At 60.8% G+C, this 56141-nt stretch carries 52 protein-coding genes, 6 tRNA genes and 1 pseudogene (2 of these 59 running past the window's edge); 41 read left to right on the top strand and 18 right to left on the bottom strand.

Annotated features, from left to right (window positions below; genetic code table 11):
• The 6 genes from HV782_RS21550 to HV782_RS21525 form a co-directional block, all read left to right on the top strand.
• Positions 1-1081: the 3' portion of a sensor histidine kinase gene (locus tag HV782_RS21550; RefSeq protein WP_186744991.1), read on the top strand. Its footprint begins 344 nt before the window's first position; 1081 of the gene's 1425 nt are visible here — the last part of the coding sequence; its start codon lies beyond the left edge, outside the window; its stop codon occupies positions 1079-1081.
• A gap of 215 nt (positions 1082-1296) precedes the next feature.
• Complete coding sequence (gene cysM / locus HV782_RS21545; RefSeq protein WP_177490603.1) at positions 1297-2199, top strand: cysteine synthase CysM; 903 nt, start codon at positions 1297-1299, stop codon at positions 2197-2199.
• Entirely contained in the window at positions 2199-3572 is a 1374-nt protein-coding gene (rlmD, locus tag HV782_RS21540) for a 23S rRNA (uracil(1939)-C(5))-methyltransferase RlmD (RefSeq protein WP_186744989.1), read from the top strand. The genes cysM and rlmD overlap by 1 nt, the downstream gene beginning before the upstream one ends.
• 101 nt (positions 3573-3673) lie before the next feature.
• A complete protein-coding gene (gene relA, locus HV782_RS21535; protein WP_123466896.1) occupies positions 3674-5917 on the top strand; it encodes a GTP diphosphokinase in 2244 nt (747 codons plus the stop codon).
• Positions 5918-6046: 129 nt separating this feature from the next.
• Positions 6047-6880, top strand: coding sequence for a nucleoside triphosphate pyrophosphohydrolase (gene mazG / locus HV782_RS21530; protein WP_186745014.1), 834 nt, complete (start codon positions 6047-6049; stop codon positions 6878-6880).
• A 25-nt stretch (positions 6881-6905) separates the two neighbouring features.
• A complete protein-coding gene (locus tag HV782_RS21525; RefSeq protein ID WP_123466894.1) occupies positions 6906-7448 on the top strand; it encodes a DUF2058 domain-containing protein in 543 nt (180 codons plus the stop codon).
• A gap of 68 nt (positions 7449-7516) precedes the next feature.
• On the opposite strand, the gene HV782_RS21520 is transcribed toward HV782_RS21525, so the two are convergent.
• The 6 genes from HV782_RS21520 to HV782_RS21495 form a co-directional block, all read right to left on the bottom strand.
• Positions 7517-7705 carry a hypothetical protein gene (locus tag HV782_RS21520; RefSeq protein WP_003227153.1) on the bottom strand — a complete coding sequence of 63 codons (189 nt, stop codon included), beginning with the start codon at positions 7703-7705 and terminating at the stop codon, positions 7517-7519.
• A gap of 389 nt (positions 7706-8094) precedes the next feature.
• Complete coding sequence (gene fabB, locus HV782_RS21515) at positions 8095-9315, bottom strand: beta-ketoacyl-ACP synthase I (RefSeq protein WP_007968959.1); 1221 nt, start codon at positions 9313-9315, stop codon at positions 8095-8097.
• An 11-nt stretch (positions 9316-9326) separates the two neighbouring features.
• A complete protein-coding gene (gene fabA / locus HV782_RS21510; protein WP_003227150.1) occupies positions 9327-9842 on the bottom strand; it encodes a 3-hydroxyacyl-[acyl-carrier-protein] dehydratase FabA in 516 nt (171 codons plus the stop codon).
• 247 nt (positions 9843-10089) lie between these two features.
• Positions 10090-11994 (bottom strand): ATP-binding protein, encoded by a 1905-nt coding sequence (locus tag HV782_RS21505; protein ID WP_186744979.1) that lies wholly within the window; start codon positions 11992-11994, stop codon positions 10090-10092.
• On the bottom strand, positions 11991-12923 hold the full coding sequence (locus HV782_RS21500; RefSeq protein ID WP_186744977.1) for an ABC transporter substrate-binding protein: 933 nt from the start codon (positions 12921-12923) through the stop codon (positions 11991-11993). The genes HV782_RS21505 and HV782_RS21500 overlap by 4 nt, the downstream gene beginning before the upstream one ends.
• Positions 12924-15047, bottom strand: coding sequence for a TonB-dependent receptor plug domain-containing protein (locus HV782_RS21495; protein ID WP_186744975.1), 2124 nt, complete (start codon positions 15045-15047; stop codon positions 12924-12926).
• 196 nt (positions 15048-15243) lie between these two features.
• On the opposite strand from HV782_RS21495, the gene HV782_RS21490 reads away from it, so the two are divergent.
• From HV782_RS21490 to HV782_RS21450, 9 genes are all read left to right on the top strand, one after another.
• Positions 15244-16269, top strand: a complete 1026-nt coding sequence (locus tag HV782_RS21490; protein ID WP_128613915.1) for an NAD(P)H-dependent glycerol-3-phosphate dehydrogenase — start codon at positions 15244-15246, stop codon at positions 16267-16269.
• Between the two features lie 18 nt (positions 16270-16287).
• Positions 16288-16635, top strand: a complete 348-nt coding sequence (locus HV782_RS21485; protein ID WP_003227139.1) for a DUF4389 domain-containing protein — start codon at positions 16288-16290, stop codon at positions 16633-16635.
• Entirely contained in the window at positions 16632-17084 is a 453-nt protein-coding gene (gene sixA, locus HV782_RS21480; protein WP_123466884.1) for a phosphohistidine phosphatase SixA, read from the top strand. Before HV782_RS21485 ends, sixA begins: the two co-directional genes overlap by 4 nt.
• Positions 17085-17212: 128 nt before the next feature.
• Entirely contained in the window at positions 17213-18868 is a 1656-nt protein-coding gene (locus HV782_RS21475) for an AMP-binding protein (RefSeq protein WP_186744973.1), read from the top strand.
• A 31-nt stretch (positions 18869-18899) separates the two neighbouring features.
• Positions 18900-19343 carry a hotdog fold thioesterase gene (locus HV782_RS21470; protein WP_186744970.1) on the top strand — a complete coding sequence of 148 codons (444 nt, stop codon included), beginning with the start codon at positions 18900-18902 and terminating at the stop codon, positions 19341-19343.
• Between the two features lie 289 nt (positions 19344-19632).
• On the top strand, positions 19633-20439 hold the full coding sequence (locus tag HV782_RS21465; RefSeq protein WP_123466878.1) for an alpha/beta fold hydrolase: 807 nt from the start codon (positions 19633-19635) through the stop codon (positions 20437-20439).
• The gene (locus tag HV782_RS21460; protein ID WP_123466876.1) at positions 20436-21290 is read left to right on the top strand and encodes an alpha/beta hydrolase; all 855 of its coding nucleotides are present in this window, start codon (positions 20436-20438) and stop codon (positions 21288-21290) included. Before HV782_RS21465 ends, HV782_RS21460 begins: the two co-directional genes overlap by 4 nt.
• 115 nt (positions 21291-21405) lie before the next feature.
• Entirely contained in the window at positions 21406-22212 is an 807-nt protein-coding gene (locus HV782_RS21455; protein WP_186744967.1) for a DUF4892 domain-containing protein, read from the top strand.
• 71 nt (positions 22213-22283) lie between these two features.
• Complete coding sequence (locus HV782_RS21450) at positions 22284-23336, top strand: AI-2E family transporter (RefSeq protein WP_123466873.1); 1053 nt, start codon at positions 22284-22286, stop codon at positions 23334-23336.
• A 1197-nt stretch (positions 23337-24533) separates the two neighbouring features.
• Here the strand turns inward: HV782_RS21450 and xopAW are convergent.
• The 3 genes from xopAW to HV782_RS21435 form a co-directional block, all read right to left on the bottom strand.
• Entirely contained in the window at positions 24534-25382 is an 849-nt protein-coding gene (gene xopAW / locus HV782_RS21445) for a XopAW family type III secretion system calcium-binding effector (RefSeq protein ID WP_186744965.1), read from the bottom strand.
• 142 nt (positions 25383-25524) lie between these two features.
• Positions 25525-26574 carry a sensor histidine kinase gene (locus HV782_RS21440; RefSeq protein ID WP_123466869.1) on the bottom strand — a complete coding sequence of 350 codons (1050 nt, stop codon included), beginning with the start codon at positions 26572-26574 and terminating at the stop codon, positions 25525-25527.
• Entirely contained in the window at positions 26574-27323 is a 750-nt protein-coding gene (locus tag HV782_RS21435) for a response regulator (RefSeq protein ID WP_123466867.1), read from the bottom strand. The genes HV782_RS21440 and HV782_RS21435 overlap by 1 nt, the downstream gene beginning before the upstream one ends.
• A 295-nt stretch (positions 27324-27618) precedes the next feature.
• On the opposite strand from HV782_RS21435, the gene pyrF reads away from it, so the two are divergent.
• A complete protein-coding gene (gene pyrF, locus HV782_RS21430; protein WP_177490680.1) occupies positions 27619-28317 on the top strand; it encodes an orotidine-5'-phosphate decarboxylase in 699 nt (232 codons plus the stop codon).
• A gap of 125 nt (positions 28318-28442) precedes the next feature.
• Here pyrF and HV782_RS21425 read toward each other — a convergent pair whose 3' ends face one another.
• The gene (locus HV782_RS21425; RefSeq protein WP_123466863.1) at positions 28443-29447 is read right to left on the bottom strand and encodes an NADP-dependent oxidoreductase; all 1005 of its coding nucleotides are present in this window, start codon (positions 29445-29447) and stop codon (positions 28443-28445) included.
• A 238-nt stretch (positions 29448-29685) separates the two neighbouring features.
• Here HV782_RS21425 and HV782_RS21420 point away from each other — a divergent pair, with 238 nt between their 5' ends.
• The 4 genes and pseudogenes from HV782_RS21420 to HV782_RS29010 all read left to right on the top strand — a co-directional run bounded on the left by HV782_RS21420 (position 29686) and on the right by HV782_RS29010 (position 34113).
• Entirely contained in the window at positions 29686-30447 is a 762-nt protein-coding gene (locus HV782_RS21420; RefSeq protein ID WP_123466861.1) for an SDR family oxidoreductase, read from the top strand.
• A 189-nt stretch (positions 30448-30636) separates the two neighbouring features.
• Positions 30637-32037, top strand: coding sequence for an aminotransferase-like domain-containing protein (locus tag HV782_RS21415; RefSeq protein ID WP_186744963.1), 1401 nt, complete (start codon positions 30637-30639; stop codon positions 32035-32037).
• Positions 32038-32145: 108 nt separating this feature from the next.
• Positions 32146-33252, top strand: a pseudogene (locus HV782_RS29015) (HAMP domain-containing protein); the annotation flags it as partial.
• Positions 33232-34113 (top strand): methyl-accepting chemotaxis protein, encoded by an 882-nt coding sequence (locus tag HV782_RS29010; RefSeq protein WP_437180223.1) that lies wholly within the window; start codon positions 33232-33234, stop codon positions 34111-34113. The pseudogene HV782_RS29015 and the gene HV782_RS29010, both read left to right, overlap by 21 nt.
• Before the next feature lie 309 nt (positions 34114-34422).
• On the opposite strand, the gene HV782_RS21405 is transcribed toward HV782_RS29010, so the two are convergent.
• Both HV782_RS21405 and HV782_RS21400 read right to left on the bottom strand, forming a co-directional pair.
• Complete coding sequence (locus tag HV782_RS21405; RefSeq protein WP_123466855.1) at positions 34423-34686, bottom strand: hypothetical protein; 264 nt, start codon at positions 34684-34686, stop codon at positions 34423-34425.
• 451 nt (positions 34687-35137) lie between these two features.
• Positions 35138-35896, bottom strand: a complete 759-nt coding sequence (locus HV782_RS21400) for a hypothetical protein (RefSeq protein WP_177490681.1) — start codon at positions 35894-35896, stop codon at positions 35138-35140.
• Between the two features lie 382 nt (positions 35897-36278).
• On the opposite strand from HV782_RS21400, the gene HV782_RS21395 reads away from it, so the two are divergent.
• The 7 genes from HV782_RS21395 to HV782_RS21365 all read left to right on the top strand — a co-directional run bounded on the left by HV782_RS21395 (position 36279) and on the right by HV782_RS21365 (position 38457).
• Positions 36279-36354, top strand: a tRNA-Glu gene (locus HV782_RS21395).
• A 2-nt stretch (positions 36355-36356) separates the two neighbouring features.
• Positions 36357-36432: transfer RNA gene (locus HV782_RS21390), tRNA-Gly, on the top strand.
• 104 nt (positions 36433-36536) lie between these two features.
• Positions 36537-36612 (top strand) — tRNA-Glu (locus tag HV782_RS21385).
• Between the two features lie 3 nt (positions 36613-36615).
• Positions 36616-36691: transfer RNA gene (locus HV782_RS21380), tRNA-Gly, on the top strand.
• A gap of 59 nt (positions 36692-36750) precedes the next feature.
• A tRNA-Glu gene (locus HV782_RS21375) sits at positions 36751-36826 on the top strand.
• A gap of 2 nt (positions 36827-36828) precedes the next feature.
• Positions 36829-36904: transfer RNA gene (locus HV782_RS21370), tRNA-Gly, on the top strand.
• A gap of 191 nt (positions 36905-37095) precedes the next feature.
• The gene (locus HV782_RS21365) at positions 37096-38457 is read left to right on the top strand and encodes an MATE family efflux transporter (RefSeq protein ID WP_186744960.1); all 1362 of its coding nucleotides are present in this window, start codon (positions 37096-37098) and stop codon (positions 38455-38457) included.
• A gap of 51 nt (positions 38458-38508) precedes the next feature.
• On the opposite strand, the gene HV782_RS21360 is transcribed toward HV782_RS21365, so the two are convergent.
• The 3 genes from HV782_RS21360 to HV782_RS21350 form a co-directional block, all read right to left on the bottom strand.
• Entirely contained in the window at positions 38509-39147 is a 639-nt protein-coding gene (locus HV782_RS21360; protein WP_128616052.1) for a LysE family translocator, read from the bottom strand.
• A 1-nt stretch (position 39148) separates the two neighbouring features.
• Positions 39149-39919, bottom strand: coding sequence for a 2OG-Fe(II) oxygenase (locus HV782_RS21355; protein WP_123466846.1), 771 nt, complete (start codon positions 39917-39919; stop codon positions 39149-39151).
• Between the two features lie 89 nt (positions 39920-40008).
• On the bottom strand, positions 40009-40635 hold the full coding sequence (locus tag HV782_RS21350) for an alanyl-tRNA editing protein (RefSeq protein ID WP_123466844.1): 627 nt from the start codon (positions 40633-40635) through the stop codon (positions 40009-40011).
• Positions 40636-40725: 90 nt separating this feature from the next.
• Here HV782_RS21350 and HV782_RS21345 point away from each other — a divergent pair, with 90 nt between their 5' ends.
• Entirely contained in the window at positions 40726-41724 is a 999-nt protein-coding gene (locus tag HV782_RS21345; protein WP_123466842.1) for a LysR family transcriptional regulator, read from the top strand.
• A gap of 79 nt (positions 41725-41803) precedes the next feature.
• Here HV782_RS21345 and HV782_RS21340 read toward each other — a convergent pair whose 3' ends face one another.
• Positions 41804-42211: a PA2817 family protein gene (locus HV782_RS21340; RefSeq protein ID WP_007967565.1), complete on the bottom strand. Its 408-nt coding sequence runs from the start codon at positions 42209-42211 to the stop codon at positions 41804-41806.
• Positions 42212-42285: 74 nt separating this feature from the next.
• A complete protein-coding gene (locus HV782_RS21335; RefSeq protein ID WP_186744958.1) occupies positions 42286-44733 on the bottom strand; it encodes an acyl-CoA dehydrogenase in 2448 nt (815 codons plus the stop codon).
• A gap of 248 nt (positions 44734-44981) precedes the next feature.
• Here HV782_RS21335 and HV782_RS21330 point away from each other — a divergent pair, with 248 nt between their 5' ends.
• From HV782_RS21330 to HV782_RS21315, 4 genes are all read left to right on the top strand, one after another.
• The gene (locus tag HV782_RS21330; protein WP_128616055.1) at positions 44982-45641 is read left to right on the top strand and encodes a transglutaminase-like domain-containing protein; all 660 of its coding nucleotides are present in this window, start codon (positions 44982-44984) and stop codon (positions 45639-45641) included.
• A gap of 43 nt (positions 45642-45684) precedes the next feature.
• Positions 45685-46308: a glutathione S-transferase family protein gene (locus HV782_RS21325; protein ID WP_186744956.1), complete on the top strand. Its 624-nt coding sequence runs from the start codon at positions 45685-45687 to the stop codon at positions 46306-46308.
• 133 nt (positions 46309-46441) lie between these two features.
• Complete coding sequence (locus HV782_RS21320; protein WP_123466834.1) at positions 46442-47374, top strand: ABC transporter ATP-binding protein; 933 nt, start codon at positions 46442-46444, stop codon at positions 47372-47374.
• Positions 47371-48150: an ABC transporter permease gene (locus HV782_RS21315; protein ID WP_003227090.1), complete on the top strand. Its 780-nt coding sequence runs from the start codon at positions 47371-47373 to the stop codon at positions 48148-48150. The genes HV782_RS21320 and HV782_RS21315 overlap by 4 nt, the downstream gene beginning before the upstream one ends.
• Before the next feature lie 164 nt (positions 48151-48314).
• Here HV782_RS21315 and HV782_RS21310 read toward each other — a convergent pair whose 3' ends face one another.
• The gene (locus HV782_RS21310) at positions 48315-48833 is read right to left on the bottom strand and encodes a DUF2062 domain-containing protein (RefSeq protein ID WP_186744954.1); all 519 of its coding nucleotides are present in this window, start codon (positions 48831-48833) and stop codon (positions 48315-48317) included.
• A 136-nt stretch (positions 48834-48969) separates the two neighbouring features.
• Between HV782_RS21310 and HV782_RS21305 the strand changes: the two genes are divergently transcribed.
• The 9 genes from HV782_RS21305 to HV782_RS21265 all read left to right on the top strand — a co-directional run.
• Positions 48970-51204, top strand: a complete 2235-nt coding sequence (locus HV782_RS21305; RefSeq protein WP_186744951.1) for a DNA internalization-related competence protein ComEC/Rec2 — start codon at positions 48970-48972, stop codon at positions 51202-51204.
• A gap of 101 nt (positions 51205-51305) precedes the next feature.
• Complete coding sequence (locus tag HV782_RS21300) at positions 51306-51941, top strand: MotA/TolQ/ExbB proton channel family protein (RefSeq protein ID WP_123466826.1); 636 nt, start codon at positions 51306-51308, stop codon at positions 51939-51941.
• Positions 51938-52366 carry an ExbD/TolR family protein gene (locus HV782_RS21295; RefSeq protein ID WP_123466824.1) on the top strand — a complete coding sequence of 143 codons (429 nt, stop codon included), beginning with the start codon at positions 51938-51940 and terminating at the stop codon, positions 52364-52366. Before HV782_RS21300 ends, HV782_RS21295 begins: the two co-directional genes overlap by 4 nt.
• Positions 52366-53376, top strand: coding sequence for a tetraacyldisaccharide 4'-kinase (lpxK, locus tag HV782_RS21290; RefSeq protein WP_186744949.1), 1011 nt, complete (start codon positions 52366-52368; stop codon positions 53374-53376). Before HV782_RS21295 ends, lpxK begins: the two co-directional genes overlap by 1 nt.
• A gap of 21 nt (positions 53377-53397) precedes the next feature.
• The gene (locus HV782_RS21285) at positions 53398-53583 is read left to right on the top strand and encodes a Trm112 family protein (protein ID WP_003174668.1); all 186 of its coding nucleotides are present in this window, start codon (positions 53398-53400) and stop codon (positions 53581-53583) included.
• Positions 53580-54344 carry a 3-deoxy-manno-octulosonate cytidylyltransferase gene (kdsB, locus tag HV782_RS21280; protein WP_186744947.1) on the top strand — a complete coding sequence of 255 codons (765 nt, stop codon included), beginning with the start codon at positions 53580-53582 and terminating at the stop codon, positions 54342-54344. The genes HV782_RS21285 and kdsB overlap by 4 nt, the downstream gene beginning before the upstream one ends.
• Positions 54344-54808 carry a low molecular weight protein-tyrosine-phosphatase gene (locus tag HV782_RS21275; RefSeq protein WP_123466818.1) on the top strand — a complete coding sequence of 155 codons (465 nt, stop codon included), beginning with the start codon at positions 54344-54346 and terminating at the stop codon, positions 54806-54808. The genes kdsB and HV782_RS21275 overlap by 1 nt, the downstream gene beginning before the upstream one ends.
• The gene (gene murB / locus HV782_RS21270) at positions 54805-55824 is read left to right on the top strand and encodes a UDP-N-acetylmuramate dehydrogenase (RefSeq protein ID WP_123466816.1); all 1020 of its coding nucleotides are present in this window, start codon (positions 54805-54807) and stop codon (positions 55822-55824) included. Before HV782_RS21275 ends, murB begins: the two co-directional genes overlap by 4 nt.
• A gap of 310 nt (positions 55825-56134) precedes the next feature.
• On the top strand, positions 56135-56141 hold the 5' portion of the coding sequence (locus HV782_RS21265) for a (2Fe-2S)-binding protein (RefSeq protein ID WP_128615473.1). 464 nt of this gene lie beyond the right edge of the window; only the first 7 of its 471 coding nucleotides appear in the window; the start codon lies at positions 56135-56137; its stop codon lies beyond the right edge, outside the window.

Raw genomic sequence — 56141 nt, 5'->3', positions numbered from 1 at the left:
GCTTGACTGGCCAATCCACAAGCAGGGGCGACCGTGGTTGCGCGTGCCGTTTCCCCATGATCCTGCTACCGGCAGTTTAGTGATTGAACTGCCCGAACGTTTTTTGCCGGGGAAGTACCGGGTGTTCTGGCGGGTGATCACCAACGGCGTGATCCCTGGACTGTTCACATTATTGCTGTGCGTCGGCCTGTATCGCCTGCTGGTGGTGCCGCTGAACAACCTGCGCGAACAGGCCAACGCCTGGCGCGCCGATCAACTGAATGTGCGGCTGTCGAGCGGCATCACCCAGCGGCCGGACGAACTCGGTGAACTGGCCCGCGCCTTCGACTCGATGGCCGAGCGCCTGCAATCGACCGTTGCCTTGCAGCAGCAACTGTTGCGCGATTTGTCCCATGAGTTGCGCACGCCTTTGAGCCGGCTGCGTGTGGCCAGCGAAAGCGAGCAGGATCTGCGGCAACTGCGCGAACGCATCGGCCGTGAAGTCGACGGCATGCAGCGGCTGGTCGAGGACACCTTGCAATTGGCCTGGCTCGACACCGACCGCACGCCGTTGCCCGACGAGGCGATCCAGATTCAGGCCCTGTGGGAAATGCTCACGGATAACGCCTGTTATGAAAGCGGCTGGCCGAGCCTGCAATTGCAGTGTGCGGTGCCGTCGTCGTGCTGGGTGCGCGGCAACCTCAACACCTTGGCGCAGGCGTTGGAGAACATCCTGCGCAATGCCATTCGACATTCGCCCGAGGGCGGCATCGTGCGCCTCGACGGACGGCGTGACGGCGATTACTGGCATTTGTGGCTGGAGGATCAGGGCGGCGGAGTGGCGGAAGGGGATCTGGAGCGGATCTTCTCGCCGTTCACCCGCCTCGACGGCTCGCGGCCCGGAGACGGTGGATTTGGCTTGGGGTTGAGCATCGCGCGCAATGCCGTGCAGCGTCAGGGCGCAAGTATTTGGGCGGAGAACAGCGGGGCGGGGTTGCGGTTGAATTTGCGCTTGGTGGCTGATGACGGTGTTGGGCCGACTGACGCCTTCGCGAGCAGGCTCGCTCCCACAGTTGAACCCGGTTTGCCGCAGATTGTGTGATCAACGCTGATACCCCGGGGGGGGAGCGAGCCTGCTCGCGAAGAGGCCGTACGCTTCACCGCCCACTAAGGTGACCCACGGCAAAAGTCGCACCACTGGTGCGACTTTCAATCCCTTATTCCCATAAACCATAAGCACCGCACTTTGCGTGATATGGCCTGCGCAGGTTTGCCGGTATGATAGGCGCCCCCGCACGTCTGGATTGCGAATACGCCATGACCTTGCAGTACCCAACCATCGCCGATTGCGTCGGCAACACTCCGCTGGTTCGTTTGCAGCGCCTGCCTGGCGCCACCAGCAATACCCTTTTGCTCAAGCTCGAAGGGAACAACCCGGCGGGTTCGGTCAAGGACCGTCCGGCGCTGTCGATGATCACCCGCGCCGAGTTGCGCGGGCAGATTCACGCCGGCGACACGCTGATAGAAGCGACCTCGGGCAACACCGGGATCGCCCTGGCGATGGCCGCCGCGATCAAGGGTTACAAGATGATCCTGATCATGCCGGACAACTCCAGTGCCGAACGCAAGGCGGCGATGACCGCCTACGGTGCCGAGCTGATTCTGGTCAGCCAGGAAGAAGGCATGGAAGGCGCCCGCGACCTCGCTCAGCGCATGGAAGCCGAAGGCCGTGGCAAGGTGCTCGATCAGTTCGCCAACGGCGACAATCCTGAAGCGCACTACACCACCACCGGCCCGGAAATCTGGCGCCAGACCCAGGGCACCATCACCCATTTCGTCAGTTCGATGGGCACCACCGGGACCATCATGGGCGTGTCGCGCTACTTGAAAGAGCAGAACGACAACGTGCAGATCGTCGGTCTGCAACCGATGGAAGGCTCGGCCATTCCCGGCATCCGCCGCTGGCCGCAGGAATACTTGCCGAAGATTTATCAGGCCGACCGCGTCGACCGCATCGTCGACATGGCGCAAAGCGAAGCCGAGGACGTCACCCGTCGTCTGGCCCGCGAAGAAGGCATCTTCTGCGGCGTGTCCTCGGGCGGTGCGGTGGCAGCGATGCTGCGCCTGTCCAAAGAAGTTGAAAACGCGGTGATCGTCGCGATCATTTGCGACCGTGGCGACCGTTACCTGTCGACCGGCATTTTCGACGCGCCCAACTGATGGCCAAGCATGAGAGAGGCCTGCGCTTCCAGCCCACCGGCGGCAGCAAGGCCGCGCAAATTCCGACCGGCAAAAAGCAGCGCCTGACCATCGAGCGTCTGGCCAATGACGGTCGCGGTATCGCGTTTTTCGAAGGCCGCACCTGGTTTGTCCTCGGCGCCCTCGCGGGTGAAGAGGTCGAGGCGCGGGTGCTCGGCGCCCACGGCAAAGTGGTCGAGGCGCGAACCGAGCGCGTGTTCAAGGCCAGCGAATTACGCCGCCCGGCACCCTGTCCGCACGCCGGTCGTTGCGGTGGTTGCAGCGTCCAGCATCTGCCCCACAGCGAACAGCTTGCCCTGAAACAGCGCATGCTCGCCGAGCAATTGTCGCGCGTTGCCGGTGTCGAACCTGAAGCATGGGCAGCACCGCTGACCGGACCTGAATTCGGCTATCGCCGTCGCGCCCGCATCGCCGTGCGCTGGGACATGAAGGCGAAGAAACTCGAAGTCGGTTTCCGCGCCGCCGGCAGTCAGGACATCGTCGCGATCAGCGAATGCCCGGTGCTGGTACAGCCCTTGCAACCAATCATGACCCGGTTGCCGGAGATGCTTCGTCGGTTGAGCAAACCGCAGGCGCTGGGGCATGTCGAGTTGTTCAGCGGCTCGGCGCTGGCGGTGTTGCTGCGTCATATGGCGCCGTTGTCCGAAGCGGACCTGACGATCCTCAAGGAGTTCTGCGAGTTCCATGAAGCGCAATTGTGGCTGCATGGCGACGGCGAGCCGCAACCGGTCGATGCTTCGCAGTCGCTGGGCTATCGCCTGGAACAGTGGGATCTGGATCTGGCGTACCGCCCGGGGGATTTCATTCAGGTCAATGCAGGCGTCAACGAAGCGATGGTTGCGCAAGCGCTGGACTGGCTGAAACCCGGCAGCGACGAACGCGTGCTGGATCTGTTCTGCGGCCTCGGCAACTTTGCTTTGCCGCTGGCCAGAAGCGTGCGTGAAGTGGTGGCGGTCGAAGGTGTGCAGACCATGGTCGAGCGCGCTGCGGCGAATGCCGCTAGTAACAATTTGCATAACACAAAGTTTTTTCAAGCCGATTTATCCCAGCCTTTGAGCGATGCCGAGTGGATCGCAAACGGCTTTTCTGCGGTACTCTTGGACCCACCGCGTGACGGTGCTTTCGAGGTGGTGCGCAAGCTTGCGACCCTGGGCGCGAAGCGGTTGGTGTATGTGTCGTGCAACCCTGCAACTCTGGCGCGCGATACGGTCGAATTGATCAAACAGGGCTACCGGTTAAAACGTGCCGGGATTCTCGATATGTTTCCTCAGACGGCACATGTCGAGGCCATGGCGTTATTTGAAGCGAGCCAGGATGGCTCGTCATCCGTCTGACCTGTCCTGGCAGCGCTCGCTCGAGCCCCGCGAGCGCAAACGGGCAATGAAGGTCAGCGATTTGACGCATTGAATCTGCGTCGTAGGGAAGGTAAAGCAAGATGGTACAGGTGAGAGCACACCAGCCGATCAACACTGACGGCAGTATCAATCTCGAGGCTTGGCTCGATCACGCGGTCAGTGTCGATCTGGCACTGGATCGCGAAGCCTTGAAAGAAGCCTGTGAGTTCGCTCGCGAGGCCGAACAACAGTCCAACGCCGCGAAGAATCTGTGGTCAGAAGGCACCGGCAGTTTCAGTACCGGCCTTGAGATCGCCGAAATTCTCGCTGACCTCAAACTCGATCAGGATTCGCTGGTCGCGGCGGTCCTGTACCGTGGCGTGCGCGAAGGCCAGATCGAGCTCGCGGCCGTCAGCCAGCGCTTCGGCCCGGTGGTGGCCAAACTGATCGACGGCGTGCAGCGCATGGCGGCCATCAGTGCCAGCCTCAGCCCGCGCCAGTCGATGGTGATGGGCACGCAAGGGCAGGTGGAAAACCTGCGCAAGATGCTCGTCGCGATGGTCGACGACGTGCGCGTTGCCCTGATCAAACTGGCCGAACGGACCTGCGCGATCCGTGCGGTGAAAACCGCCGACGACGAAAAACGCAACCGCGTCGCCCGGGAAGTCTTCGACATCTATGCGCCGCTCGCGCATCGCCTGGGCATCGGTCATATCAAGTGGGAACTGGAGGATTTGTCCTTCCGTTACCTGGAACCCGACCAATACAAGCAGATTGCCAAGCTGCTCCATGAGCGGCGGCTGGACCGTGAGCGTTTCATCAGCGACGTGATGACCCAGCTCAAGGACGAATTGCAGGCCACCGGCGTCGACGCCGACATCAGTGGCCGGGCCAAACACATTTATTCGATCTGGCGCAAAATGCAGCGCAAGGGTCTGGAATTCAGCCAGATCTACGACGTGCGCGCCGTGCGCGTGCTGGTGCCGGAAATGCGCGACTGCTACACCGCGCTCGGCATCGTCCACACCCTGTGGCGGCATATCCCGAAAGAGTTCGACGACTACATCGCCAACCCGAAAGAGAACGGCTACCGCTCGCTGCACACCGCGGTGATCGGCCCGGAAGGCAAGGTGCTGGAAGTCCAGATCCGTACGCATTCGATGCACGAAGAAGCCGAACTCGGCGTCTGCGCGCACTGGCGCTACAAGGGCACTGACGTCAAATCCGGTTCGAACCACTACGAAGAGAAAATCTCCTGGCTGCGTCAGGTCCTCGAGTGGCACGAAGAACTGGGCGATATCGGTGGTCTGGCGGAACAGTTGCGGGTCGATATCGAGCCGGACCGGGTCTACATCTTCACCCCTGACGGTCACGCCATCGACTTGCCGAAGGGCGCAACGCCGCTGGACTTCGCCTACCGCGTGCACACCGAAATCGGCCACAACTGCCGTGGCGCGAAGATCAACGGCCGGATCGTCCCGCTCAACTACAGCCTGCAGACCGGTGAACAGGTCGAGATCATCACCAGCAAGCACGGTACGCCGAGCCGCGACTGGCTGAACCCGAACCTTGGTTACGTCACCACCTCGCGGGCGCGGGCGAAGATTGTTCACTGGTTCAAGCTGCAGGCTCGTGACCAGAACGTCGCGGCCGGTAAAACCCTGATCGAACGCGAGCTCAATCGCCTCGGTCTGCCGGCGGTGGATTTCGACAAGCTGGCCGACAAGGCCAACATGAAAACCGCCGAAGACATGTTCGCCGCCCTCGGTGCCGGTGACCTGCGTCTGGCGCAACTGGTCAACCTGGCGCAGCAACTGGTCGAGCCGGAACGCGGCAACGAACAGCTGGAGCTGATCCCGCGCAAGGCCACCGGTTACAAGCCGGGCAAGCGCGGCGATATCCAGATCCAGGGCGTCGGCAACCTGATGACGCAGATGGCCGGCTGCTGCCAGCCGCTGCCGGGCGATGCGATCGTCGGTTACATCACCCAGGGCCGCGGTGTGAGCATCCACCGTCAGGACTGTGCCTCGGTGCTGCAACTGGCCGGGCGCGAGCCGGAGCGGATCATCCAGGTCAGCTGGGGCCCGGTGCCGGTGCTCACCTATCCGGTGGACATCGTCATCCGCGCCTACGACCGTTCCGGTCTGCTGCGTGACGTCTCGCAGGTGCTGCTCAACGAGCGCATCAACGTGCTGGCGGTCAACACCCGTTCGAACAAGGAAGACAACACTGCGCTGATGTCGCTGACCATCGAGATCCCGGGGCTGGATGCGCTGGGGCGCTTGCTGGGGCGGATTTCGCAGTTGCCGAACATCATCGAGACGCGGCGTAACCGCACGCCTTGATGACCAACCCCGATCAACTGTGGGAGCTGGCTTGCCAGCGATTGCATCACCTCGATTGTCCTGATTCACCGAGGTGTCTGCATCGCTGGCAAGCCAGCTCCCACATGGTTTTGTGGTGAGAGATAAATGATGTACAGCCTTGAAGACCTGCTGCATTTGATGAGCCGTCTGCGCGACCCGCAGTACGGTTGCCCGTGGGACATCAAGCAAACCTACGCGACCATCGTCCCGCACACCCTCGAAGAAGCCTACGAAGTGGCCGACGCCATTGAGCGTGGCGACTTCGATCACCTGCAGGGCGAACTGGGCGATCTGTTGTTTCAGGTCGTCTATTACAGCCAGTTGGCACGGGAAGAAGGGCGCTTTGAATTCGCCGGGGTGATCGACAGCATCACCCGCAAACTGATTCGCCGTCACCCACACGTGTTCCCCACCGGTGATCTGTACGCGCCGCTGGACGTGCCGCGTCTGAGCGAGGAACAGGTCAAGCAGCGCTGGGAAGCGATCAAGGCCGAAGAGCGCGCCGAGAAATCCGTCACACCCGAACAACTGTCACTGCTCGATGACGTGCCCGCCACGCTGCCGGCCTTGTCACGTTCGGCCAAGTTGCAGAAGCGTGCCGGGCAGGTCGGTTTCGACTGGCCGGATGCCTTGCCAGTGCTGGACAAGGTGCGCGAAGAGCTCGATGAAGTTCTCGAAGCTATGTCCGAAAATGATCCCGCAGCGGTGGCTGACGAGATCGGCGACCTGCTGTTTTCCGTGGTCAATCTGGCCCGGCACCTGAAGGTCGATCCGGAAACGGCGTTGCGTGGCGCCAACACCAAGTTCGAACGACGTTTCCGATTTATCGAACAGGCATTGCGCGACACCCACCGTCCCATGGAAGATTGCACCCTCGAAGAGTTGGACGCCCTGTGGGGCGAAGCCAAACGCCAGGAAAAGAATGTGCCCAGCTGCGGCTGAGCAACTGCCCAAGTGAGTAAGCACCATGAGTATTTCCCTTCGCGATCAGTTGCTCAAAGCAGGGCTGGTCAACCAAAAGCAGGCCAAACAGGTCAGCAAGGACAAGCAGAAGCAGCAGCGTCTGGCGCACAAAGGCCAGATCGAACTGGATGATTCGCAGCAGCGCGCCGCCCAGGAAGCCATGGCCGAGAAGGTCAAGCGCGACCAGGAGCTGAACCGTCAGCAGCAAGAGAAAGTCGAGGCCAAGGCCCGTGCTGCGCAGGTCAAGCAACTGATCGAAGTCTCGCGTCTGCCGAAGCTGAACACCGAGGACTACTACAACTTCGTCGACGACAAGAAGGTCAAGCGCATTTCGGTCAACACGCTGATGCGCAACAAGCTCAGCAACGGTTCGCTGGCGATCGTGCACCACGGCGGCGGGTATGAAGTGATCCCGCGTGAGGCGGCCCTGAAGATCCAGGAGCGCGACCCGCAACGCATCGTCCAGCTCAATGTGCAGACTGAAGAGGTCAGCACCGAGGACGATCCGTACGCGGCCTACCAGATCCCTGATGACCTGATGTGGTAAAGCGATAAAGCTGTAACAACACAAACCCCGCTCATGGCGGGGTTTGTCGTTTCAATGCTGTGGTTGAATCAGGCGGATTTCAGATCCCGCTGCTGTTCTTGCAGTTCCAGTTCGGCCTTGTAGTTGTGGGCGTCGATTTCGTTGTGGAACATGCCGACCAGCAAGTCTTGTTGATGCACATCCCAGATCCGTACACCGGCGGCTACGCCTTCATGGGACATGTGTGAATCGTCGCGTTCAGTTACTTTTACAGTCATCTGCTAGCTCCAAATCTCAAGTTATCTGCAGCAAGGCGTGTGCAGGACTCTTTTATATGATTTGTTAGCTTGCTAAGTAAACGCTTGATTTGCGCAAGGTGTTGTTGCGTTTTTTGCAACAGTGCTGCAGCCCGCGTAATCCGCGACATTCGGTCGCAGGGCGAAAGGTTTCATGACAGAAGTTTCATTTTCAGAGCACCCTGGAACCCTGTGGGAGCTGGCTTGCCAGCGATGACGTCGGCACTGCAAACATCTTCGTTACCTGACACTCCGCTATCGCTGGCAAGCCAGCTCCCACAGGGATCAGCGGTGTTCCGGCTGATTTCTTCAGGCAAAAAAACGCCCCGAACCAGTCGGGGCGTTTTCAGGTGTGGCTCAAGCGGGGGGAATTACTTGCCTTCCCAGCGCTTCAGGACCAGCGTGGCGTTGGTGCCGCCGAAGCCGAAGCTGTTGCTCATCACGGTGTTGATGGTGGCGTTTTCGCGGGTCTTGGTCAGCACCGGCAGATCGGCCACTTCAGGGTCCAGCTCGTCGATGTTGGCGGAACCGGCAATGAAGTTGCCTTCCATCATCAGCATGCAGTAGATCGCTTCGTGAACGCCGGCGGCGCCCAGGGAGTGACCGGACAGGCTCTTGGTCGAGCTGATCGCGGGTGCCTTGTCGCCGAACACTTCACGCACACCTTTCATTTCCGCGACGTCGCCGACCGGAGTCGAAGTGCCGTGGGTGTTCAGGTAGTCGATTGGCGTATCTACAGTGGACATTGCCATCTGCATGCAACGGATCGCGCCTTCGCCACTCGGGGCAACCATGTCGTAGCCGTCGGACGTTGCGCCGTAGCCAACGATTTCGGCGTAGATCTTGGCGCCACGGGCCAGAGCGTGTTCCAGCTCTTCAACCACGACCATGCCGCCACCGCCAGCGATGACGAAACCGTCACGGTCGGCGTCGTAGGCGCGGGAGGCTTGTTCCGGGGTGTCGTTACGCTTGCTGGACAGGGCGCCCATCGCGTCGAACAGGAACGACTGGCTCCAGTGCTCTTCTTCACCGCCACCGGCGAAGACGATGTCCTGCTTGCCCATCTGGATCTGTTCCATGGCCGTACCGATGCAGTGAGCACTGGTGGCGCAGGCAGAAGCGATGGAGTAGTTCAGGCCCTTGATCTTGAACGGAGTGGCCAGGCACGCGGAAACGGTGCTGCTCATGGTCCGCGTGACGCGGTACGGGCCAACGCGTTTCACGCCTTTCTCGCGCAGGATGTCCAGCGCTTCCATCTGGTTCAGGGTCGACGCACCACCCGAACCGGCGATCAGGCCGGTACGCGGGTTGGACACTTGTTCTTCGGTCAGGCCGGAGTCAGTGATGGCGTCTTTCATGGCCAGGTAGGCGTAAGCCGCGGCGTGGCCGACGAAGCGATAGATCTTGCGATCAATCAGCTCTTCAAGGTTGAGGTCGATGGAGCCGGAAACCTGGCTACGCAGACCCATTTCAGCATATTCCGGGTTGAACCGGATGCCAGGGCGGCTTGCACGCAGGTTAGCGGAGACGGTCTCTTTGTCATTGCCCAGGCACGAAACAATGCCCAGACCAGTGATAACGACGCGGCGCATGCGAATAACCCTTAGAAGTTGTCAGTGGAGGTGAAAACGCCGACGCGAAGGCCTTCGGCGGTGTAGATTTCGCGACCGTCGACAGTCACCGAACCATCGGCGATGGCCAGGTTCAGCTTGCCCTTGAGGACGCGTTTGATATGAATGTTGTAGGTGACTTTCTTGGCGGTCGGCAGCACCTGACCGAAGAATTTCACTTCGCCCGAACCCAGCGCACGGCCACGGCCCGGCAGGCCTTGCCAGCCCAGGAAGAAGCCGACCAGTTGCCACATGGCGTCCAGACCGAGGCAGCCCGGCATCACCGGATCGCCTTCGAAGTGGCACGCGAAGAACCACAGGTCAGGGTTGATATCCAGCTCGGCGACCAATTCACCTTTGCCGTACTTGCCGCCTTCTTCGCTGATCAGGGTGATGCGATCCACCATCAGCATGTTCGGGGCGGGCAGTTGCGCGTTACCTGGGCCGAACAGCTCACCGCGACTGCAGCGCAGCAGATCTTCCCGAGTAAAGGCGTTTTGTTTGGTCATGCGAGCTCCTCAATAATCCCATGCGGCAGGTGGGGCAAATCTTCCCGGCCGATCGACGCGTTCATGCCTCGTACCGGCAGCCTACTCATAGACTATTGCGTTGTGGTGAAAGTCACAGCACCAAGGACATGAATGTACACTTGTGCACTGAAATTTTTATTCAAGCCCCTTTTGAGGCTTGTTCGGGTGCCTAAGACTGCCGCACTTTCGCTTTTCACGCCAGTCGCAGATGGTCGAAAAACCGTCACTACTGCACCCAGCGCTGCAGAATCTGTTGTAGGTCATTGCGTTTGAACGGTTTGGCCAAATAATCGTTCATGCCTGCCGACAGGCAAGTTTCGCGGTCGCCCTGCAGGGCGTTGGCGGTCAACGCGATGATCGGCACCTCGCGGCGTCCAGGCAGCAAACGGATCTGCCGGGTCGCCTCGTAACCGTCGATGATCGGTAAGCGACAATCCATCAAAATTACTTCGAATTCGCTGCCCTCGGCACTTCGCACCGCCTGCACGCCATCGGTTGCCACACTGACAGTAAAGCCCAGGCTGCGCAGCATCGCTTCAATCACCGTCTGATTGACCGGGTTGTCCTCCACCAGCAACACGTTGCGCCCTTCACCGTGGTCGTTGCCATTCAGTGCGCGCGGTGCGGCCAGTTGCGGCAACGCCTGCTTATAAAGGGCCAGGGGAATTTCCAGGGTGAACACCGAACCACGACCTTCCTCACTCTGCGCGCGCAAGGTGCCGCCCATGCGTTCGGCCAGGGTACGGGCAATCGGCAGACCGAGGCCGGTGCCACCGTAACGCCGGGAAATCGAACTGTCGGCCTGCTGGAAGGCGTTGAACATCAGCTCCAGACTTTCGGCCGAAATGCCGATGCCACTGTCGCGCACCGAGCAGGTGAACCAGAGCAGTTCGTGATCCAGCGACTGCCATTGCGCTTCGATGCTGACCCGCCCGCGCTCGGTGAATTTCAAGGCATTGCCGACCAGGTTGACCAGAATCTGCCGGATCCGCGTCGGATCGCCCTGCACCTGCAACGCGCGCATGTCCTCGGGGATGCGCAGGTTCAATGCCAGACCACGCTGCACCGCACTGTGCTGGAACGACTGGGCGCAGGCGCCGATCAGTTCGGCAAGATTGAAAGGAATGTGCTCCAGCTCCAGTTCCGAACGCTCGATCCGGGAGAAGTCGAGGATGTCGTTGATGACCTTCAGCAAGTGCTCGGTGGACTCCGACGCAAGGGCGGCATACTCGATCTGCTCCTCGGTCATGTCGGTGGTTTCCAGCAACTGCAACATGCCCAGCACGCCGTTCATGGGCGTGCGCAGTTCGTGGCTCATCATCGCCAGAAAATCGGATTTGGCGGTGTTGGCCTTTTCCGCTTCCTCGCGGGTCTGGATCAGTTGCGCCATCGCCTGGTGCTGTTCGCGGCTGGCCTGTTCCAGCGCTTGGGCGAGGTTGTTGATGTGCTGCGACAGGGCGCCCAGTTCGGTGTCATCGACGATCGGCAGCGGGGTTTTATAGTCGCCGTCCTGAATCGCCTTGACCGCATTGCCGATATCACGGATCGGCTGCGACAGGCTGCTGGCCAGGCGCCGCGCCAATACGAAGGTGAAGAGCAGGGCAAACAGCGCGAGGATCCCGGCCTTGAGGAGGATTTCCTGCTGGCGCTGACTGAAGGCATCGCTGGACAGCCCGACGATTACCCGTCCCAGATAGTCCTCGCTGGCGCCGCCATTGTTGACTTTGCCATCCTGAAAAAAATCAGTGTGCAGGGCGATTCGTTGCAGGCGTACCGGTGCCTGAAACACTTCCACCTGATGTGCGTGACTGTGGGCGGCGGCCGGTTGTTCGACGTACACCAGAATCCGGTTGGCGCTGTCCTGTACTTCGAGAAACCGCACGTTAGGCGTGGCCAGGGTGGCTTTGAGCAGACTCTCCAGCACTTCGTTATTGCCGGAGATCACGCCGTATTCGGTGGCGGGCGCCAGTTGGTTGGCGATCAGCTGGCCGGTGTGATTGAGCTCCTGGCGCAAATCCTGAATACGCACGAAGGTGAAGAAACTGATCAACAGTAGAGTCAGCAACAGCGCCGGGCCCAGGCTGATCAGCTGGGTGCGGGTGTTGATGTCCCAACGGCGACGGAAAATCATGGACGGCGTTCTCCTTCGGCCAGCGCTCTGGCAACAGACGCATCATTCAAGGGTTCGATCCCTAGGGAACGAGCGACCTGCGCGTTACTTGAGACTTTAAAACGTTCGGGATAGAGCGTTCGCGGCCAACTGGCCGGTGGCTGGTCGAGCAATTGATCGAGGATCGTCAGCCAGTCGTTCTGGTCGCTGTAACTGCTGGCGAGGCTGCCGGCGCGGACGAAGGCGACGTTGGGACCGACCAGCGCCACTTGCCGCGCGTAGCTGCTGAGCAGCAGGTTTTTCGCGGTTTTCGGGTTGTACAGGTCGGGATCGTCGAGCCCCAGCAACACGTCACTGTTTTTCAGCACCGATTGCAGCGGACGACTGTCGTGAATGTTGTCCCAGCGCTGACTGACAATTTCCAGATTCAGCGGTTGTGCGGCCAGGCTCAGCTCGTGGAGCAGAAATTCGCTGTGCTGATCGAACAGCACGCCGATGCGCCGTGCCTGCGGCAGAATCCGCCGGATCAGTTGCAACTGCCGGCTCAGTGGCGGATCGCTCCACAGCAGGCTCAAGTGCGGCGGTTGCGCAGTGCCGAGACGTTGCCGCGCCTGCAGGCGGCTGATGCGCAGCACCAGCGTCGCCGGGCCCTGGGCATCCTGCAGGCGCCAGTCGAGGCTGGGCAGGTCGAGCAGAATCAGACGCAGGCTGGACGGTAATTTACCCGGTGCCGGCAGACTCGCCAGCGGCTGGAAGTGCACGTTATCGGTGGGCCGCAACTCGCTGAGCGCCTGAACGAACGCCTGCACGCCGGCGCTTTCTTCGGCGCCGGTCAGCAGAATGTCGGCGGCCTGCACCGCCATGCCATGCAGCCACGCGGTCAAAAACAGGCACAAACCCGCCAGCCAGTGGCCAAGGGTTGGCGTCTTGTGAAACAGGCTGCCGCGCATCTAGAACTCCAGCTCGGCGCTGAAGTACATCACCCGGCGTTCGTCGTAATGGTTGTCGACGAAGGTGGTCGGCTGGTTATCGAGGCGCTGTTGCAGCACCCCGGCCAGTTGCAGGTGCGCCTTGCCCAGAGCGATGCGTTTGGCGATGCGTGTGTCGACCCGCTCGAAGCGGTAGCCGTTGAGTGCGTTGTCGCCGTAATAGAAGAGGGCGCTGTTCCAGCCGTGACCCCAATCGCGTAACCAGCCGGCGGAACCGCTGTTGCTCGCGGTGAATTGCTGATCGAGCGGATTGCTCGCCTCGGCGTCGACATAGGCGTAGGTGACGCGCAAACGGTCGGCCAGGCTCAGGCGCCAGTCGAGCTGGGTTTCCGTGCCGCGAAAACGCGAGCTGTTGGCGTTGCTGGCAATGTATTGGTTGTTGCGCAGCGGTTCGCTGATCATGCCGGTGATCTCGTCGTAGAACAGCTTCACATCGACGGCCAGCCCCAATTCGGCGAAGTAGCCGTTATAGCCCAGCTCCCGCGAGCGCATGTGTTCCTGTTCGAGGTCGCCCGGGCCGCGGGTCTTGACGAAATAGCGTGCCGACGACTGACCGTAGGCCGACGGCTGCAGATTCTTGACCAGGTAACTCCAGTTCACATTGTTCTCGAACATGTCCGGCGAGCGGATCGCCTCCGAGTACACCGCGCGCAGGCCGTGGCGCGGGTTGATCAGGTAATTGATCGCAACGCGTGGCGTCAGCGAACTGCCGATCAGTTGCGTGTCTTCGAACATCGCGCCGCCCTGCAACAGCCAGTGGTCAGTCGCGCGCCACTCCAGTTGGCCGAACGCCCGCCACGTGGTGTCGTCGAGTGTGCCATTGAAATAGGTCTCGGAATCGGCACGGTCGTAACGATAGTTCATGCCGCTGACCAGTCGCAGACTGTCGGACAGGCTGAGGGTGTCCTGCACTTCGAGGTCGTAACGCGATTCCCGGGCGCTCTGGTCGATATCGCCGCACAGGGTGCGACTGGCACCGTTGCGCCACTGATCGAGCACCTGATTGGCCAAGGCCATTTCCTGCGGCGTGCCGGGCGCGGCACCGGGACCGGTGAAACGGGTGATGTTGCGCGCCAGACGTTCGGTGTAGTTCGGGTTGAGCTGCCACAACTGCGTCAATTCAGGGCTGAACGACACCTCGGCATCGCAGGCGCGCCACACCTGCTGACGATCCCAATGCTGTGCCGAGCCTTGGATATAGACGCTGTGCTCGGGGTTGAGGTCGAGATTCCAGCGCACCGAGCCGGCGTAATCCTTGGCCACCACGTCGGAATTGTCCCCGGCGGCGGTAATCCCCGAGAACACCGGGCGGTAGGTGTAGGGCCGCTGGTTGGTGCCGTCCTTGGCGTTGACCTGCCAGTCGAGGCTCTGGTTGTCGCTGAGGGTGTGGCTGACCGCGAGGCTGAAGCGGTTCAAGCGGCGGCTGTCGCGGTAATCGGCACCGTTGCGATCGCTGTCGAAACCGTCGTCTTCCTGCCCGGACAACGACAGACGCAAATCGCCGCCATTCCAGCCGGTGCCCTGACTGGCATAAAAGTCGTTGATGCCGCGCTGACCACGGGTGTACTTCAACCGCGTGCCGTGGCTGTCGGCGGGGTGGCGGGTGATGATGTTGACCACCGCCATCAGCGCATTGGCGCCGTAGCTGACGGTGTTCGGGCCGCGAAACACTTCGATGCGCTCGATGTCTTCCATGGCCACCGGAATATCGCTCCAGTCCACCGTGGCGAGACCGGCGCGGTACACCGAGCGACCGTCGATCAGCACCTGCATGCGCCGCGCCTCGGTGGCGTTGGTCCCGTGATAATTGACCGCCGCCTGATTGCCGCTGATGTTGCCGACCATCATCCCCGGCACCAGACGCAGCAGTTCGCTGATGTCGCGGGCGCCGCTGGCGTTGATCAGTTCGCTGTCGAGCACGGTCATGCTGCCCGGTACTTCCGCCGGTGTCTGTTTCAGACGCGTGGCCGTCAGTACCTGGGGCAGTGCGTCGTTGTCCAGAAACAGGTCGTCCGCCAGCAATACCGGGCTGAACAACAGCGCCAGTAACACCGACGAACGCGCAGACGAAGGGCCAAAAGACACGGCACAACCTAGATAGCGAAGAATTGGCGCGCATGTTAACCGAGGGCAGCGACTTTTCCAGTCACGTTGCAGGCATTTTCCTAGGTTTTATTGGTCTTCTTCCTACAAGTGTCGGTAATTGACGCAGGGGCTGGCCGCGACTCGGTCGCCCCGTATAATGCCGGCATCGCCACTGGTATGGATTAACGGATTGCATATGACTGAACAGCGCCCGATTGCGGTCCTGGGAGGCGGAAGTTTTGGTACCGCCGTGGCCAATCTATTGGCCGAGAACGGCCATCAAGTCCGGCAGTGGATGCGTGACCCCGAGCAGGCCGAGGCCATTCGGGTCAATCGCGAGAACCCGCGTTACCTCAAGGGCATCAAGATTCTGCCGGGAGTGACCGCCGTCACCGACTTGCAGGCAACCCTCGACGCCTGCGAACTGTGCTTCGTCGCGCTGCCTTCCAGCGCACTGCGCACGGTGCTGGCCCCCCACGCCGAGCGCCTGAGCGGCAAGATGCTGGTCAGCCTGACCAAGGGCATCGAAGCCCAGACCTTCAAGCTGATGAGCCAGATCCTCGAAGAAATCGCCCCGCAGGCGCGCATCGGCGTGCTGTCCGGGCCGAACCTGGCGCGGGAAATCGCCGAGCACGCGCTGACTGCCACGGTGGTCGCCAGTGAAGACGAAGACTTGTGCAAGCAGGTACAAGCCGCGCTGCACGGTCGCACCTTCCGCGTTTACGCCAGTGCCGACCGCTTTGGTGTCGAACTGGGCGGGGCGTTGAAAAACGTCTACGCAATCATTGCCGGCATGGCGGTGGCGCTGGAGATGGGCGAGAACACCAAGAGCATGCTGATCACCCGCGCACTCGCCGAGATGACCCGGTTTGCAGTGAATCAGGGCGCCAATCCGATGACCTTCCTCGGTCTGGCCGGGGTCGGTGACTTGATCGTCACCTGCTCCTCACCCAAGAGCCGCAACTATCAGGTCGGGTTCGCCCTCGGCCAGGGCTTGAGCCTCGACGAAGCGGTGTCGCGTCTGGGCGAGGTGGCCGAAGGGGTCAATACCCTGAAAGTGCTCAAGGCCAAATCCCAGGAGGTCGGTGTGTACATGCCGCTGGTCGCCGGGCTGCACGCGATCCTGTTCGAAGGACGCACGCTGGAACAGGTGATCGGTCTACTGATGCGTGCCGAGCCGAAAACCGACGTCGACTTTATTTCCACCAGCGGTTTCAACTGATTCAACAGGAAGCGAACCATGAACGATCCGAAAACCGAAGCCAAGTACGAATCCATCCTCCTGCGGGTGCTGTGGATGATCGTCTACGTACTGGTCTGGCAAGTGGCGCAGTTCATCCTCGGCGCGGTGGTGCTGGTGCAACTGATCTATCGTTTGATTTATGGCGCTCCAAGCGCCGGCCTGATGAATTTCGGCGACAGCCTGAGCCAGTTTCTCGCGCAGATCGGGCGTTTCGGCAGTTTTCACAGTGACCAGAAACCGTGGCCATTCGCCGACTGGCCAACGCCGCGCACCCCGGAAGGTGAAGCGCCGCACGCCGTGCCACCGGCGCCGCATCCGGCTCGAGATGAGGAACCCAAGCTATGAAACTCTGGGTATTGCGTCATGGTGAGGCCGAGCCTTATGGCTCGCGCCCCGACTCCGAGCGGGAGCTGACTGAACACGGTCGTCAGGAAGCCTTGAAGAGTGCAGCCCGGTTGATCGGTCAGCCGCTGACGGCGATCTACGCCAGCCCCTATCTGCGTGCACAGCAGACAGCGCAGATTGTTCGCGAGGCGCTGGGTTTCGAGCCGGAAATTCGCACTGTCGAATGGCTGACGCCGGAGTCCGACCCGGACAAAGTCGCCGAGCAACTGGTGTCGGTCAGCAATGTACTGCTGGTCAGTCACAACCCGTTGGTGGGCCATCTGCTCAGCTATCTGCAACATGGCGCCGGGTATCCGCCGGAGAAAGTCAGCACCGCGGGGCTGGCCGAGCTGGAAAGCCCTGAACTGCTGATTGGCTCGATGACGCTTAACAGCCTCAAGCACCCATAACACCGTTCCCTGCAGGCTCACTCCTGCAGGGGCCGCGTGCGGACGAAATTATTTGTCTGAATTTTCCAACCAAGCACTTGCTTGGTTGACTACGCTTGCTCCAGACCCAAAAAACAGGAGCGAGTCGCATGTCTGCTGCCTTCCGATTGCCGCTGGACGTGTTTTACGAACGCGAGGCCCGGCATCCGCGCCAGCGCTTTCTGGTACAGCCCATCGGTGGCGGGCAGGTCGAGACCCTGACCTGGGCCGATGTTGGCCATCAGGCCCGGTGCGCTGCGCACTGGCTGCGCGCCCGGGAGTTGCCGCAAGGCAGCCATATTGCCCTGATCTCGAAAAACTGCGCGCACTGGATCATCGCCGATCTCGCCATCTGGATGGCCGGGCATGTCTCGGTGCCGCTGTATCCCAACCTCACCGCCGACTCCGTGAATCAGGTTCTCACGCATTCGGACAGCGTACTGGCGTTCATCGGCAAGCTCGATGACTGGCCCGGCATGTCCCGAGGCATACCGCAGGGGCTGCCGACCATCAGCCTGCCGCTGCATCCGCCCGGCGCGTTCGATTTCGCTTGGGACGACCTGCAAAGGAGCTCGCCGATCCGTGACGATCCGCGCCCTGCTGGCGAGCAACTGGCGACCATCATCTACACGTCCGGCACCACCGGCCTGCCCAAAGGCGTGATGCACAGCTTCGCCAACCTTGGGTTTGCCACGACTCATGGCACGCAACTGTTCGGGCTCAACGAGAACGACCGGTTGCTGTCGTACCTGCCGCTGTGCCATGTCGCTGAGCGGATGTTCGTCGAACTGGCGTCGATCTACACCGGGCAGACGGTGTTCTTTGCCGAGAGCCTCGACACCTTCATCACCGACCTGCAGCGGGCGCGGCCCACGGCGATGTTCGGTGTACCGCGGATCTGGACCAAATTCCAGATGGGTGTGTACGGCAAGATCCCGGCCAAACGTCTGGATTTCCTCCTCGGACTGCCGTTCATTGGCAAGCGGGTTGGGCACAAAGTGCTCGCGGGGCTGGGGCTGGATGCCTTGCGTGTGGCGTTGTCCGGCGCAGCGCCGGTGCCGCAGTCCCTGCTCGACTGGTATCAGACGCTTGGCCTCGAGGTGCTGGAGGTCTACGGCATGACCGAGAGTTGCGGCTACTCGCACATCTGCCTGCCAGGCCAGTACAAACAGGGCTGGATCGGCAAGCCGTGCCCGGAGGTCGAGGTGCGCATTGATGAGTCCGGCGAAGTGCAGGTGCGCAGTCAGGCGAACATGCTCGGCTATTTCAAGGAACCGCAGAAAACCGCTGAAACCCTGACCGGGGACGGCTTTCTGCGCACCGGCGACAAGGGCGAGCAGGATGACGAGGGGCGCTTGCGCCTGACCGGGCGGCTCAAGGAAATCTTCAAGACCAGCAAAGGGAAATACGTGGCTCCGGCACCGATCGAAAACCGCCTGGCGGTGCATTCACGGATCGAGCAGGTGTGTGTGGTCGGTGACGGCCTGAGTGCGCCGCTGGGCCTGTGTGTGTTATCGACGGTCAATCAGGACGAGGGGCGGGCGAGCCTGCATTCGAGCCTTGAGAAGCTGCTGGAAGAGGTCAACGCGGTGCTCGACAAACATGAGCGCCTGCGCCGGCTGGTGGTGGTCAAGGACAGTTGGGCGGTGGAAAACGGTTTCCTCACGCCGACATTGAAAATTAAACGCAATGTCATCGAAGACACTTACGGCGCGCGCTTCGAAGAATGGAGCGAGCGCAGCGAGGCGGTGCTGTGGCAGGATTGAGTGACGATCAAAACAACAAAGGAAGCCTGCGATGACCTTGTGGCGCACCACTCCGAACATCGAGCAGTTGAACGCAATCCAGAAAAACACCATCGGCGAAGTGCTGGATATCCGTTTCGAGTCCTTCGACGAGGAATCGCTGACGGCGAGCATGGTCATCGACCACCGCACCCACCAGCCTTACGGTCTGCTGCATGGCGGCGCCTCGGTGGTGCTGGCGGAAACCGTCGGCTCGATGGCCAGTTACCTGTGCATTGATGCCAGCAAGTTTTATTGCGTGGGGCTGGAGATCAACGCCAACCATTTGCGCGGCTTGCGCAGTGGGCGAGTGACAGCGGTGGCCACACCGATTCATATCGGCCGCACCACCCATGTCTGGGATATCCGCCTGACCAGCGATGAAGGCAAGGCCAGTTGTGTTTCGCGGTTGACCATGGCGGTGGTGCCGTTGGGCGAGCAGCCACCGGCGCGTTGAGTGGGTTTATTCAGTGATGCCCTCATCCCGGCCCGTGGGCCGGACGTGCGGTTTTCACGTTCTCCATCGACCTGAAAGATCGAGTCGAGTATCGGCTTTGAAAGCCATGAAGATCTGCTCCCACCCCTCGCCCCCTTGGGAGAGAGGGTCGGGGTGAGGGGGTAGCGATCTCCCGGACGCACCATCACGCTGACCAGACTGTCATCATTCCTGGCAGTTACGGTCATTGCCGGGAGGCGCGGTCTTACGGACAATCAACGCCACGTTTCCCGCTCATGGATTTACCCGCATGTCGCAACCGATCTTTTTCGCCCACGCCAACGGGTTCCCCTCGGGCACCTATGGCAAGTTGTTCGCGGCGCTGGCGCCCGAGTACCGGGTCGCGCATCTGGAGCAGCATGCCCATGACCCGCGTTTCCCGGCGGATGACAACTGGTACAACCTGGTCGACGAGTTGATCCACCATTTGCAACAGCAGGATCAACCGGTGTGGGGTGTGGGTCATTCCTTCGGCGGCGTGTTGCACTTGCATGCGGCGCTGCGTTGCCCGGAACTGTATCGCGGCGTGGTCATGCTCGATTCGCCGGTGTTGACCCGCACTGACCAGTGGGTGATCCGCGCTGCCAAGCGTTTCGGATTCATCGACAGACTGACCCCGGCCGGGCGCACGCTGGGACGCCGTGAAGAGTTTGCCGATCTCGACAGCGCGCGCAGCTATTTTGCCGGCAAGAGCCTGTTTCGCGGTTTCGATCCGGAGTGCTTCGACGCCTACCTGCAACACGGTTTGCACAAGGTTGGCGACAAGCTGCGCCTGCGTTTCGATCCGGCCACCGAAATCAGCATCTATCGCGGCGTGCCGCACACCAGTCCCGGCCGCACGCGACAATTGCAGGTGCCACTGGCAGTGGTGCGCGGGCACAAGAGCAATGTGGTCATGCGCCATCACACCCGCTTCGTGTCGCGCCTTGCCCAGGGCGAGGCGTTGAGCATGCCCGGTGGCCACATGTTCCCGCTTGAGCGCCCGCAAGACACCGCACGCTTGCTGAAGAACCTGTTCAACCGTTGGGAAGCCCGTCAGGACAAGGATTGCGCATGAGCCCGACCTTCGAAGAAGTGCGCCTGAGCCTGCCGCATATCGAGCTGGCGGCGCATTTGTTCGGCCCCGAGGACGGTCTGCCGGTGATCGCACTGCATGGCTGGCTCGACAACGCCAACAGCTTCGCGCGGCTGGCCCCGAAGCTCAAAGGCCTGCGCATCATTGCTCTGGACATGGCCGGGCACGGCCATTCCGGGCATCGTCCGAACGGTGCTGGTTATGCACTCTGGGACTATGCCCATGACGTGCTGCAAGTGGCCGAACAACTGGGCTGGCAGCGCTTTGGCCTGCTCGGGCATTCGATGGGCGCCATTGTTTCGCTGGTGCTGGCGGGTTCGCTGCCGGAACGCATCAGCCACCTGGCGTTGATTGACGGGGTGATTCCTCCTACCGACAAAGGCGAAAACGCCGCCGAGCGCATGGGCATGGCCCTGCAGGCGCAACTGGACCTGCGCGAAAAGCGCAAACCGGTCTACCACACCCTCGACCGGGCCATCGAAGCGCGAATGAAAGGCCTGGTGGCGGTCAGTCGCGAGGCCGCGCAGTTGCTGGCGCAACGAGGGCTGATGCCGGTGCCGGGCGGTTATACCTGGCGCACCGATAATCGTCTGACCCTGCCATCGCCGCTGCGCCTGACCGAGGAACAGGCGATGGCATTCGTTCAGCGCATCCAGTGTCCGGCGCACCTGGTGGTCGCGGCGGACGGCATGCTGGCCAGGCACCCGGCGCTGCTGGAGCGTCTACCCTTTAGCCGGGAACAGCTGCCGGGTGGGCATCATTTGCACCTGAACGACGAGGCCGGTGCCGACCTTGTCGCAGACTGTTTCAATCGGTTCTTCGCCATTCCTTGACTTGCTGCGGGCAACTGTCGAGGCTGGTCGGGTTGAAATGGGAGACAACCACGATGGATTGCTATACCGCTGCGACCCCGATCCGCCACGACATGTCTATCCGATGAGCCGGACTATGCGCTCACTCGGTCTGTTGGTGCTGTGCTGTTGCAGTTCCTTGTCATTCGCCGCCGATGTGCCGGGCAGTCAGGATCTGCAGATCGTGCCGCGTCTGGCCGATGCGCAAATCGTCGATTATCGGCCTCCGGTCGAGCTGGAGCGGATCTACCCGTTGGGCTCGATTCGCAAGATCAGCGGGCAGTTGCGCTTCGACGGGCAGGTCACTGCCCGTGGCCAGACCAGCTCGGTGACCTACGAATTACCCCCGGAACATTCCGCTACCGAGGCGTTTACCGCCGCGCGTGAAGCCCTGCAAAAACAGGGCGCCGGGTTGTTGTTCTGGTGCCAGGCCCGTGATTGCGGCGAAAGCAGCCTGTGGGCCAACGAGGTGTTCGGCAACGCCAAACTGTACGGTGCCGACGAGCAGCAGGCGTATCTGCTGTTGAGGCTGGCGGCACCACAGGACAACACACTGGTGGCGCTTTACAGCATCACCCGCGGCAATCGCAAAGCCTATCTGCACGTCGAGCAGTTCGAGGCGATGGCGCCGCTGGGCGAGCTGCTGCCGACCTCGGCGACCTTGCTGCGCCAGCTCAAGAGCACCGGCGAACTGCATTTTCCCCAATTGGTGAATGAGCCCGATGACACCTGGTTACGCCTGATTTCGCGTGGCCTGAACCTCGATACCACCCAGCGGGTGACGGTTTCCGGGCCCAAAGCCGAGGCCTGGCGCCAGGCCCTGATCAATCAGGGCGTGCGTGCCGCCCGGATGGAAACCGGCAGCGTCGACGGCGCTGGCCTGCGCATCGAGCTGTTGCGATAAGCTCTGGCGGGCGAGCACGAACCGCGTGTTCGCCTACTCTTGGCCTGACTGACTTTTTTTCGAGACCTTACATGCTCAATAACGATCGACTGCTGGTGCAGATCCTGCTGCTGGTGTTGTTTGGCGCCAGCCTGTGGGTGATGGCGCCGTTCTGGTCGGCGCTGTTCTGGGGCGCAGTACTGGCGTTTGCCAGCTGGCCACTGATGCGCCTGCTGACCCGCTGGCTCAATGGTCGCGAATCCCTGGCGGCGGCGATCCTGACCCTGGGCTGGATGTTGCTGGTGGCGGTGCCGCTGGTGTGGCTGGGGTTCAATCTGGCCGATCATGTGCGCGATGCCACGGCGTTCATCAAGGATGTACAGGTGGACGGCTTGCCCGAAGCGCCGGCCTGGCTCGGCACGTTGCCATTTGTGGGCGAACGGCTGGTGGGCATCTGGAACAGCATCGATCAGCAGGGCGCGGCCCTGATGGTGTCGGTCAAACCCTATCTGGGACAGGTCGGCAACTGGCTGCTGGCGCGCAGTGCGCAGATCGGTGGCGGGATTCTCGAACTGACCCTGAGCATTGTCTTTGTGTTCTTTTTCTACCGTGACGGGCCGCGACTGGCGGCGTTTGTTCATGGGTTGCTGCAGCGCTTGATCGGCGAACGCGCGGGTTATTACATCGAACTGGTGGCCGGTACGGTGCAGCGGGTGGTCAACGGGGTAATCGGGACGGCGGCGGCACAGGCCGTGCTGGCGCTGATCGGGTTTTTGATTGCCGGAGTTCCCGGGGCGTTGGTGTTGGGGATCGTGACGTTTCTGCTGAGTCTGATTCCGATGGGGCCGCCGCTGGTCTGGGTACCGGCCACGGCCTGGCTGGCGTGGAAGGGTGAGTATGGGATGGCGGTGTTTCTCGGGATCTGGGGGACGTTCATCATCAGTGGCGTGGATAACGTGCTCAAGCCGTATCTGATCAGCCGTGGCGGTAATCTGCCGTTGGTGATTGTGTTGCTAGGGGTGTTTGGCGGGTTGATTGCGTTTGGGTTTATCGGGTTGTTTATTGGGCCTACGCTGTTGGCGGTGGCTTATAGTTTGTTGACGGATTGGAGTAAGAGTCAGGTTCGGGTTGAGGATCGGCGTTGATTTTTTTGGGCTTTTTTTGGGGGGGGCATATCCGTTGCTGCGGTAATGGCGGCTTAGGGTTCCGCCCTTACGGCGGGTCACTTTTTCCAGACGCCGAAAAAGTAACCAAAAAGGCTTTACCCTGACGTTCGGCCCTCGCCTAGGCTCGGGTCCCTTCGCTCCGGGATCCATCCGGGGGCATCGCCTCCGGTTTGCTTCGCTGCACCTCCTCTCGATGTGTTTGGCTTCGCCAAACGGTCGCTACGCTCCCACCCCCGGATGAATCCCTCCACTCAGCCTGCCGACGGGCGCTGAGATCAAAAGCGGTACTCGAGCTAACGCTCATCGTGTTGAGTGGTGAGAAGCAAGGGCTGTGTGCTGCCTTTGCTTTTCTGTGGGAGCTGGCTTACCAGCGACGGCGGCCTGACAGCCGACCAAGCTCTTGCAGGCTGCCCACGATCCACCTGTAGGAGTGAGCCTGCTCGCGAAGGCGGCCAGCCAACCGACCAATCCCTAACTGAATGCCCCCAACCCACTGTGGGAGCTGGCTTGCCAGCGATGGCGGCCTACCAGCCAACCAACCTCTTGCAGACTGCCCACGCTCCACCTGTAGGAGTGAGCCTGCTCGCGATGGCGGCCGGCCAACCAACCAATCCCTAACTGAATGCCCCCAACCCACTGTGGGAGCTGGCTTGCCAGCGATGGCGGCCTGACAACCGACCAATCCCTAACCGAATGCCCCCAATCCGATGCAAGCTCCCGAAAGCTGCAATCTTTTGATCTTGCTTTGGCTCTGGCTCTGGCTCTGGCTCTGGCTTTTGATGTGGCTTTAGATCTCCAACCCCATCGGCAGGCCGAGCGGAGGTGTTCATCAGGGGGGTAGGCGCGCAGCGCCGTGCGGCGAAGCCGCATTCATCGAGAGGAGGTGCAGCGAAGCAAACCGGAGGCGATGCCCCCTGGTGGACACCGTAGCGAGGGAACACTGAGCCCCAGCGAAGTGCCGTACGTCAGGGAGAAGCCTTTTTGGTTACTTTTTCGGCGTCTGGAAAAAGTGACCCGCCGTAAGGGCGGAACCGTAATCAGCAACACCCGCAGCAACGGATATGCTCAAAAACCCCCAAACCCCAACCGAATTCCAACCCAATAACTGCCGAACACTGCGCACTCCAGCTCCCAAAAAAACCAAAAGATCGCAGCCTTCGGCAGCTCACACAGCCATTACGTGGCAACGTTGAGATATTTGCCCACCGGTGCCGTACTGGTCAGTGAATACTGCTTGCTCAGGTTGGCAATCATACGGTTCAGCGCTTCGGCAGTCGTCTGCGCAGAAGCCGTCTGCTCTTCATCCGGCCGTTCACCACCTGCCTGTAAAGCGGCTTTCAGCTCATCACTGCTGACACCGCCACTGCTGTCGCTATCCAGCACCTTGAGCAGAGCGGCGGTGTTGTCGGTGCTGGTGGTCGAGGTGCTGTCGCGGGTCTGCAGCGCGCTGCTCAGTTCGGTAGCGGTCACGCTGCCGTCGGCATCGGTGTCGAGCTGGCTGAACAGTTCGTCACTGTTCGCTTCTGGCGGTGGGGGCGGCGGGGTCAGGCTGGCGGTGAGTTCGTCCTGGCTGACAGTACCGTCCTTGTTCTTGTCCAGGGCCGAGAAGATCTGGTTGCTGTCGGCGCTGCTGCCGGCGCTGGTCAGGCCGCTGCTCAGTTCGTCGCTGCTGATGGCGCCGTCGCCGTCGGTGTCGAGGGCGCTGATCAGGGCGTCGGCCAGGTCGGTGTTCGGGGCCTGGTCGCGGGGCGGTGGCGGCGGGGTCATCGCGGTCATTTCTTCGGCGCTGAGGCTGCCGCTGCCGTCGCTGTCCAGATCACCGAACTGTTTGCTCAGGTTGACCAGCAGGCCATCGTCGGATTTCTCCGACAGGGCGCTATTCAGTTCGTCCTGATTCACCGCGCCGTCGCCGTTGCTGTCGAGTTTGGCGAACAGTTGCTTTTGCAGTTGCTGGCTGCGGGCGTTGTGCGTGGAGGTGCTGCTGGTACTGGTATAGCTCGTGTAGTTGCTGACGCTACCGATCATCGGACTCACTCCCTGGGATGGAAAACCGGTGGTGTACCGGCTTATGCAGACTCAAGGGGCAACGTGTCCTGGGTGTTTGGACTTTGTACCGGTGGTTACACAGATTGGCAGCGCACACAAACCTACAACGTCGGTGGTGTTCTCAGGTGCGCGGCAGGCGGATGATGGCGGTCAGGCCGCCGCCGGGTGTTTCTTCCAGATTCAGCTGCCCGCCCAGCCGCTGCGCCGCCTCGCGCGCGATGGTCATGCCCAGACCTACACCGCCGGAGTTGCGGTTGCGCGAGCCTTCCAGGCGATAAAACGGTTCGAACACCGCCTCACGTTTGTCTTCGGCAATCCCCGGGCCGTGGTCGATCACGCGAATCAGCAGTTGCTCGCGCTGATCCTGCAATTCGATGCGTGCCTGTCCGGCATAGCGCAAGGCATTGTCCATCAGGTTGTTGATGCACGAACGCAAGGCCATCGGCTGCACGGGCAACGGTGCGCAGTGGCCGCTGACCTGCACGTCCGCGCCCTGGTCCTGAGCGTTTTCGCAGAGCGATTCGACCAGGGCCTGCACGTCCATCAATTGCAGCGCCTCGCTGGTGCGCTGTTCGTGCAGGTAGGTGAGGGTGGCGTCGAGCATGTCGATCATGTCGTTCAGATCCTGACGCATCTGGCTTTGCAGCTTGTCATCGCTGATGTTTTCCAGGCGCAGTTTCAGGCGTGACAGCGGTGTGCGCAGGTCGTGGGAGACGGCGCCGAGCATCCGCGCGCGTTGCTGGACCTGTTCGCGAATGCGTTGCTGCATCAGGTTGAAGGTGTGTGCCGCTTGCCGCGCCTCCCGTGGGCCGGACTCGTCCAGCGGCGGGCTGTCGAGGTCTTCGCTGAGGCGCTCGGCGGCGTCGCTCAGGCGCTGGATCGGTCGACTGAGCAACTTGGCGCCGTACCACGCGGCAATCATCAGGGTGATGAACTGAAACGTCAGGGGCACCACCGGGCCGCCGAACCATGGGCGCGGTGGGTGTGGCGGGTAACGAAGGTCCCGTGGCAGCGGCTGCCCCTCGGCATTTTGCGCAAACTCCGGGGGCGGTGGTGGGGGCGGTGGACCGTAATGGTGAAACCAGGCAAAGGCCAGCAGGTGCGCCAGGACAATCGCCACGAACAGCACGCCAAACAGGCGGCCGAACAACGTGTCGAAGCGCGCTCGCATCAGCCGATGTCCCTGGCGTCGAACAGGTAACCCTCACCGCGCACGGTTTTGATCAACTGCGGTGCTTTGGGATCGTCGCCGAGTTTCTGCCGCAGGCGCGACACCAGCAGATCAATGCTGCGGTCGAACGCTTCGATCGAACGACCCCGGGCGGCATCGAGCAATTGTTCGCGGCTCAGTACCCGGCGCGGGCGTTCGATAAACACCCAGAGCAGACGGAATTCGGCGTTGGACAGTGGCACCACGAGGCCGTCGTCGGCGATCAACTGGCGCAAGACGCTGTTCAGGCGCCAGTTGTCGAAGCGAATGTTGGCTCGCTGCTCGGTACGGTCGTCGCGCACCCGGCGCAGGATGGTCTGGATCCGTGCCACCAGCTCCCGTGGTTCGAACGGTTTGGCCATGTAGTCGTCGGCGCCCAGTTCCAGGCCGATGATGCGGTCGGTGGGTTCGCAACGGGCGGTGAGCATCAGAATCGGGATGTCCGATTCGGCGCGCAGCCAGCGGCATAGCGACAAGCCGTCTTCGCCAGGCAGCATCAGATCGAGCACCACCACGTCGAAATGCTCGGCCAGCATCGCCTGACGCATGGCTGCGCCGTCGGTGACGCCGCTGGCGTGAATGTTGAAACGGGCCAGATAGTCGATCATCAACTCACGGATCGGCACGTCGTCGTCGACGATCAGGGCGCGGATGCTCCAGCGCTTGTCGTCTTTATGCTCATCCGTCATGGTGCTTTGGGTGTTGTGCATGGGGCTGTTCATCTGCCAGTAGGCCGCCAACCACAAAGATGGGCTGCGAGGTGGTGGTTTCAGCATAGGCGTCCTGCCGTGAGGCGGGAAGTGCTGATGTAAGGACGTGTTGCGGCTGGCGAGGCTAGCGTGGGCGCTTGTTGGCGGCGTGTCGGTTGTGTATCGGGATCGACACAATAGCAGCGAGCGCTATGCTGATCACGGCCGGCGCGACGATTTACCGATCATCGGGTGCCGCGCCGCCGCCGGTTCCGCTACAATGCGCGCCGATTTCGACTTGCCTGAGAGCCCATCCATGTCCGCCTGCCAGACTCCTATCATCGTCGCCCTGGATTTCCCCACCCGTGACGCCGCACTGAAGCTGGCCGACCAGTTGGACCCGAAACTGTGCCGGGTCAAAGTGGGCAAGGAACTGTTCACCAGTTGCGCCGCGGAAATTGTCGGCACCCTGCGTGACAAAGGCTTCGAGGTGTTCCTCGACCTGAAATTCCACGACATTCCCAACACCACCGCAATGGCCGTGAAAGCCGCTGCCGAGATGGGCGTGTGGATGGTCAACGTGCATTGCTCCGGTGGCCTGCGCATGATGGCGGCCTGCCGTGAAGAGCTGGACAAACGCAGCGGCCCGCAGCCATTGCTGATTGGCGTGACCGTGTTGACCAGCATGGAGCGCGAGGATCTGGCCGGTATCGGTCTGGACATCGAGCCCCAGGAGCAGGTGCTGCGTCTGGCGGCGCTGGCCGAGAAGGCCGGAATGGACGGTCTGGTGTGCTCGGCGCTGGAAGCCACGGCACTGAAAACCGCGCACCCGTCGCTGCAACTGGTGACCCCGGGGATTCGCCCGGCGGGCAGTTCGCAGGACGATCAGCGTCGCATTCTGACCCCGCGTCAGGCGCTGGATGCAGGTTCCGATTATCTGGTGATCGGCCGTCCGATCAGCCAGGCGGCGGATCCGGCCAAGGCACTGGCTTCGGTCGTGGCCGAAATCGCTTAAGCAAACACCGCAAAACCCCGTAGGCGTGAGCCTGCTCGCGATCACGGTGTATCAGTCAACATTGCCATTGCTTGATACACCGCGATCGCGAGCAGGCTCACTCCCGCAATTGTCGGGTGGTGGCCTCAGACTTTCAGCACCAACTTGCCGAAGTTCTCCCCGCTGAACAATTTCATCAGCGTTTCCGGAAAGGTCTGCAGACCTTCGACGATGTCTTCCTTGCTCTTGAGCTGCCCCTTGGCCATCCAGCCGGCCATTTCCTGTGCAGCACTGGCGTATTGCGCCGCGTAGTCCATCACCACAAAGCCTTCCATCCGCGCACGGTTGACCAGCAGCGACAGGTAGTTGGCCGGGCCCTTGACCGCTTCTTTATTGTTGTACTGGCTGATGGCGCCACAGATCACCACCCGTGCCTTCAGGTTCAAACGGCTCAGCACCGCGTCGAGGATGTCACCGCCGACGTTATCGAAATACACGTCGACGCCTTTCGGGCATTCGCGTTTAAGCCCGGCGATCACGTCTTCGTTCTTGTAGTCGATGGCGCCGTCGAAGCCCAGTTCATCGACAAGGAATTTGCACTTGTCGGCGCCACCGGCAATGCCGACCACGCGGCAGCCTTTGATCTTGGCAATTTGTCCGGCAATGCTGCCCACCGCACCCGCAGCACCCGAGAGAACCACGGTGTCGCCCGCCTTCGGTGCGCCCACGTCGAGCAGGGCGAAGTAGGCGGTCATGCCGGTCATGCCCAGCGCGGACAGATACACCGGCAGCGGCGCCAGTTTCGGATCGACTTTATAGAAACCTCTGGGCTCGCCAAGGAAATAATCCTGCACACCAATGGCACCGTTGACGTAGTCCCCGACCGCAAAACCCGGATTGTTCGAGGCGATCACCTGGCCGACACCCAAGGCACGCATGACTTCACCGATGCCCACCGGTGGAATGTACGATTTGCCCTCGTTCATCCAGCCGCGCATGGCCGGGTCGAGGGACAGGTATTGGTTCTTGACCAGAATCTGGCCTTGCGCCGGTTCGCCGACCGGCACTTCCTGATAGGTGAAAGTCTCGCGGGTTGCGGCACCCACCGGGCGTTTGGCGAGCAGGAACTGGCGATTGGTCTGGGAAGTCATGGCAGGCACTCAAACGGAATGAAGCCTTGTTGATAGACCTTCATCGACGATGTCGCAAGGTTGGCTGCCGGGGCGAATGCTGGTCGATCCAGTGCAGTGATAGTCACCCGCACAGGTTTATCACTGTGACGCATGGGCACCTAAACAGCCGTTTGATAGTGCTGACGCCCGACAGCCCCCGGTGGCTATGCTGCAAGTCTGCACACCCTCTGCATCCAATCCCTTCGAGGACATAACAATGAGCATGACGTTTTCCGGTCAGGTTGCCGTGGTCACTGGCGCTGCCAACGGCATCGGCCGCGCGACCGCCCAGGCGTTCGCCGCCGAAGGTCTGAAAGTAGTGGTGGCCGATCTGGACACGGCGGGGGGCGAAGGCACCGTAGCGCTGATTCGTACAGCCGGTGGCGAAGCGACCTTCGTACGTTGCAACGTAACCGTTGAAAGCGAAGTGAAAAGTCTGATGGACGAGGTGATCAATACCTACGGTCGTCTTGACTACGCCTTCAACAATGCCGGTATCGAAATCGAGAAGGGCAAGCTGGCCGAGGGCTCGATGGACGAGTTCGACGCGATCATGGGCGTCAACGTCAAAGGCGTCTGGTTGTGCATGAAGTATCAGTTGCCGCTGTTGCTGGCTCAGGGCGGCGGCGCGATCGTCAACACGGCGTCGGTGGCCGGCCTCGGTGCGGCGCCGAAAATGAGCATCTACGCAGCCTCGAAACACGCGGTGATCGGCCTGACCAAGTCGGCGGCCATCGAATACGCGAAAAAGAAAATCCGCGTCAACGCAGTGTGCCCGGCGGTGATCGACACCGACATGTTCCGCCGCGCCTATGAGGCGGATCCGAAGAAAGGCGAATTCGCCAACGCCATGCATCCGGTCGGCCGTATCGGCAAGGTCGAAGAAATCGCCAGTGCCGTGCTTTATCTGTGCAGCGACGGTGCGGCGTTCACCACCGGGCATTCCCTGGCGGTGGACGGCGGCGTGACCGCGTTCTGAAACCGTCCTGCCAGAAAACAACCCGCCTGCGTGCGGGTTTTTTTATGGGCGCGGATCGGTTCCATTAAACCGCTAAACAATGTGTATCAAAGGGTTAGAACGGGGGCTTTTGGCGGCGTTGTCGCACAGCCTGTGCGCCGCGGCTGTGATTTACTGCGGGCAGCAAAACGGACAGGAGTTTGCTTGCTCATGGAATTGAGAATTGACCGACAGGCAATGGTGCCGGTGGTGCAGCAGATTGTGGATGGATTGACGGGATGGATCCTGCAAAATGACGTACCACCGACGACCCGACTTCCCTCCGTGCGGCAAATCGCCCGCGACAATCTGTTGAGCCAGTCGTGTGTCGTCGAGGCGTGCGAGCGGTTGGTCTCGCAGGGGGTTCTGAGTGCGCGTCAGGGCGCGGGGTTTATCGTCGCTGCAACGCCATCGCTGTTGAGTGTCGAGGATGAATCTGGCTTGCTGGAGAGCCAGCAGGCCAGGTGTGGTGCGGTGTGTGGCGGCCCCCGTGGCCTGAAGCTTGGAAGCGGTGGTTTGCCGCAAAGCTGGCGTGAGCCGGACGACCTCAGCTACGCACTGCGTGAAGTGGCGCGCACCGACATGGCCAGCCTGTTCGACTACAGCTCGCCACTGGGCCTTCCGGCGCTGCGCGAGCAGATCGCCAGACGTCTCAAACTGTTCGATATCGAGGCGCGCAGCACCCAGCTGATGAGCACCAACGGCGCCAGTCATGCACTGGATCTGATCGTGCGCACATTGTTCAAGGCCGGTGACTGCGTGGTGGTCGAGACACCCGGCTATCCAGGGTTGTTCGACCTCCTGCGCTTGCATGGGCTGCGCATGCTCGAAGTGCGTCGCACGCCGAGCGGGCCGGATGTCGAGGCGCTCGAGGCGTTGCTGCGCCAGTATCGGCCCCGCGCCTTGTTCGTCAACAGCCACCACCACAACCCCACCGGCAGTTGCCTGACACTGGCCATCGCCCAGCGTCTTGTGCAATTGAGCAAAACCTACGATGTGCGTTTGATCGAAGACGATGTCTACGCCGATCTGCATACTGGCAACGGTACACGCCTGGCCGCGCTGGACGATGAGGGGCGGGTGATTTACGTGGGCAGCTTTTCCAAGACTCTGAGCAGTTCGCTGCGGGTCGGATTTGTCCTGGCCGACCGCGAACTGCTGGTGCGCTTGGCCCAGGTCAAGATGATCAGTGGCCTGGGTGGCAGCGGGTTCTCCGAGGCGGTGCTGGCCAGCCTGATGGCGTCTGGCGCGTATCGCAAACTGGTGCAGCGCCAGCGTCAGCGCTTGAATGCCGACCGCGCGGCAGCACTGCAGGCGCTGGAGGACGCCAATTGGCAGGTTTTCGGCAAGCCGACGGGCGGGTTGTTTATCTGGGCGCGTGCGCCGCTGGCCGATCCAGTCCGCGTACGAACGCAGGCGCAACGCAGCGGCGTGTTGCTGGCCGCCCCGGAGGCGTTCAGTCCCAGTGGTGAGACCAGCGACTGGCATCGGATCAACATCGCCTTCGCCTGCGATCCACGCGCCCGGCAGTTTTTCCGCAATACCGGTGTGGATCGACCTCCAGTGTTCTGAAAACGACGCGGACCTAGCTTTTTGCCATTATTCCGACGCCAGAGACTTGTGCCGGTGATTGGCCATTGCGAATCTTCGTCAACAGACTAAGGCAGAGGGCTACGCGCAATGATTTCGGCCGTGCAAGGACGTTTTGCCAACCTCGGTATGGCGAAAAAACTGGGTGTCGGGTTTGTGCTGGTTTTGCTGCTGACCGCTTTGGTGGCAGCCATCGGTGTCTGGTCCCTGCAAACCATCAGCCAGCGCTTCGAAGGGCTCAAACAGATGTCCTCGCTCAACAGCGGCCTGCTCAAGGTGCGTCTGCTCGAGCAGGAGTACGCCTTGCGCGGCAATCCGAAAACCGCTGATGCCTTGCGCAAGGGGGTGGACGAGCTGGTCGCTCAGGCCAACGAACTCAAGGCGCAATCGCCGGCCTACGTGACAGTGATGACGGATGTCGAACAGTCGCTGGGGGCTTATCGCAAGGCGTTCGATGAATTCGTTTCGTTGACCCAGGCGAAGGACCTTGCCCTGGAAATGGCCAGTTGGTCGGTCTCCAGCGTGGCCAACAACCTCGATGTGTTGCAGGCCGGGCTGGCCGATGATGGCGCGTATACCTTGAAAGACACCGAGGGCAAGGACGGCGCGCAGTTTATCGAGCAGGCCGGGCAGGTCAGTCAGGTATCGATGCTGATGCTGCAAGCGATGAACGAGGCGCGGGTGCGTCTGGATCAAAGTCGCAAGGGCGATGCCGACAGTGCCGGCAAGGGCAATATCGAGCAAGCCGCGCAGGCGCAGACGCAGGCCGAGGCGCTGAAGTTGACGGTCAAGGACGAAGGCTATCTGACGGTGCTCAACGAAGTCTCCGGGCACATTGCCGGCTTCAACGACAAACTGGCCGAATACACTGGGCTGCTGACCCAGGAAAAAACGGTCTACGAGCAATTGCATCAACGTGCCGCACAAGTGGTGGAGCGGGTGGATCAAGCGTCGGTCGCCGAAGACGCGGCGATGCAGGCCGAACTGAAGAAAAACTCGCTGCTGATCATCGGCTCGTCGGCGCTGGCGTTGCTGGTCGGGTTGATTGCCGCGTGGGTGATTACCCGGTTGATCGTTGCGCCGCTGCGCAGTGTGATTCAGGTTGCGCAGCAGATCGCGGCCGGTGATCTGAGTGCGACGGTGCAGGTCAACCGTCGCGACGAAATTGGCCAGTTGATGCTGGCCATGCAGCAGATGGGCGCCGGGCTGAGCACGATTGTCAGCGGTCTGCAGGCGGGGATCGAGCAACTGGCGAGTTCGGCGCAATCGCTGTCGGCGGTGACTGAGCAGACCAACCTTGAGGTCAGCAGCCAGAAGGAAGAAACCGAGCAGGTCGCCACCGCCATGAACCAGATGACAGCGACGGTGCATGATGTCGCGCGCAATGCCGAAGAAGCGGCGTTGGCGGCGCAGACAGCGGATGACAAGGTTGAGAGCGGTCAGCAAGTGGTGCGCCAGAGCATGGCGCGGATCGAGCAGTTGGCGGATTCGGCGACGTCGGCCAGTTCCAGCATCGACAGCCTGAGTGCGCAGATCCAGAACATCGGTACGGTGCTCGAGGTGATCAAAAGCGTCGCCGAGCAGACCAATCTGCTGGCGTTGAACGCGGCCATTGAGGCGGCCCGGGCCGGGGAGCAGGGCAGGGGCTTTGCAGTGGTGGCCGATGAGGTTCGCGCATTGGCCCGGCGTACGCAGCAATCGACCGAGGAAATCGAGCGCCTGGTCAGTGCGTTGCGTGCGGCGGCGCATTCCTCGGTGCAACAGATTCAGAGCAGCGGTGAACTGGTGAAGCTGGCGGTCAGCGATGCGCTGCAGACCGAGAGTGCGCTGGGCAGCATTGCGGCGGCAGTGTCGTTGATTCAGCAGATGAATCAGCAGATTGCGGCGGCGGCCGAGGAGCAGAGTTCGGTGGCTGAAGAGATCAACCGCAGTGTCACGAGTATTCGGGCAAGTGCGGATCAGTCTTCGCTGGCGATGCGGGGGAATGCGGCTTCGAGTGTTGAGCTGGCTCAGTTGGGGAGTGAGCTTAAGGGGATGGTTGGGCACTTTCGGCTTTGACTTGGCGGCCTCTGGGCCGCTGCGGGATTCAACCGGGGGCATCGCCTCCGGTTTGCTTTGTTGCACCTCCTCTTCGATGTGTCTGGTTTCGCCAGACGTCCCCGGATGAATTCCACCACTCAGCCTGTCGTTGGGACCTTGCAGATCAAAGTCAAACGCAGGCGAGCTGACACTCGGCCTTGTGGCAGGCTCGGTCATTGCGCGAGCCCGTCTGACAGCCCGGTATTTTCCTGACGAAGGCATTCTCTGCAGGCGCTGCCAAAGGTTGTGGACTTGGCATTGCCTGCGCTTACCTGTTTCGGTTTTGGTTTATCCGAGAATGGGGCTTGTGTCGCTTTCGAATGTTTTGTACGGGGGGACAAGGCTGATGTGGGTGATGGCTTGATGGCGGATGACTTCTGTCTGGTTGGCTCGAAGAGTCGGGTTTTGGATGATTACGGTGGCGGTATCAATGCTGACGATTTTTGCGTAGCGGCTGGTGATGCTGTTCTGAAAATCAAAATGCCCTTGCAGATAAACTTTATTGCCCGGACCGATGGCAGTGAGTTGCGACTGTGCAGCTAGGTTGTCCATAGTGACGTGTCCATTTTGTTATGAATGAAGGTTGCCAAATATGCGATCTCGTGAATTCAACTGAAAAGATCGAATGGGCTTCCAGGCAGTTCTGTTCGACAGCCATTCTGGGCAGCGGATTTGAGTGGAAACAGAAGACCACTCCTCTTTATCTGTAGGGTGTTTCTCTGTTTTCTCGGGGAGATAAATAAGCAGTAGCGCAGAGGGAAGTGTGTTTCAGCTTCGAAATGTTTAACGCGTGTACCGAGTTTGCTGTGTGTGGGAATGATCAACCCTGTGGGCTGGCTTGCCTGCGATGGAGGCCTCCCGCCCGACCAGATACACCCGGTCCCCCTGCGGTAGCGAGCCTGCTCGCGAAAGCGCCCCGACATTCATCCAGTTCCTATCGGATTCACACCCACAAGCCCACAAAAAAGCCACCTCTCGGTGGCTTCTCTTTCAACATCTGCAATCAGTCGTAAATCACTTTCTTCTTCCAGTCCGCATCGGCTTCGACGTCTTTGAGGCCGGCGGTCAGTTGGTTTTCTTCGCCTTCAACCGGGGCGATTTTGTCCATGACCTGGGCGTTGGCGCGGGCCAGCAGTTTTTCCAGGTATTGCAGTTGTTCGGAGTACATCTGGGGATCCTGCTGTTTGCGCAGGTATTGCACGCCGCGTTCGAAGGCGAGGCGGGCCTGGCCGGGCTGGTTTTGTTGCAGGGACTGTTGGCCGAGGTTGTTGAAGAACTCGATATGCAGCAGTACCAGGATGTGGCGGACTTCGCGGACCCACTGTTTGGCTTCGTTCGGCGGCAGGAAACCATCGTGGGCGGCGCGGGTGATCTGGCCGTGGAGGGCTTCGAGGAGGAAGCGCACGTCCTTGGCCTTGGCTTCGGTCAGGATCGGCGCTGGCGGGTTGTTGACCGGAATCGATTCGCCCTGGGCCACCAGCGCGCTCAGTTCGGTGATGCGGGCCTTGGTCGTGGCGCTGGTTTTTTCCAGGTTCAGCAGGCGCTGGCAGACGTTCAGTTCCAGGCGGGTCAACAGCAGTTTCAGTGCCGGGGTCATGAATTGGCCGGGGAAGGTCTCGGTCAATTCGCCACAGCGGCGCAGGCGGTCATTGAGTTCGACTTTGGTGCGGGCCTTCTCCAGTTTGTTGTTTTCCACCACATGGTTCATGTAGCCAATGGCGATCAGAATTGCGATCCCGGCTATGACAAGCAGGGTGATCATGAGTGGTGTCACCGGTAAGACCTCTTTATAGGGTTCGCATGCGAGTGTAGTGGTTGGCCTTTTAGGTGCCTAGCACCGCTCGACGTGTTGATTCGGCAGGTTCAACCTGTATCGGCCGCGCATGGCTTATATGAATGCTGGCGCTTGATGTGCAGATTGCCATCACTGGGGTGGACTATAACGCCTTGGCGAGTGGCGGAATATAGGCGTCAATCGTCGGGCGACGCAAAACCCCGATTGCTCCCGTAAACGACGTCGAAGTCATTGATTTAAATAAATTTATATCTGGGGGTTGACGACCTTCCAATCCATCCATAGAATGCGCGCCACTTGCAGCGTAAAGCACACAGCGAAACGCGGCAGGGAGTGAATGTTGTAGCGTGTCCCCTTCGTCTAGTGGCCTAGGACACCGCCCTTTCACGGCGGTAACAGGGGTTCGAGTCCCCTAGGGGACGCCAATGCGGGAATAGCTCAGTTGGTAGAGCACGACCTTGCCAAGGTCGGGGTCGCGAGTTCGAGTCTCGTTTCCCGCTCCAATTTTAAACAGCACTGCTTTCGGGCGGGGCTGAGTGAAACCAGAACCAAATCTCAGGATGAGGATCTGGACACCGAAACACACACCATGTGTTCCGGGTAGCGTGTCCCCTTCGTCTAGTGGCCTAGGACACCGCCCTTTCACGGCGGTAACAGGGGTTCGAGTCCCCTAGGGGACGCCATTTGCGGGAATAGCTCAGTTGGTAGAGCACGACCTTGCCAAGGTCGGGGTCGCGAGTTCGAGTCTCGTTTCCCGCTCCAAATTCAAAAGCGCCGCTCGGCTAAGAGCGGCGTTTTTATTTAAGTGAAAGTTGTAGCCTGTCCCCTTCGTCTAGTGGCCTAGGACACCGCCCTTTCACGGCGGTAACAGGGGTTCGAGTCCCCTAGGGGACGCCATTGCGGGAATAGCTCAGTTGGTAGAGCACGACCTTGCCAAGGTCGGGGTCGCGAGTTCGAGTCTCGTTTCCCGCTCCATATTCACAAAAACGCCGCTCAATAGAGCGGCGTTTTTGTATGCGCGTTTTTTGTGTTTGCCCTGCCTTTTACAATTTTCCTACAGCCGATCCGTGAGATCAGGACGCGTCTGACAGTCAGCGCGAGGCAATTCTGGGATAACGACTGGCCTTGCTCACCGAGCTTTTTCTGTTGATTCCGGAGATCCTTCAATGTCATTGAAATCAGTGTCGCGCGGCAGTTTGTCCGAGATCCGTGCCACCGCGCTTCTCGCGCTACCTCTGATGGTCGGCCATGTCTGCGCCGGGTTGATTGCCTTCGTCGACAACCTGATCGCCGGCAACCACGGCACCGACACGCTGGCGGCGGTAACGCTGGGCACCGCATTGTTGTGGCTGCCGATGCTGGTGCCGATTGGTACGTTGATTGCGTTGACGGCGTCGGTCGCGCGTTTACAGGGGGCGGATCGTACCCATGAAATCGCGCCGATCTTTCGCCAGGCATTGTGGCTGGCGCTGTTCATGGGGCTGTTGATGTTTGCATTTCTGAGCCTTGTGCCCCTGTTGCTCGCGCCTGCCGGGATCGCCGAGCAGATGATTCCCGGCGCTCAGGCGTTCCTGCATGCAGTGCGTTGGGGCAGTCCGGCGTTGACGCTGTTTTTCTGCATGCGTTATCTGTGTGAAGGGATGCACTGGATGCGTCCGACGATGATGTTCAGTTTCGGCGGTCTATGGGTGCTGGCGCCGCTGGGCTACGTGTTGACCAATGGCAAATTGGGCTTTCCCGAGTTGGGCGCGCAGGGGCTGGGGATCGCTTCGGCCGTGATGATGTGGCTGCAGGCATCGTTGTTTGCTGGCTATCTCTGGTTTGGCAAGCGTTTGGCGCATTTGCAGTTGTTTGCACGTTTCGATCTGCCGAGTCGCGCTGGGATCATGGATTTGTTGCGTACCGGCATGCCAATCGGCATTGCGATTCTGATGCAAGGCAGCCTGTTCATTGTGACTTCGTTGCTGATCGGGCGATTGGGCTCGACGTTTCTCGCGGCGCACCAGATTGCGGTGAACCTCGCGCAGCTGTGTTTCATGATCCCGGTGGCTGTGGCGGAGGCGACAACGGTTCGCGTGGGCCATGCGTCAGGGCGCGGCGATCTCCAGCGTGTCCGGCAAGCCGCTTGGGCCGGTTGCGTGATTGTGTTGCTGACGCAGAGCGTATCGGTCGTCATCTTGTTGTTGGGCAATGAAGCGATTGCCAGCCTGTATAGCTCCGACATCGCCGTCACGGCATTGGCCTCGACGCTGTTGTTGTTTGCCGCCGCTTTGCAGTTTCCCGATGGCTTGCAGATGCTTTCGGCGGGTGCATTACGTGGGCTGCAGGATACGCGCGTGCCAATGTGGCTGGCGGTTTTCTGTTATTGGGGCGTCGGTGTACCACTCGGCGCGGGTTTGGCATTTGGACTGGAGTGGGGGCCGCAAGGGATCTGGACGGGATTGATCACGGCGCTGAGCCTGGCGACGCTTTTGATGGGCACGCGATTTATCCATAGCAGCCGGGTCAGGGTGACTGCCATCAGTTGAAACAAAAAGGCCCGCCGATGAACATCGGCGGGCCTTTCGTTTGCCGGTGAGTTACCAGGACATCATCAAGCGACCGGCGAACAGGATCAGCACGACACCCATGGTGCGCTCGAACCAGTGCCCCATGCGCAGGAACAGCAGGCGCACCTTGGCGCTGGAGAAAAACAGCGCAACGATGACGAACCACAATGCGTTCACACAGCACATCCACAGGCCGTACAGCGCCTGGATGTTCAGCGGCGTGCTGGCGCTGATGATCGTGGTGAAGATCGCCAGAAAAAACAGCGTGGCTTTCGGGTTGGTGGCATTGGTCAGAAAGCCGGTGGTGAAAGCCTTGAGCAGGGTCTGCTCGACTGCCGGCTCGTCGACAGCTTTTTCCCCTTCAATTGCCGACTTGGGTTTGCTGCGCAACAGGCTGACACCCAGATACAGGATGTAGGCGCCACCGATGACCTTGGCCACGGTCAGCAGCCAAGGGGTGGTGTGCATCAATGCGCCGACGCCGAGCAATGTATACAGCACGTGCACGGAGATGCCCGCGCCGATCCCCAGCGCCGTGCAAATGCCCACGACTCGGCCGAAACGCACGCTCTGGCGGATAGTGACGGCGAAGTCCGGTCCGGGGGCGACCACGGCCAGAAAATGAATGGTGGCCAATGCCAGAAATTCGCCCAGGTAGTTCGATAACATCTCAGCTCCAGAAAGTCAGGGGTGAAGCATTGCCGCGGTAGCCGACAAAGAACGAAAGGCTCAAGCGCGGATCCGCCACACCCGGGGTTACCGAGTGCATGCAGCGTGAATTGAACATGATGAAATCTCCGGGATTCGGCCGTACTTCAAGGGTCGGAGGGCCGAGCAGGGCAGGGTCGATGCCATAACTGTCGCCACGCATTTCGTCGAACCGGTCAGCAGAAATGTCGTCATCCCACATCTGTAATGCGCCGCCTTCGGTTGGCATGTTCAGGTAAACATTGCAGGCAAACTGTGCTTCCAGGCTGCGAGCCTGAAAGCTGTCCGGGGCGTCTTTGGCAAAGATGTCGTGATGCGCGAGGAAGCACACTCCCGGTTTCACTACGCGTGACAACCCGACATACATTTTGCGCCCGTACAGGTTTTCCAGATGCGCACCGGCCGGCCATGACTCATCGAGCATGCAGCGCAACGTGTCGACGGGAGAGGAGTAGGGCGCGCAACGGTTACGCAATTCAGCGATGTTGCTGGTTGCACGCTCGAAATAGTCTTCGATCAGCAGCGGCTGGTTTTCTGCCTCATAGAACGCCATGCCGATGCGGCCGATGCTCGGTGCGTTGATATAGCCTTCAAAGCCTGGAGCGAGGATTTTGTCGCCAATCTGGATTGCCAATGCTTCGGGCAAAAAGCCTTTGACGCGGATGGCGAGGACTTCTTCGTTGGCCAGTTTTTTTATGCACGTCTCATCGAGACGCTCGACGTCTAGCATCATTTTTTGTAGGTCCATCTATCGGTAGTCAACGGAACCTGCGAATGCGGTTCCCCGGCGTCGGGCGATGCGTGCTGCACCGCCCAAAATCCTTAATCCACGCTGTAGTGGACCGACAAGGTGCCCTTTTTCTGCGCAAGGGACGCGATCGTGACTGTGCCCAGATCCTTCAGGCTACGTACATGGGTGCCGCCACAGCCGTAGGCGGGCAGCTCACCGAAACCGATTTCACGCACTCCTTCGCGCAACGAGGTCAGGCGTGGCAGGTCGTGTTCTATCCATTGGTTGATGCCGTATTGGACGCTTTGCGCATCGACTTCCCGGGCACCTTCTGCCGGTTTGAATTGCACCCGGCCTTCGTCTGGCCAGTGGTGCGCCTTGATCGGCGTCCAGCCCATTGCCTGGATAAAGTGGCCAATCAGGTGGCCGGCCGAATGCATGCGGGAATTGAAGCAACGCTGTTGTTCATCGACGCGAATCTGCGTCATGCCAGGCTTCACCGGCTGATCCACGTAATGCACGATCCGGTCGGGTTCCTGCACTACGCGCAGAACCCGGCTTTCATCGATCCAGCCAGTGTCGCAAGGCTGACCGCCGCCTTGCGGATGAAACAACGTGGCGCGCAGCACCACGGCAAATTCGTTCTCGTGGGGCGTGCAGTCGAGGACTTCCACATTGGCCTTGAGCTCATCACTATGGAAAAAGAGGCGAAGCGTCATATTCCATGCCCTTATTAAAATTTCTATTTTTATTATATGAATCGTGCAATAACGTGATAATCCGTTCAAACATCAAAGGACTTGTGCGCTGTGAGCATAAATCTCCCGCTACCCCTGCTCGGTGAAATGGCGATTTTCGTCAAGGTTGTCGAGACCGGAAGCTTCTCTGAAGCGGCCCGTCAGCTTGGCTCTTCGCCGTCAGCCGTGAGTCGCAGCATTTCGCGACTGGAAAAGGCCCTGGCCACGCGACTGTTGCAACGCACTACCCGCAAATTGCGTTTGAGTGACGGCGGAGAAGAGGTCTTCAAGCGTTGTCAGGAGATGGTCAGTGCTGCCAGATCGGTGATGGAAATCAGCGGCCAGTTCACCCACGAAGCGGAAGGCCTGGTGCGGGTCAGCGTACCGAAAGCGGTGGGGCGTTTCGTGATTCACCCGCACATGCCCGAATTCCTGCGGCGTTACCCCAAGGTCGATGTCGAACTGCTGCTCGAAGACCGACAGGTTGATTTGATCGACGACCATGTCGATCTGGCGATTCGTATCACGGATCGGCCGCCGGCCGGATTGGTCGGGCGGCAGTTGCTGACTATTGACCATCTACTGTGCGCCACACCGCAATACCTGGCTGAACACGGCACGCCGACGCACCCTCACGATTTGCTCAAGCACAGCTGCATTTATCTGGGGGAAACGCCGAGCGATGCGCGCTGGAAGTTCAAGAAAGGCAGCAAGGCGGTGACGGTGGGAGTACGTGGACGATACGCCGCGAACCACACGGGGGTGCGTCTGGGCGCGGTGTTGCAGCACCTGGGCATTGGCAGCCTGCCGTATTTCACTGCCCGATATGCACTCGAACAGAAGTTGATTGTGCAGGTGCTGCCGGACTGGACCTTCCTCGCTTCCTACCATGGCGGACTGTGGCTGTTACATTCGCCGACGCGTTATCTGCCACCCAAGTTGCGAGTGTTTATCGATTTTCTGGTTGAGTGCCTGGAGAAGGAGCCGACGTTGAGCAAGCCAGCGAGGACGGGGGCGCCGAACAATCTGGCGATGGCGTATGAACTGCCGGAAAGTGAGGGGCTTCTATAAAGCAAAAGATCGCACCTTCGGCAGCGCCTGCAATCCATGCAGGCGCTGCCGAAGGTGCGATATTTTGATCTGTGGAAACTTAGTGCTTGCTGTCCTGGGCGGACATCGCCAGCAGCTGTTTTTCCTGATTCCAGTCGAACGGTTCGTCGTTCTGTTCGGCTTCGTAGCGACGCTCTTCCAGAGCCTGATACAGGTCGATCTCTTCATCGGACAGGTAGTGCAGGCAGTCGCCGGCGAAGAACCACAGCAGATCGCGCGGGATCAGGTGGGCAATTTGCGGGTAACGGGTAATCACTTGAGTCAGGATGTCCTGGCCCAGGTATTGGCTTTCGATCGGATCGATCGGCAAGGATGCCAGCAGTTCGTCGAAGCGCTCCAGGAACAAGGCATGGCTTTCTTCGGGAACCTGTTCGGCCTCACCTACGGCGACCAGGATACTGCGCAGGTGGTCGAGCAAAACAAGATGATCGGCAACGACGTTGGACACGAGATAAGTCCTCAAGAGCAAAACGGGCGCGGGAGTATAAAGCTCCCGCGCCCGTTTTTATATGTTTGAGGGGATCAGCGCACTTTCCCCTCTGCCTGTTTCAGCTCCTCTTTGTCGAAATCATCGACGTCGATCACCTTGCGTCGTGCCGCTTCGGCATCGCGCAGACTCTGCGCTTCCGCCGGTTGCAACACCCCCGCTTCAAGTGCGGCATCAATGGCATGTTCGCCCGCGGCCGGTTTGACCTGACCGCTTTTCAGCGAGGTGTGCAGTTTTTTGTGCAGAGGCTGCGCGGCGTGCAACAGATCGCTGGCGTGTTGCAATGCGCCGACCGCATCGTCTGCCGATTGCGGGCGATAGCAGCCGGCAAGCAGCTCTTCCAGCGCCGGATCGCCCTTCGCGCGACCAATCACCCCGGCGACTTCGGCACCCAGTTTGTCCGACGGGCCTTTGTGGCGACGACCGAACGGGAACACGATGACCCGTAGCAGGCAGCCGAAGACTTTGTTCGGGAAGTTGCTCAGCAGTTCATCCAGCGCCCGTTCCGATTGACCGAGGCTTTCCTCCATCGCCCAGCGCAACAGCGGTTCCATGTGCGCGGGTGAATCCAGATCGTGATAACGCTTGAGCGCGGCGGAAGCCAGATACAGGTTGCTCAAGACATCGCCCAAACGTGCCGACAGGCGCTCGCGGCGCTTCAGTTCACCGCCCAGCAACATCATGCTGAAGTCGGCGAGCATGGCGAACGCCGCAGCCTGGCGGTTGAGGGCACGGAAGTAGCCCTGGCTGATTCTGTCGCCCGGTGCGTGTTCGAAGTGACCGAAGCCAAGGTTCAGCACCAGTGTGCTGGCGGCATTGCTCACGGCGAAACCGATGTGTTTGAGCAGCAGGCCGTCGAACTCTTTCAGCGCCTGATCCTTGTCCTCGCGCCCGGCCAGAGCCATTTCCTTGAGCACGAACGGATGGCAGCGAATCGCGCCCTGACCGAAGATCATCAGGTTGCGCGACAGGATGTTCGCGCCTTCCACGGTGATGAAGATCGGCGCGCCGTTCCAGCTGCGCCCGAGGTAGTTGTTGGGGCCCATGATGATCGCCTTGCCACCGTGCACATCCATGGCGTGGCTGATGCACTCGCGGCCGCGTTCGGTCAGGTGGTACTTGAGGATCGCCGACAGCACCGACGGTTTCTCACCGAGGTCCACCGCGTTGGCGGTGAGCATCCGCGCGGCGTCCATCATCCACGCGTTGCCGCCGATGCGCGCCATGGCTTCCTGGATGCCTTCGAACGCCGACAGTGGCACGTTGAATTGCTCGCGAATCTGCGCGTATTGGCCGGTTACCAGACTGGTGAACTTGGCCGCACCCGTACCGACGGCTGGCAGCGAGATCGAACGGCCGACCGACAGGCAATTCATCAGCATCATCCAGCCCTTGCCGAGCATTTGTTGACCACCGATGAGGAAGTCCAGCGGGATGAACACGTCTTTACCGGAGTTCGGGCCATTCATGAATGCCGCGCCCAGCGGCAAATGACGACGGCCGATTTCCACGCCGGCGGTATCGGTCGGAATCAACGCGAGGCTGATGCCGAGGTCTTCCTTGTCGCCCAGCAGATGCTCCGGGTCGTAGGCCTTGAACGCAAGGCCGAGCAGGGTCGCGACCGGACCGAGGGTGATATAGCGCTTTTCCCAGTTCAGGCGCAGGCCGATGACTTCCTGACCTTCCCACTGACCTTTGCAGATGATCCCGGTGTCGGGCATTGCCCCGGCGTCGGAACCGGCGAGCGGGCCGGTGAGGGCGAAGCAAGGGATGTCGTCGCCACGGGCCAGCCGTGGCAGGTAGTGATTGCGCTGTTCGTCGGTACCGTAATGCAGCAACAGTTCGGCAGGGCCGAGGGAGTTGGGCACCATGACGGTGGAGGCGAGGTCGCCGCTGCGGGTGGCGAGTTTCATCGCCACTTGCGAGTGAGCGTAGGCCGAGAACCCCTTGCCCCCGAATTCCTTGGGAATGATCAGGGCGAAGAAGCCGTGCTCCTTGATGTGCGCCCAGGCTTCAGGCGGCAGGTCCATCGCCTGGCCGATCTGCCAGTCGGTGACCATGGCGCAGAGTTCTTCAGTCGGACCGTCGATGAACGCCTGTTCTTCTTCGGTCAGTTGCGCCTTGGGATAGGCCAGCAGTTTTTCCCAGTCGGGACGACCGCTGAACAGCTCGCCATCCCACCATACGGTGCCGGCATCGATCGCGTCGCGCTCGGTCTGCGACATCGGCGGCAGGGTTTTCTTAAACCAGTTGAACAGCGGCGCGGTGAAGTGTTGGCGGCGCAGGTCAGGCAACAGCAACGGTGCGGCGACCACCGCCAACAGGACCCAGAGCACCACCAGCAGCCAGCCCGGTGCATGACTGAAAATACCCATTGCCAGCAGATAGACGGCAACGATGCCCAACGCCGGCAGCGGGGCGACGCGCCGGTGGGCGAGATACGCCACGCCAACGATCAAAACCAGTATCCACAACAACAGCATATTCAGTCCTCCGTGAACCAAGGCAAATCGACCCTCCAGAGCTTAGACGGCATCTGTAAAACCGGGTGGTCAGAGCAAGGTGATTGAAATCGTGGGAAACCCCGGATGGTTTTCGTAGGTTCGGTGGGCAACACGTGTGGGAAATCGTTCGCTCATCCCGCGCCTTTGCGTCCAAGTTTGGCCGAAACGTCGTTATCTCTGTGCTTGGGCTGTCGCTAGACTCGGGGCTCACCCAGGAGAATGTCGTCATGCACGAGTATCTGAGTCCCGGCCGCTTCATCGATAGTGACCACCCCGCCGTGGTGGAGTTCGCCGAACAGTACCGTGGAGCCAGCCGCGATCCGCTCGCGCAGGCGGTCAGTCTTTACTACGCCGTGCGCGAGGCGGTGCGCTACAACCCCTACACCTTCAGTCTCGACCCGCAAACCCTGTGCGGCAGCTATGCCCTGGCGACGGGGGAGAGTTATTGCGTGCCCAAGGCCACGTTGCTGGCCGGGTGCGCGCGGCATTGCGGGATTCCCGCGCGCATCGGTCTGGCCGATGTCAGAAATCATCTGTCGACCCCGCGTCTGCTGGAGTTGCTGCGCAGCGACGTGTTCGCCATGCACGGCTACACCGAATTGTTCCTGAACGGGCGCTGGGTCAAGGCTACACCGGCCTTCAACCAGAAACTCTGCGAACTGTTCAACGTCGCGCCGCTGGAATTCGACGGCATCCACGACAGTGTTTTCCACCCGTTCAACCGCGACGGCGCGCAGTTGATGGAGTACCTGGTCGATCACGGCCAGTTCGCCGATGTGCCGGAACAGTTCTTCTTCGAACACCTGAAAAAGTGCTACCCGCATCTGTTCGGCGATAAACAGGCGACGGTGCTGGGTGATATGCAGAGTGATTTGAGCCGTGTCTGATCCGGCGTATGCTGCCTGCCCACTCATTTGAAAAGAGGCGGTCATGCTGAAGATCTGGGGACGGAAAAACTCATCGAATGTCCGGAAGCCGCTGTGGGCCGCCGAAGAGTTGGGTCTGGCGTATGAGGCGATTGATGCCGGTGGCGCCTTCGGTGTGGTCGATACGCCTGAATATCGGGCGATGAACCCGAACGGCCGGGTACCGATGATCGAGGATGACGGCTTTGTGTTGTGGGAATCCAACGCGATCGTGCGCTATCTGCTGGCCAAACATGCGCCGAACAGTGCGTGGTACTCCGCCGATCCGCAGGCACGAGCCAGCGCTGACAAGTGGATGGACTGGACCACCTCGAGTTTTGCCGGTCCCTTCCGTACCGTGTTCTGGGGCGTATTGCGCACGCCCGCCGACAAGCAGGACTGGCCGGCAATCAACGCTGCGATCAAGGAATGCACCGAGCTGTTGAACATGGCCGAGCAGACGCTTGCCAGCCAGCCTTACCTGTCCGGAAGCGAAATCGGCATGGGTGACATTCCCCTCGGCTCCTTCATTTATGCCTGGTTCGAAATGCCCATCGAGCGTGCCGCGCAGCCGTATCTGGAAGCGTGGTATGCCCGGTTGAAGCAGCGTCCGGCGTATCAGAAAGCAGTCATGACCGCGTTGACTTGATAATAACTATCGACACACTTGACTGTACTTGTGTGGCGGCGGCAAGCACCATTGCGTTCGCGCGCCGTGGTTGTTTTGTTCGCCGCCCGGCCCAATCTTTCCTTTTCTTCCCTTCTTGGTGCGTAAATCCGATATGAGTTCCGCTCTGTCCATCCGGCAGCTAACCAAAACCTACGGCAACGGGTTCCAGGCCTTGAGTGGTATCGATCTGGACGTCGCCGAAGGTGACTTTTTCGCCTTGCTCGGCCCCAACGGTGCCGGCAAATCCACAACCATCGGCATTCTCTCGACCCTGGTGAACAAGACCAGCGGTACGGTGAATATCTTCGGCCACGACCTGGACAAGAACCCGGCAGCGCTCAAGCGCTCGATCGGCGTGGTGCCTCAGGAATTCAACTTCAACCAGTTCGAAAAGACCTTTGACATCGTCGTGACCCAGGCCGGCTACTACGGCATTCCGGCGAAAATCGCCAAGGAACGCGCCGAGCAGTACCTGACCCAACTCGGCCTGTGGGACAAGCGCGATGTGCCGTCGCGGTCGCTGTCCGGCGGCATGAAGCGTCGCTTGATGATCGCCCGGGCGCTGGTGCATGAACCGCGCCTGCTGATCCTCGACGAACCGACCGCCGGGGTCGACATTGAGCTGCGCCGGTCGATGTGGACGTTCCTCACTGAACTGAACGAGAAGGGCATCACCATCATCCTCACCACGCATTATCTGGAAGAGGCTGAGCAGCTGTGCCGCAACATCGGCATCATCGACCACGGCACCATCGTCGAGAACACCAGCATGAAACAACTGCTGGGCCAGCTGCACGTTGAGACCTTCCTGCTGGACCTGAAAACCGACTTGAACGTGGCGCCGCAATTGCTCGGCTATCCCGCCCGGTTGATCGACAGCCATACCCTGGAAGTCCAGGTTGACAAGTCCATGGGCATCACCGCGCTGTTCACTCAATTGGCGCAGCAGAACATCGAAGTGCTGAGCCTGCGTAACAAAACCAATCGCCTCGAGGAGCTATTCGTGTCCCTGGTGGAGAAAAATCTGTCGAAGGTGGCGGTATGAGTTCCGAATTCCGTCCCAACCTCGTCGCCCTCAACACCATTGTTTATCGGGAAGTCCGGCGCTTTACCCGGATCTGGCCGCAGACCCTGCTGCCGCCGGCGATCACCATGGTTCTGTATTTCGTGATCTTCGGTAACCTGATCGGCCGGCAGATCGGCGACATGGGTGGCTTCACCTACATGGAGTACATCGTGCCGGGGCTGATCATGATGTCGGTGATCACCAACTCCTACGGCAACGTGGTGTCGAGCTTTTTCGGCAGCAAGTTCCAGCGCTCCATCGAAGAACTGATGGTGTCGCCGGTATCGCCGCACACCATCCTGATCGGCTACACCGTTGGCGGCGTGCTGCGCGGCTTGATGGTCGGGGTGATCGTGACGATTTTGTCGTTGTTCTTCACCCATCTGCAGGTGCATCACCTCGGCGTGACTTTGCTGGTGGTGATTCTGACGGCGACGATCTTCTCGCTTCTGGGCTTCATCAACGCCGTGTTTGCGCGCAACTTCGATGATATTTCGATCATCCCGACGTTTGTGCTGACGCCGCTGACCTACTTGGGTGGCGTGTTTTATTCGATCACGCTGCTGCCGCCGTTCTGGCAGACCGTGTCGCTGGCCAACCCTGTGCTGCACATGGTCAACGCCTTTCGGTACGGCATTCTTGGTGTGTCGGATATCCGTATCGGCATTGCGATCACCTTCATGCTGGTGGCGACCGTGGTGCTGTATCTCGGTTGTGCGCGGTTGCTGGTGAGTGGGCGCGGGATGCGGACCTGATCCCAAACCGCGTCGCTGTCATCGCGGACAAGCCTGCTGCGACAGGGATTGTGTCGTTCACATAATTCCGGGCAAACCCGATTCTGTGAGAGCGGGCTTGCCCGCGATGGGGTTCATTCAGACGCTACAAAAAAACGGCCTCCAATGCGGAGGCCGTTTTGCATTCAGCGCATGCGGCTTTTCTTGCGCCGCGTCCATTGCCGCGCCACCCACCAGCGCCAATACATCATCACAATGCAGTAGGCGAGGGCACCGAGTACCAGCCCGCAGACCACCGAGCCCAGCAAAAACGGCTGCCACAACGTCGACAATTGGCCGCTGATCCATTCCCAGGTCAACTCATCCGGCAGATGCCGGGCAGGCACATCCATCAACCATGCCCCGGCCTGATAGGTGCAAAAGAACACCGCCGGCATGGTGATCGGGTTGGTCAGCCAGACCAGACTCACGGCGATCGGCAGATTGCCACGCACGGTAATGGCCAGCGCAGCGGCCACCAGCATCTGCGCCGGAATCGGCAGAAATGCAGCGAACAGGCCGACGGCCATCGCACGGGCCACCGAGTGGCGGTTGAGGTGCCAGAGGTTCGGGTCGTGCAGCAACTTGCCGAGAAAGCGTAAGGATTTGTGTTCCCTGATGCTCGTCGGGTCAGGCATGTAACGTTTGAATAAGCGCCGGGGCATAAGGCTTCTCGGTCGGTTAAGGCGGCAAGTATGTCTGGATTCTACGAAGCGCCCATTCAGACTTTGTGACAATTGTTGACGACGGTCGTGCCCGCCAAGCGCTATGCCTAAGTGCGGGACTCTCAAGGACGGGCTTATGCGCACAGGGATGATGGCGCTGGCAGTCGGTCTGCTGGTGCCGCTTTTTATGCCGGCGTTACCGCCGGTCGGGGTCGTGGTGCTGCTGCCGGTGGTGGCGTTGATGGTGTTGCCGTTTCGCAGCTATCCAGTGGCGTTTCTGCTGTTCGGCTTCACCTGGAGCTGCGTCGGTGCGCAGTGGGCGTTGAATGATCGACTCTCGCCAGTGCTGGACGGCGAAACCCGCTGGATCGAAGGGCGGGTGACGGGATTGCCGCAAACCAGCGATGGCGTCGTGCGCTTCGAACTTGCCGATGCCCGCTCGCGTCACGAGAAACTGCCAACGTTGCTGCGGCTGGCCTGGTATGCCGGGCCACCGGTCAACAGCGGCGAGCGCTGGCGATTGGCGGTGAAGTTCAAGCGCCCCGGCGGGCTGCTCAATCCGGATGCCTTCGATCATGAAGCCTGGTTGTTGGCCCAACGCGTCGGTGCGACCGGCACGGTCAAGGACGGGCAGCGTCTGCGCGAGGCACACTGGGCCTGGCGTGACAGTATTCGCCAGCGTGTGCTGGCGGTGGATGCGCAGGGGCGGGCCGCAGCGCTGGCGGCTTTGGTGCTGGGTGACGGCTCGGGGCTCAGTCGCGAAGATTGGCGCATTCTGCAACACACCGGCACCGTGCATTTGCTGGTGATTTCCGGCCAGCACATCGGCCTGTTGGCGGCGGTCATGTACCTGTTGGTCGCCGGATTGGCCCGTCTGGGCGTGTGGCCACTGCGCTGGCCATGGCTGCCGTGGGCCTGCGGTCTGGCGTTCGCGGCGGCGCTCGGCTACGCGTTGCTGGCCGGGTTTGACGTGCCGGTGCAACGCGCCTGCGTGATGGTGGGGCTGGTGTTGCTGTGGCGCCTGCGCTTTCGTCATCTGGGCGCGTGGTGGCCGCTGTTGCTGGCGTTCAATGGCGTGCTGTTGGTCGATCCACTGGCCGGGTTGCGGCCGGGGTTGTGGCTGTCCTTCGCGGCAGTGGCGGTGCTGATCTTCACCTTTGGCGGACGCCTCGGTGCCTGGCGCTGGTGGCAGACTTGGACTCGGGCGCAATGGCTGATTGCGATCGGTTTGTGTCCGGTGTTGCTGGCGCTGAACCTGCCGATCAGCCTCAGCGGGCCGTTGGCGAATCTGTTGGCGGTGCCTTGGGTCAGTCTGGTGGTGCTGCCACCCGCGCTGCTTGGCACGGTGTTGTTACCGCTCCCGTATGTCGGCGAAGGTTTACTGTGGCTGGCGGGTGTCTTGATCGACGGGCTGTTTCGCGGGCTGGCGCTCATTGCCGTACACTGGCCGGCCTGGGTGGCAGCTTCGATGCCGGTGTGGGTCTGGGCGATCGGCGCACTTGGCGCGTTGCTGTTGCTGCTGCCGCGAGGCGTGCCCATGAGGATTTTGGGCTGGCCACTACTGCTGATCCTGGCGCTGCCGCCACGCGAGCCACTGGCACACGGCCTGGCGGATGTCTGGCAATTGGATGTTGGCCAGGGCCTGGCGATTCTGATCCGCACGCGTCATCACACGTTGCTGTATGACGCCGGGCCGCGTTTCGGCGATTTCGACCTCGGTGAACGGGTGGTAGTCCCGGCCTTGCGCAAACTGCGCGTGGAACACATTGATCTGATGATGCTCAGCCATGCCGACGCCGATCATGCCGGCGGCGCGCTGGCGATCACACGCGGCTTGCCGGTGACGCGAGTCATCAGCGGCGATCCGCCGGGCCTGCCTGCCGAATTGAGTGCCCAAGCCTGCGAAAGTGGGCAGCAGTGGCAGTGGGATGGCGTCCGTTTTCGCCTCTGGCAATGGGCCGATGCCGACGACAGCAACCAGCGTTCCTGCGTGTTGCAGGTCGAGGCCAATGGCGAGCGCCTGTTGCTCACCGGCGACATCGACCTTCACGCCGAGCGGGTTCTGCTCGATAGCGCGCTGGCAGTCCCGACCCAATGGCTGCAGGCCCCCCATCACGGCAGCCGCACCTCTTCCTCGATGGCCCTGCTCAAGGTGTTGAATCCTGAAACGGTGCTGATTTCCCGAGGCCACGGCAATTCGTTCGGCCATCCTCATCCCACGGTACTGGCGCGCTATCGCAAACAGGGCCTGCGCATTTACGACAGCGCCGAGCACGGCGCGATTCATCTGCAACTGGGCAGGTTCAAACCGGCGCGGACGATGCGTCAACACCGGCGTTTCTGGCGTGATTCGCCAGTATTGGCCCGTTGATCGGAGCGCGCTTGAATGCACCATCACGGTCGTCGGGCCGGCGGGTCCTGATCGCGAAGCGGTATGGTAAAGTGGCGCACTTTTTCGAGGGGACTGTCACTGTGTGGGAATTGGTCAAATCCGGCGGCTGGATGATGTTGCCGATCATTCTGAGTTCCATCGCGGCCATGGCGATTGTCGCCGAGCGCCTGTGGACCCTGCGCGCCAGTCGCGTCACCCCCGAGCATCTGCTGGGCCAGGTCTGGGTGTGGATCAAGGACAAGCAGCTCAATAAAGAAAAACTCAAGGAATTGCGCGCCAATTCGCCGCTGGGTGAAATCCTTGCCGCGGGCCTGGCCAATTCCAAGCATGGTCGCGAGATCATGAAGGAATGCATCGAAGAAGCCGCCGGGCGGGTGATCCACGAGCTGGAGCGCTACGTCAACGCGCTGGGCACCATTGCTGCCATGGCGCCGCTGCTCGGCCTGCTGGGTACGGTGCTGGGCATGATCGATATTTTCAGTGCCTTCACCGGCTCCGGCATGACCACCAATGCATCGGTATTGGCCGGCGGTATTTCCAAGGCGCTGATCACCACGGCGGCGGGCCTGATGGTCGGTATTCCGTCGGTGTTCTTCCACCGTTTCCTGCAACGCCGCATCGACGAACTGGTGGTGGGCATGGAGCAGGAAGCGATCAAACTGGTCGAAGTGGTGCAGGGCGACCGTGACGTCGATCTGGCCGGGGAAAGAGCGTGAAATTCCGTCGCAAACCCCGGGAAACGGTGGACATCAATCTCGCGTCGCTGATTGACGTGGTGTTCATCCTGCTGCTGTTTTTCGTCGTGACCACCACCTTCACCCGCGAGACCCAGCTGCGTGTCGATCTGCCAGAGTCAGTCAGCGGTTCGCCCGCCGAAGACCAGCAGCTCAAGCAACTGGATGTCGCGATCAGCGCCGAAGGCGTGTTCTCGGTGAACAACAAGATTCTGCCGAAGAACGATCTGGCGACCCTCATGGAAGCCATGCAGAAAGAAGCCAACGGTGACACCAACATGCCGTTGTCGATCAGTGCCGATGGCAAGACTCAGCACCAATCAGTGATCACCGCCATGGATGCGGCCGGCAAGCTCGGTTTCAGCCATCTGCGCATGACCACGGTCGAGGCGGCGCCCAAATCCTGATGAGCCTGTCCGATCGCTTGCTCGCCGCGTGGTATCAGGGGCACCCGGCCCTGACGCTGTTGCGGCCGCTGGAAATGTTGTATCGCCGCGTGGTGGTCAATAAACGCCGGCGCTTTCTTGATGGTGAAGGCGCAATCTATCAGCCGCCGGTGCCCCTGATCGTCGTGGGTAACATCACCGTCGGCGGTACCGGCAAGACGCCGATGATCCTCTGGCTGATCGAGCACTGCCGGCGCAGCGGTTTGCGCGTGGGCGTGGTCAGCCGTGGTTACGGTGCCAAGCCGCCGCAATTGCCGTGGCGGGTCGAAGCCGACCAGCACGCCGCCATCGCCGGCGACGAACCGCTGCTGATCGTCCAGCGCACCGGGGTGCCGCTGATGATCGACCCTGATCGCAGCGCCGCCGTCAAAGCTTTGCTCGCCAGCGAGCCGCTGGACCTGATTCTCTCCGACGATGGCATGCAGCATTACCGCCTGGCCCGGGATCTGGAACTGGTACTGATCGACGCCGCCCGTGGCCTCGGAAACAAACGCTGCCTGCCGGCCGGTCCGTTGCGTGAGCCGATCGAGCGCCTGCAAAGCGTCGACGGTGTGCTGTTCAACGGCGCCACGGCCGACCGCGACGATGGCTTCGCGTTTCGCCTGCAACCGACCGCGCTGGTCAATCTGCGCAGTGGCGAGCGCAAGCCGCTCGAGCATTTTGCGCCCGGTCAATCGGTGCACGCAGTGGCCGGGATCGGCAATCCGCAACGTTTCTTCAATACCCTCGAAGCGCTAGACTGGCGGGCAATCCCCCATGCGTTTGCCGACCACGCGCAATACAGCGTGCAGGCCTTGAATTTCACACCGTCATTGCCATTGGTGATGACCGAAAAGGACGCGGTGAAGTGCCGTGCCTTTGCGGCTGACGACTGGTGGTATCTGGCGGTCGATGCCGTGCCGTCACCGGCCTTCGTGGCCTGGTTCGACACACAGTTGATGCGCCTGTTGCCCGATCGCCTTTTGCCTTAACTCTTTATCCAGGGAATGTTCATGGACACCAAATTGCTCGACATCCTCGCGTGCCCGATCTGCAAAGGCCCGCTCAAGCTCAGCGCCGACAAGACCGAACTGATCAGCAAGGGCGCCGGCCTGGCCTACCCGATCCGCGACGGCATCCCGGTGATGCTCGAAAGCGAAGCGCGCACCCTGACCACCGACGAGCGTCTGGATAAATGACCACTGCCTTCACCGTTGTCATCCCGTCGCGTTACGCCTCGACCCGTCTGCCGGGTAAACCGCTGCTGGATATTGCCGGCAAGCCGATGATCCAGCACGTCTGGGAACAGGCGAGCAAAAGCAGCGCCAGCCGTGTGGTCGTGGCGACAGACGATGCGCGCATTGTCGAGGCCTGCCAGGGTTTCGGCGCCGAAGTGGTGCTGACCCGTGAAGACCACAACTCCGGCACTGACCGCCTGGCCGAAGTCGCGGCGAAACTGGGCCTTGAGCCTGACGCGATCGTGGTCAACGTGCAGGGCGACGAGCCGCTGATCCCGCCGAGCGTGATCGATCAGGTCGCCGCCAACCTTGCCGCCCACACCGAAGCGCGCATGGCCACCCTGGCCGAGCCGATCGAGGACGTGCAGACCCTGTTCAATCCGAACGTGGTCAAGGTTGTCAGTGACCTCAACGGTCTGGCGCTGACCTTCAGTCGCGCAACCTTGCCGTGGGCGCGCGATGCGTTCGCCAAGAGCCGCGAGCAGTTGCCCGAGGGTGTGCCGTACCGTCGCCACATTGGCATTTATGCCTACCGCGCCGGTTTCCTGCAGGATTTTGTGAGCTGGGGCCCGTGCTGGCTGGAAAACACGGAGTCCCTCGAGCAACTGCGTGCCCTGTGGCACGGCGTGCGGATTCATGTCGCCGATGCGTTGATCGCACCACCGACTGGCGTCGATACCGTCGAAGACCTCGAGCGCGTTCGCCGCCTGCTGGAGGCCTGATGCGCGTTCTGTTCGTGTGCCTGGGCAACATTTGCCGTTCGCCCACCGCCGAAGGCGTATTGCGCCACAAACTGCGTGAAGCCGGGCTGGCGGATCGAGTCGAGGTGGCTTCCGCCGGCACCGGCGACTGGCACGTCGGCAACCCGCCGGACAAGCGCAGCCAGGCCGCCGCCAAAGTGCGCGGCTATGACCTGTCGGCGCAACGCGCGCAGCAGGTCAGCCGGGCCGATTTCGCCAGTTACGACCTGATTCTGGCCATGGACAACAGCAACCTGCGTAACCTCAAGGCGCTGCAACCGTCCACCGCCAAGGCCGAACTGGATCTGTTCCTGCGCCGTTATGCCGGGGTGGTCGATGAAGTGCCGGATCCTTATTACGACGGCGATCAGGGTTTCGAACAGGTGCTGGATCTCATCGAAGCGGCCTGCGACCAACTGTTGATCGAAGTGAAGGGCCGGTTATGAGTGTGCAACTGCAACGGCAGGTTTCCCTGAAACCGTTCAACAGTTTTGGCGTGGATGTTCGCGCGCAACTGTTTGCCGAAGCCCACAGCGATGCCGATGTCCGTGAAGCGCTGGCTTATGCTGCTGCGCATGACATGCCGTTGTTGGTGATTGGCGGTGGCAGCAACTTGTTGCTGACCGCAGACATTCCGGCGCTGGTGCTGCGCATGGCCACTCGCGGCATTCGCGTGGTGAACGATGACGGCAATCACGTCGTGATCGAAGCTGAGGCCGGCGAACCGTGGCATCCGTTCGTCCAGCACACCCTGGCGCAGGGTTTTTCCGGTCTGGAAAATCTCAGCCTGATCCCCGGCACCGTCGGCGCTGCGCCGATGCAGAACATCGGCGCCTACGGTGTCGAGATCAAGGACGTGTTCGCCGGGCTGACTGCGCTGGATCGCCAGACCGGCGAGCTGCGCGACTTCAGCCTGGAAGAATGCAACTTCGCCTACCGCGACAGCCTGTTCAAGCAGCAGCCGGGGCGTTGGCTGATCCTGCGCGTGCGCTTCAAGCTCGACCGGGTCGCCCATCTGCATCTGGACTACGGCCCGGTGCGTCAGCGCCTGACCGAGCAGGGCATCGAGCAACCGACGCCCACCGACGTCAGCCGGGCGATCTGCAGCATCCGTAGCGAAAAACTGCCGGATCCGGCGGTGCTCGGCAATGCTGGCAGCTTCTTCAAGAATCCGCTGGTATCGGCCGCTCTGGTTGAGCAGATCAAGGCGCAGCACCCGGATCTGGTGGCCTATGCGCAACCGGACGGGCAGATGAAGCTGGCCGCTGGCTGGCTGATCGAGCGCGCTGGCTGGAAGGGTTTCCGTGAGGCCGATGCCGGCGTGCATAAATTGCAGGCGCTGGTGCTGGTCAATTACGGCGCGGCCACCGGCCTGCAACTGCTGGAGCTGGCGCAACGCATCCAGAAAGATATTGCCGAACGTTTCAATGTCGAGCTGGAAATGGAGCCCAACCGCTATTAATGCAGCTACGAGCCTCAAGTTTTTAGCGGCGAGCTACAATCTTGATCGTGAGCCAGCTCCTGCTTGTGCTTGCAGCTTGTAGCTAGAAACTTGCAACTGAAAAGCCCTGTCTCAGCAGGGCTTTTTTGTTAACGATGGGTTAACTTAGCCAGCTAACGATAACCGTCATTTGCTTCACCAAAGGCCCGGTGCAGACGTTCGCGTCGGCACGAGAGAGCCTATTAGCCTGAGTTGATCTGCGTGAACCATCGCCAGCCTCCGGCGGCAGATTGCTCGACCCCATAACCACCAAGAATATGCGGGCGTGCCCATGATTA

The sequence above is a fragment of the Pseudomonas monsensis genome (assembly GCF_014268495.2).
Classification (GTDB): Bacteria; Pseudomonadota; Gammaproteobacteria; order Pseudomonadales; family Pseudomonadaceae; genus Aquipseudomonas; species Aquipseudomonas monsensis.
The sequence above is the reverse complement of the archived record's forward strand: the minus strand, read 5'-3'. Positions and strand labels throughout refer to the sequence as shown.

Excerpts from the sequence above, each read along its gene's own strand:
- HV782_RS21450 (WP_123466873.1), top strand. The coding sequence starts at position 22,284 with ATGCTCAATAACGATCGACTGCTGGTGCAGATCCTGCTGCTGGTGTTG.
- HV782_RS21455 (WP_186744967.1), top strand. The coding sequence starts at position 21,406 with ATGCGCTCACTCGGTCTGTTGGTGCTGTGCTGTTGCAGTTCCTTGTCA.
- HV782_RS21520 (WP_003227153.1), bottom strand. The coding sequence starts at position 7,705 with ATGACTGTAAAAGTAACTGAACGCGACGATTCACACATGTCCCATGAA.
- HV782_RS21325 (WP_186744956.1), top strand. The coding sequence starts at position 45,685 with ATGCTGAAGATCTGGGGACGGAAAAACTCATCGAATGTCCGGAAGCCG.
- xopAW (WP_186744965.1), bottom strand. The coding sequence starts at position 25,382 with ATGATCGGTAGCGTCAGCAACTACACGAGCTATACCAGTACCAGCAGC.
- cysM (WP_177490603.1), top strand. The coding sequence starts at position 1,297 with ATGACCTTGCAGTACCCAACCATCGCCGATTGCGTCGGCAACACTCCG.
- HV782_RS21475 (WP_186744973.1), top strand. The coding sequence starts at position 17,213 with ATGTCTGCTGCCTTCCGATTGCCGCTGGACGTGTTTTACGAACGCGAG.
- HV782_RS29010 (WP_437180223.1), top strand. The coding sequence starts at position 33,232 with ATGCTGGCCATGCAGCAGATGGGCGCCGGGCTGAGCACGATTGTCAGC.
- rlmD (WP_186744989.1), top strand. The coding sequence starts at position 2,199 with ATGGCCAAGCATGAGAGAGGCCTGCGCTTCCAGCCCACCGGCGGCAGC.
- HV782_RS21355 (WP_123466846.1), bottom strand. The coding sequence starts at position 39,919 with ATGATGCTAGACGTCGAGCGTCTCGATGAGACGTGCATAAAAAAACTG.
- HV782_RS21405 (WP_123466855.1), bottom strand. The coding sequence starts at position 34,686 with ATGGACAACCTAGCTGCACAGTCGCAACTCACTGCCATCGGTCCGGGC.
- HV782_RS21460 (WP_123466876.1), top strand. The coding sequence starts at position 20,436 with ATGAGCCCGACCTTCGAAGAAGTGCGCCTGAGCCTGCCGCATATCGAG.
- fabA (WP_003227150.1), bottom strand. The coding sequence starts at position 9,842 with ATGACCAAACAAAACGCCTTTACTCGGGAAGATCTGCTGCGCTGCAGT.
- HV782_RS21360 (WP_128616052.1), bottom strand. The coding sequence starts at position 39,147 with ATGTTATCGAACTACCTGGGCGAATTTCTGGCATTGGCCACCATTCAT.
- HV782_RS21440 (WP_123466869.1), bottom strand. The coding sequence starts at position 26,574 with ATGCGAGCGCGCTTCGACACGTTGTTCGGCCGCCTGTTTGGCGTGCTG.
- pyrF (WP_177490680.1), top strand. The coding sequence starts at position 27,619 with ATGTCCGCCTGCCAGACTCCTATCATCGTCGCCCTGGATTTCCCCACC.
- HV782_RS21335 (WP_186744958.1), bottom strand. The coding sequence starts at position 44,733 with ATGCTGTTGTTGTGGATACTGGTTTTGATCGTTGGCGTGGCGTATCTC.
- HV782_RS21330 (WP_128616055.1), top strand. The coding sequence starts at position 44,982 with ATGCACGAGTATCTGAGTCCCGGCCGCTTCATCGATAGTGACCACCCC.
- HV782_RS21400 (WP_177490681.1), bottom strand. The coding sequence starts at position 35,896 with ATGATCACCCTGCTTGTCATAGCCGGGATCGCAATTCTGATCGCCATT.
- kdsB (WP_186744947.1), top strand. The coding sequence starts at position 53,580 with ATGACCACTGCCTTCACCGTTGTCATCCCGTCGCGTTACGCCTCGACC.
- HV782_RS21305 (WP_186744951.1), top strand. The coding sequence starts at position 48,970 with ATGCGCACAGGGATGATGGCGCTGGCAGTCGGTCTGCTGGTGCCGCTT.
- HV782_RS21525 (WP_123466894.1), top strand. The coding sequence starts at position 6,906 with ATGAGTATTTCCCTTCGCGATCAGTTGCTCAAAGCAGGGCTGGTCAAC.
- HV782_RS21490 (WP_128613915.1), top strand. The coding sequence starts at position 15,244 with ATGACTGAACAGCGCCCGATTGCGGTCCTGGGAGGCGGAAGTTTTGGT.
- HV782_RS21425 (WP_123466863.1), bottom strand. The coding sequence starts at position 29,447 with ATGACTTCCCAGACCAATCGCCAGTTCCTGCTCGCCAAACGCCCGGTG.
- HV782_RS21415 (WP_186744963.1), top strand. The coding sequence starts at position 30,637 with ATGGAATTGAGAATTGACCGACAGGCAATGGTGCCGGTGGTGCAGCAG.
- HV782_RS21470 (WP_186744970.1), top strand. The coding sequence starts at position 18,900 with ATGACCTTGTGGCGCACCACTCCGAACATCGAGCAGTTGAACGCAATC.
- HV782_RS21435 (WP_123466867.1), bottom strand. The coding sequence starts at position 27,323 with ATGCACAACACCCAAAGCACCATGACGGATGAGCATAAAGACGACAAG.
- murB (WP_123466816.1), top strand. The coding sequence starts at position 54,805 with ATGAGTGTGCAACTGCAACGGCAGGTTTCCCTGAAACCGTTCAACAGT.
- HV782_RS21505 (WP_186744979.1), bottom strand. The coding sequence starts at position 11,994 with ATGATTTTCCGTCGCCGTTGGGACATCAACACCCGCACCCAGCTGATC.
- lpxK (WP_186744949.1), top strand. The coding sequence starts at position 52,366 with ATGAGCCTGTCCGATCGCTTGCTCGCCGCGTGGTATCAGGGGCACCCG.
- HV782_RS21465 (WP_123466878.1), top strand. The coding sequence starts at position 19,633 with ATGTCGCAACCGATCTTTTTCGCCCACGCCAACGGGTTCCCCTCGGGC.
- HV782_RS21310 (WP_186744954.1), bottom strand. The coding sequence starts at position 48,833 with ATGCCCCGGCGCTTATTCAAACGTTACATGCCTGACCCGACGAGCATC.
- HV782_RS21275 (WP_123466818.1), top strand. The coding sequence starts at position 54,344 with ATGCGCGTTCTGTTCGTGTGCCTGGGCAACATTTGCCGTTCGCCCACC.
- HV782_RS21315 (WP_003227090.1), top strand. The coding sequence starts at position 47,371 with ATGAGTTCCGAATTCCGTCCCAACCTCGTCGCCCTCAACACCATTGTT.
- fabB (WP_007968959.1), bottom strand. The coding sequence starts at position 9,315 with ATGCGCCGCGTCGTTATCACTGGTCTGGGCATTGTTTCGTGCCTGGGC.
- HV782_RS21485 (WP_003227139.1), top strand. The coding sequence starts at position 16,288 with ATGAACGATCCGAAAACCGAAGCCAAGTACGAATCCATCCTCCTGCGG.
- HV782_RS21365 (WP_186744960.1), top strand. The coding sequence starts at position 37,096 with ATGTCATTGAAATCAGTGTCGCGCGGCAGTTTGTCCGAGATCCGTGCC.
- mazG (WP_186745014.1), top strand. The coding sequence starts at position 6,047 with ATGTACAGCCTTGAAGACCTGCTGCATTTGATGAGCCGTCTGCGCGAC.
- sixA (WP_123466884.1), top strand. The coding sequence starts at position 16,632 with ATGAAACTCTGGGTATTGCGTCATGGTGAGGCCGAGCCTTATGGCTCG.
- HV782_RS21420 (WP_123466861.1), top strand. The coding sequence starts at position 29,686 with ATGAGCATGACGTTTTCCGGTCAGGTTGCCGTGGTCACTGGCGCTGCC.
- HV782_RS21350 (WP_123466844.1), bottom strand. The coding sequence starts at position 40,635 with ATGACGCTTCGCCTCTTTTTCCATAGTGATGAGCTCAAGGCCAATGTG.
- HV782_RS21500 (WP_186744977.1), bottom strand. The coding sequence starts at position 12,923 with ATGCGCGGCAGCCTGTTTCACAAGACGCCAACCCTTGGCCACTGGCTG.
- HV782_RS21320 (WP_123466834.1), top strand. The coding sequence starts at position 46,442 with ATGAGTTCCGCTCTGTCCATCCGGCAGCTAACCAAAACCTACGGCAAC.
- HV782_RS21285 (WP_003174668.1), top strand. The coding sequence starts at position 53,398 with ATGGACACCAAATTGCTCGACATCCTCGCGTGCCCGATCTGCAAAGGC.
- relA (WP_123466896.1), top strand. The coding sequence starts at position 3,674 with ATGGTACAGGTGAGAGCACACCAGCCGATCAACACTGACGGCAGTATC.